At 68.0% G+C, this 41477-nt stretch carries 40 protein-coding genes; 12 read left to right on the forward strand and 28 right to left on the reverse strand.

Translation table 11 applies throughout. The features are described from left to right. Nucleotides 1–120: 120 nt before the first annotated feature. The 6 genes from lysS (at nucleotide 121) to fabZ (ending at nucleotide 7431) form a co-directional block, all read left to right on the forward strand. Nucleotides 121–1716 (forward strand): lysine--tRNA ligase, encoded by a 1596-nt coding sequence (gene lysS, locus ACV4UX_RS02850; RefSeq protein WP_491591821.1) that lies wholly within the window; start codon nucleotides 121–123, stop codon nucleotides 1714–1716. Continuing rightward, nucleotides 1713–2942, forward strand: a complete 1230-nt coding sequence (locus tag ACV4UX_RS02855; protein WP_491591822.1) for a lipoprotein-releasing ABC transporter permease subunit — start codon at nucleotides 1713–1715, stop codon at nucleotides 2940–2942. Before lysS ends, ACV4UX_RS02855 begins: the two co-directional genes overlap by 4 nt. Beyond that, nucleotides 2935–3642 (forward strand): ABC transporter ATP-binding protein, encoded by a 708-nt coding sequence (locus ACV4UX_RS02860; RefSeq protein ID WP_491591823.1) that lies wholly within the window; start codon nucleotides 2935–2937, stop codon nucleotides 3640–3642. Before ACV4UX_RS02855 ends, ACV4UX_RS02860 begins: the two co-directional genes overlap by 8 nt. Then, the gene (gene bamA, locus ACV4UX_RS02865) at nucleotides 3614–6286 is read left to right on the forward strand and encodes an outer membrane protein assembly factor BamA (protein ID WP_491591824.1); all 2673 of its coding nucleotides are present in this window, start codon (nucleotides 3614–3616) and stop codon (nucleotides 6284–6286) included. Before ACV4UX_RS02860 ends, bamA begins: the two co-directional genes overlap by 29 nt. A gap of 105 nt (nucleotides 6287–6391) precedes the next feature. Next, a complete protein-coding gene (locus ACV4UX_RS02870) occupies nucleotides 6392–6913 on the forward strand; it encodes an OmpH/Skp family outer membrane protein (RefSeq protein ID WP_491591825.1) in 522 nt (173 codons plus the stop codon). 68 nt (nucleotides 6914–6981) lie between these two features. After that, a complete protein-coding gene (fabZ, locus tag ACV4UX_RS02875) occupies nucleotides 6982–7431 on the forward strand; it encodes a 3-hydroxyacyl-ACP dehydratase FabZ (protein WP_491591826.1) in 450 nt (149 codons plus the stop codon). A gap of 788 nt (nucleotides 7432–8219) precedes the next feature. Here fabZ and ACV4UX_RS02880 read toward each other — a convergent pair. The 6 genes from ACV4UX_RS02880 to ACV4UX_RS02905 all read right to left on the reverse strand — a co-directional run bounded on the left by ACV4UX_RS02880 (nucleotide 8220) and on the right by ACV4UX_RS02905 (nucleotide 14003). After that, entirely contained in the window at nucleotides 8220–9482 is a 1263-nt protein-coding gene (locus tag ACV4UX_RS02880) for an EAL and HDOD domain-containing protein (RefSeq protein ID WP_491591827.1), read from the reverse strand. Nucleotides 9483–9620: 138 nt separating this feature from the next. Further along, nucleotides 9621–10664 (reverse strand): threonine aldolase family protein, encoded by a 1044-nt coding sequence (locus ACV4UX_RS02885; protein WP_491591828.1) that lies wholly within the window; start codon nucleotides 10662–10664, stop codon nucleotides 9621–9623. Between the two features lie 45 nt (nucleotides 10665–10709). Next, on the reverse strand, nucleotides 10710–12449 hold the full coding sequence (locus tag ACV4UX_RS02890; RefSeq protein ID WP_491591829.1) for an HD-GYP domain-containing protein: 1740 nt from the start codon (nucleotides 12447–12449) through the stop codon (nucleotides 10710–10712). Between the two features lie 24 nt (nucleotides 12450–12473). Beyond that, nucleotides 12474–12863, reverse strand: coding sequence for a response regulator transcription factor (locus ACV4UX_RS02895; protein WP_491591830.1), 390 nt, complete (start codon nucleotides 12861–12863; stop codon nucleotides 12474–12476). Nucleotides 12864–12999: 136 nt separating this feature from the next. Continuing rightward, a complete protein-coding gene (locus tag ACV4UX_RS02900) occupies nucleotides 13000–13317 on the reverse strand; it encodes an IscA/HesB family protein (RefSeq protein WP_491591831.1) in 318 nt (105 codons plus the stop codon). Between the two features lie 365 nt (nucleotides 13318–13682). Continuing rightward, entirely contained in the window at nucleotides 13683–14003 is a 321-nt protein-coding gene (locus ACV4UX_RS02905; protein WP_491591832.1) for an IscA/HesB family protein, read from the reverse strand. Between the two features lie 144 nt (nucleotides 14004–14147). On the opposite strand from ACV4UX_RS02905, the gene pyrR reads away from it, so the two are divergent. After that, complete coding sequence (gene pyrR / locus ACV4UX_RS02910) at nucleotides 14148–14696, forward strand: bifunctional pyr operon transcriptional regulator/uracil phosphoribosyltransferase PyrR (RefSeq protein WP_491591833.1); 549 nt, start codon at nucleotides 14148–14150, stop codon at nucleotides 14694–14696. Further along, a complete protein-coding gene (locus tag ACV4UX_RS02915; RefSeq protein ID WP_491591834.1) occupies nucleotides 14693–15058 on the forward strand; it encodes a hypothetical protein in 366 nt (121 codons plus the stop codon). The genes pyrR and ACV4UX_RS02915 overlap by 4 nt, the downstream gene beginning before the upstream one ends. Before the next feature lie 170 nt (nucleotides 15059–15228). Here the strand turns inward: ACV4UX_RS02915 and ACV4UX_RS02920 are convergent, their stop codons facing one another. The 15 genes from ACV4UX_RS02920 to ACV4UX_RS02990 form a co-directional block, all read right to left on the reverse strand. Further along, nucleotides 15229–16821, reverse strand: a complete 1593-nt coding sequence (locus ACV4UX_RS02920) for a tetratricopeptide repeat protein (RefSeq protein WP_491591835.1) — start codon at nucleotides 16819–16821, stop codon at nucleotides 15229–15231. An 11-nt stretch (nucleotides 16822–16832) separates the two neighbouring features. Beyond that, a complete protein-coding gene (argB, locus tag ACV4UX_RS02925) occupies nucleotides 16833–17720 on the reverse strand; it encodes an acetylglutamate kinase (RefSeq protein WP_491591836.1) in 888 nt (295 codons plus the stop codon). 11 nt (nucleotides 17721–17731) lie between these two features. Further along, the gene (locus tag ACV4UX_RS02930; RefSeq protein WP_491591837.1) at nucleotides 17732–18376 is read right to left on the reverse strand and encodes a DUF4276 family protein; all 645 of its coding nucleotides are present in this window, start codon (nucleotides 18374–18376) and stop codon (nucleotides 17732–17734) included. After that, entirely contained in the window at nucleotides 18373–19539 is a 1167-nt protein-coding gene (locus ACV4UX_RS02935; RefSeq protein WP_491591838.1) for an AAA family ATPase, read from the reverse strand. Before ACV4UX_RS02935 ends, ACV4UX_RS02930 begins: the two co-directional genes overlap by 4 nt. Before the next feature lie 2 nt (nucleotides 19540–19541). Then, nucleotides 19542–20933 (reverse strand): ATP-dependent protease ATPase subunit HslU, encoded by a 1392-nt coding sequence (gene hslU, locus ACV4UX_RS02940; protein WP_491591839.1) that lies wholly within the window; start codon nucleotides 20931–20933, stop codon nucleotides 19542–19544. Continuing rightward, nucleotides 20930–21472, reverse strand: coding sequence for an ATP-dependent protease subunit HslV (gene hslV / locus ACV4UX_RS02945; protein WP_173082259.1), 543 nt, complete (start codon nucleotides 21470–21472; stop codon nucleotides 20930–20932). The genes hslU and hslV overlap by 4 nt, the downstream gene beginning before the upstream one ends. Before the next feature lies 1 nt (nucleotide 21473). Then, nucleotides 21474–22043: a macro domain-containing protein gene (locus tag ACV4UX_RS02950; protein ID WP_491591840.1), complete on the reverse strand. Its 570-nt coding sequence runs from the start codon at nucleotides 22041–22043 to the stop codon at nucleotides 21474–21476. Then, nucleotides 22019–23287: a M16 family metallopeptidase gene (locus ACV4UX_RS02955; protein ID WP_491591841.1), complete on the reverse strand. Its 1269-nt coding sequence runs from the start codon at nucleotides 23285–23287 to the stop codon at nucleotides 22019–22021. The genes ACV4UX_RS02950 and ACV4UX_RS02955 overlap by 25 nt, the downstream gene beginning before the upstream one ends. Next, nucleotides 23284–24204 (reverse strand): ABC transporter permease, encoded by a 921-nt coding sequence (locus ACV4UX_RS02960; RefSeq protein WP_491591842.1) that lies wholly within the window; start codon nucleotides 24202–24204, stop codon nucleotides 23284–23286. Before ACV4UX_RS02960 ends, ACV4UX_RS02955 begins: the two co-directional genes overlap by 4 nt. Next, nucleotides 24201–25220 (reverse strand): ABC transporter permease, encoded by a 1020-nt coding sequence (locus tag ACV4UX_RS02965; RefSeq protein WP_491591843.1) that lies wholly within the window; start codon nucleotides 25218–25220, stop codon nucleotides 24201–24203. Before ACV4UX_RS02965 ends, ACV4UX_RS02960 begins: the two co-directional genes overlap by 4 nt. Beyond that, entirely contained in the window at nucleotides 25217–26761 is a 1545-nt protein-coding gene (locus ACV4UX_RS02970; RefSeq protein ID WP_491591844.1) for an ABC transporter ATP-binding protein, read from the reverse strand. The genes ACV4UX_RS02965 and ACV4UX_RS02970 overlap by 4 nt, the downstream gene beginning before the upstream one ends. Nucleotides 26762–26837: 76 nt before the next feature. Then, on the reverse strand, nucleotides 26838–27485 hold the full coding sequence (locus ACV4UX_RS02975; protein WP_491591845.1) for a type I phosphoribosyltransferase: 648 nt from the start codon (nucleotides 27483–27485) through the stop codon (nucleotides 26838–26840). Between the two features lie 89 nt (nucleotides 27486–27574). After that, nucleotides 27575–28984, reverse strand: a complete 1410-nt coding sequence (locus ACV4UX_RS02980; protein ID WP_491591846.1) for a hypothetical protein — start codon at nucleotides 28982–28984, stop codon at nucleotides 27575–27577. A 115-nt stretch (nucleotides 28985–29099) separates the two neighbouring features. After that, nucleotides 29100–30191, reverse strand: coding sequence for a BMP family ABC transporter substrate-binding protein (locus ACV4UX_RS02985; RefSeq protein WP_491591847.1), 1092 nt, complete (start codon nucleotides 30189–30191; stop codon nucleotides 29100–29102). A 109-nt stretch (nucleotides 30192–30300) separates the two neighbouring features. Beyond that, nucleotides 30301–31410, reverse strand: coding sequence for a BMP family ABC transporter substrate-binding protein (locus tag ACV4UX_RS02990; protein ID WP_491591848.1), 1110 nt, complete (start codon nucleotides 31408–31410; stop codon nucleotides 30301–30303). A gap of 233 nt (nucleotides 31411–31643) precedes the next feature. On the opposite strand from ACV4UX_RS02990, the gene ACV4UX_RS02995 reads away from it, so the two are divergent. Then, complete coding sequence (locus ACV4UX_RS02995) at nucleotides 31644–32861, forward strand: two-component system sensor histidine kinase NtrB (protein ID WP_491591849.1); 1218 nt, start codon at nucleotides 31644–31646, stop codon at nucleotides 32859–32861. A gap of 91 nt (nucleotides 32862–32952) precedes the next feature. On the opposite strand, the gene ACV4UX_RS03000 is transcribed toward ACV4UX_RS02995, so the two are convergent. Genes ACV4UX_RS03000 through ACV4UX_RS03030 form a run of 7 tightly spaced genes read right to left on the reverse strand, consistent with a single transcriptional unit; the run spans nucleotide 32953 to nucleotide 38651 of the window. Continuing rightward, nucleotides 32953–33639 carry a C40 family peptidase gene (locus ACV4UX_RS03000; protein WP_491591850.1) on the reverse strand — a complete coding sequence of 229 codons (687 nt, stop codon included), beginning with the start codon at nucleotides 33637–33639 and terminating at the stop codon, nucleotides 32953–32955. A gap of 40 nt (nucleotides 33640–33679) precedes the next feature. Then, on the reverse strand, nucleotides 33680–33925 hold the full coding sequence (locus tag ACV4UX_RS03005) for a hypothetical protein (protein WP_491591851.1): 246 nt from the start codon (nucleotides 33923–33925) through the stop codon (nucleotides 33680–33682). A gap of 4 nt (nucleotides 33926–33929) precedes the next feature. Then, nucleotides 33930–35117, reverse strand: coding sequence for an ATP-binding protein (locus ACV4UX_RS03010; RefSeq protein ID WP_491591852.1), 1188 nt, complete (start codon nucleotides 35115–35117; stop codon nucleotides 33930–33932). Between the two features lie 19 nt (nucleotides 35118–35136). Continuing rightward, nucleotides 35137–36318: a BaiN/RdsA family NAD(P)/FAD-dependent oxidoreductase gene (locus tag ACV4UX_RS03015; protein ID WP_491591853.1), complete on the reverse strand. Its 1182-nt coding sequence runs from the start codon at nucleotides 36316–36318 to the stop codon at nucleotides 35137–35139. Between the two features lie 54 nt (nucleotides 36319–36372). Then, entirely contained in the window at nucleotides 36373–37155 is a 783-nt protein-coding gene (locus ACV4UX_RS03020; RefSeq protein ID WP_491591854.1) for a C40 family peptidase, read from the reverse strand. 48 nt (nucleotides 37156–37203) lie between these two features. Further along, nucleotides 37204–37968: an exodeoxyribonuclease III gene (locus tag ACV4UX_RS03025; protein WP_491591855.1), complete on the reverse strand. Its 765-nt coding sequence runs from the start codon at nucleotides 37966–37968 to the stop codon at nucleotides 37204–37206. Beyond that, complete coding sequence (locus ACV4UX_RS03030) at nucleotides 37965–38651, reverse strand: metallophosphoesterase family protein (protein WP_491591856.1); 687 nt, start codon at nucleotides 38649–38651, stop codon at nucleotides 37965–37967. The genes ACV4UX_RS03025 and ACV4UX_RS03030 overlap by 4 nt, the downstream gene beginning before the upstream one ends. A 44-nt stretch (nucleotides 38652–38695) precedes the next feature. On the opposite strand from ACV4UX_RS03030, the gene ACV4UX_RS03035 reads away from it, so the two are divergent. The 3 genes from ACV4UX_RS03035 to ACV4UX_RS03045 all read left to right on the forward strand — a co-directional run bounded on the left by ACV4UX_RS03035 (nucleotide 38696) and on the right by ACV4UX_RS03045 (nucleotide 41316). Continuing rightward, nucleotides 38696–39319 (forward strand): 5-formyltetrahydrofolate cyclo-ligase, encoded by a 624-nt coding sequence (locus tag ACV4UX_RS03035; protein WP_491591857.1) that lies wholly within the window; start codon nucleotides 38696–38698, stop codon nucleotides 39317–39319. A gap of 87 nt (nucleotides 39320–39406) precedes the next feature. Then, the gene (locus ACV4UX_RS03040; protein WP_491591858.1) at nucleotides 39407–40135 is read left to right on the forward strand and encodes a purine nucleoside phosphorylase YfiH/LACC1 family protein; all 729 of its coding nucleotides are present in this window, start codon (nucleotides 39407–39409) and stop codon (nucleotides 40133–40135) included. Between the two features lie 617 nt (nucleotides 40136–40752). Further along, nucleotides 40753–41316 carry a hypothetical protein gene (locus tag ACV4UX_RS03045; protein WP_491591859.1) on the forward strand — a complete coding sequence of 188 codons (564 nt, stop codon included), beginning with the start codon at nucleotides 40753–40755 and terminating at the stop codon, nucleotides 41314–41316. Nucleotides 41317–41477: the final 161 nt, after the last annotated feature.

Below are 41477 nucleotides of genomic sequence, written 5' to 3' on the forward strand. Positions count from 1 at the left end.
CACAGCTCCCGAGAAGCGTCCGGCGGGCTCGCCGTGCCGCGTTTCTTGACGCTCCCCGGCAATTGGCTTAGGTCAGGCCGATTCCATTCTACCGATCTGTTTCGATCACGGAGTGAGCATTTGGCATCCCAAGACAAGCCCCGCCGCCGCGACTTCAAACTTCCCGTGAAGTCCGCCCACGTGGAGCGTTTCCACCCCCTGCTGGAGGCTCTGGCCAGCCGCGACGAACTCAACGAGGTGCTCAAGAACCGCGTGGCCAAGGCCTGCCAGCTCCTCGACGGCAACGTCCCGCTGTATCCCAACGATTTCGTCAAGACGCACGGCATCGGCGACACGGCCCAGGCCAACGAGGCCCTCGACGAGGAGGCCCTGGCCGCCCTGGAAGGCCCCGTGCGCCTGGCAGGGCGGATCGTGGCCCTGCGCTCCTTCGGCAAGGTGGCCTTCTTCCACATCCAGGACTCCACCGGCCGCATCCAGTGCTACGCCGCCCGCGAGGACATGGGCGAGGAACTCTACGCCGTCTTCAAGAAATTCGACATCGGCGACATCGTGGGCGTGGAGGGCAGGCTCTTTCGCACCAAGACCAACGAACTCACCTTGGGCTGCGTCCAGGCCAGACTGCTCACCAAGTCCATGCGCCCGCTGCCGGAGAAGTACCACGGCCTCAAGGACGTGGAGATCCGCTACCGCCAGCGCTACGTGGACCTTATCGTCACGCCGCGCACGGCCGAGATTTTCCGCACCCGCACGCGCATCGTCTCCGAGTTGCGCCGATTCCTGGACGAGCGCGGCTTCGTGGAAGTGGAAACGCCCATGATGCAGGCCATCCCGGGCGGGGCCACGGCTAAGCCGTTCCTCACCCACCACAACGCCCTGGACCTCCAGCTCTACATGCGCATCGCGCCCGAGCTCTACCTCAAGCGGCTCCTGGTGGGCGGCTTCGAGAAGGTCTACGAGGTGGGCCGCAACTTCCGCAACGAAGGCATCTCCACCCAGCACAACCCCGAGTTCACCATGTGCGAGTTCTACTGGGCCTACGCCCGGTTCGACGACCTCATGGACCTCACCGAGCGCCTCTTCGCCCGCCTGGCCGAGGCCGTGTGCGGCACGGCCAAGGTCACCTACCAGGGCCAGGAGATCGACCTCTCGGTGGGCGCGTGGAAGCGCGTGGACTTCTACGACTCGCTGGAGTCCATCGGCGGCGTGGCCCCGGAGATCTACCGCGACTACGAGGCCTGCAAGGCCCACGTGCTCAAGCACGGCGAGAAGGCGCTCAAGGGCGAGAAGCTGGGCAAGCTCCAGGCCAAGCTTTTCGACCTCTTCGTGGAGCCCAAGCTCATCCAGCCGCACTTCATCTACGGCTACCCCACGGACATCTCGCCTCTGTCGCGGCGCAACGAGGCCAACCCCGAGGTCACCGACCGTTTCGAGCTTTTCATCGCCGGGCGCGAGATGGCCAACGCCTTCTCGGAGCTCAACGACCCCGTGGACCAGCGCCTGCGCTTCGAGGAGCAGGTGGCCGAGAAGGCCGCCGGCGACGACGAGGCCCACTTCATGGACGAGGACTACGTGCGCGCCCTGGAATACGGCATGCCCCCGGCCGCCGGCCAGGGCATCGGCATCGACCGGCTGGTGATGCTGCTCACGGACTCGGCCTCCATCCGCGAGGTGATCCTCTTCCCGCTTCTGCGCCCCGAGGGGCTGCCCGGCGAATGAGGTTCGAGCTCACCATAGCAAGGCGCTACCTGCTTACCAAGCGGGAGAACTCCTTCATCTCGGTGATCTCCCTCTTCTCGGTGCTGGGCGTGGGTCTCGGGGTGGCGGCGCTCATCGTGACCATGGCGGTCATGAGCGGCTTCTCCACGGAGTTCCGCGACAAGCTCCTGGGGCTCTCCTCCCATGTGGTCGTAGGGGTGGCGGGCTCGACTGTTCGGAATTATCCCGCGCAGATGGAGAAGGTGGCGGCAGTGGAGGGCGTCACGGCCGTCACGCCCATCATCTATTCCGAAGTGATGCTGGCCAAGCAGGGCACGCCCAAGGGCGTGATCCTGCGCGGCATCGACCTTGCCTCCGCGCGCGGCGTGCTCACCGTGCACAAGGACATGGTGGACGGACGCCTGGAAGACCTGGAGCGCGCCGACGGCGCGCCGGGCATCGTGCTGGGCTCGGAGCTGGCCTCGCGCCTGGGCGTGAGCCTCGGCTCCACGGTGAACGTGCTCACGCCCAGCCTGCGCGGCTCGGCCGTGGGCTTCACGCCCAAGGTGAAGGTGTTCCAGGTGGTGGGCGTGTTCAAGACCCACATGTACGAGTACGATTCGTCCTCCGCCTTCGTCTCCCTGGCCGCGGCCCAGGAGATGCTGGGCTTCAAGGCCGACGCGGCCATGTACCTGGACGTGCGCCTCAAGGACCCCGACGCCGCCCCCCGCCTGGCCGAGCGCATCGTGGAGCGCCTGGGCGGCATGCCCGTCTACGCGCGCACCTGGATCGACATGAACGGCAACATCTTCGCCGCCCTGAAGCTCGAGCAGCTGGGGCTCTTCGTGGTGCTGCTCATGATCGTGCTGGTGGGCTCGTTCTCCATCGTCACGTCCCTGGTGCTTCTGGTGATGGAGAAGACGCGCGACATCGCCATCCTCATGTCCATGGGGGCCACGGCGGATTCCATCCGGCGCATCTTCCTCCTGCAGGGCTCCATCATCGGGGCCGTGGGCACGGCGCTGGGCCTGGTCCTGGGCGTCTGCACGGCCCTGGCGCTCAAGCGCTTCCAGTTCATCAAGCTGCCGCCCGACGTGTATCCCATGGACACGCTGCCGGTTCTGCTCAACTGGCACGACATCGTGCTCATCGCCGCCACGGCCTTCGGCTTGTGCTTCCTCTCCACGCTCTATCCGGCCAGCCGCGCCGCGAAGCTCAAGCCCGTGGAGGCCCTGCGCCATGAGTGAGCCCCGTAACCGTCCGGTCTCGGAGCCCCTCTATGCGCTCAGGGGCGTCGGCAAGGACTACGAAGGCCCCGGCGGCGCGGTGCGCGTGCTGGACGCGCTGGACCTGGACATCGCCCGGGGCGAGTCGCTGGCCATCCTGGGTTCCTCAGGGTCGGGCAAATCCACGCTCCTGCACCTGCTGGGCGCTCTGGACACGCCCTCCCGGGGCAACGTGCGTTTCGACGGGCAGGATCTCTCCACCCTGCGGCCCTGGGCGGCGGCCAAACTGCGCAATTTCGACATCGGATTCGTGTTCCAGTTCCACCATCTGCTGCCGGAATTCACGACACTGGAGAACGCGGCCATGCCCGGACTCATCGCCGGACTCTCGGCCGAGGAGTCGCAAGACAAGGCAAGGCGGGCGCTGGGGCTTTTAGGGCTTGAACAAAGGCTGCATCACAGGGTAACTACCCTGTCCGGCGGCGAGCGCCAGCGCGCGGCCATCGCCAGGGCCATCCTCATGGGGCCCAAGGCCCTCCTGGCCGACGAGCCCACGGGCAACCTCGACGAAGCCACCGGGCAGCGTGTTGGCGAACTCCTCGCGAACCTCAACGCGGAACTGGGCATGACCCTCGTGGTGGTCACCCACAACCATAACCTGGCCCGCCTCATGGGCCGACGGATGGAATTGCATGGCGGAGAACTCACTGCGCGGCCGTAAGCACTGCGGACTCATCGTATCCATCCTGGCTCTGCTCATCCTGGGCCTTACCGGAAACGTCTTCGCACAGACCGCCAAGGTGGTGGTGCTGCCCTTTACAGTCAACGCCCCCGGCGACAAGGAGGCGCTGCGCAAAAGCGCCTCCAAGCTCCTGGTGGAGCGCCTCAAGCAGCAGGGCGTGGCCGTGGTGGACCAGACCGCGGCCGCTTCCGCTTTGAAGGCCAAGTCTCAGCCCTCCGAGGCCGAGGCCGCACGCGCCGCCCGCACCGCCGGGGCCGCCAGCGCCATCTACGGAACCATCAACCTCGTGGGCGACGCCCTTTCCATCGACGCCCGCGCCGTGAGCGCCGACGGCAAGGCCGAGAACGCCTACGTCACCCGCCCGGGCGCCATCGAGCTGGCCTCCGCCGTGGACGAGCTGGCCAAGAAGCTGGCCCCCGTCTCCGGCCCCACCGGCCTCAAGGTGGTGGAACTCGACGTGGAAGGCAACAACGCCCTGGAAAAGGACGTCATCCTCCTCAAGGTCAAGACCCAGGTGGGCGAGCCCTTCGACAGCAAGACCGTCAACGACGACCTCAAACGCCTCTTCGAGCTGGGCTACTTCGACGACGTGCAGATCAAGCTCGACGACGTGCGCGGCGGCAAACGCGTGGTGTTCGTGGTGAAGGAGAAGCCCCGCATCCAGGCCGTGAGCGTCTCCGGAAACTCCGAGATCAAGCGCGACGAGATCCTCGAGGCCATGGGCACCAAGACCGGCTCCGTGCTCAACATGCAGGTGCTCGCCGACGATCTCGAAAAAATCCGCGACCTCTACCGCAAGAAAGGCTTCTACCAGACCAACGTCGAGTACAAGCTCGAACAGACCGACCCCCGCATGGCCCGGCTGAACATCGTGGTCCAGGAATCCAAGAAGCTCTACATCAAGAAGATCAACATCGTCGGCGCCAAGAAGGTCGACCCCTCCGACCTCAAGGACCAGATGGCCCTCAAGGAGAAGAACTTCCTCTCCTGGATCCTCCAGACCGGCGTGCTCAAGGAAGAACTCCTCGACCGCGACTCCGCCGCCATCGAGAACTACTACACCAACCACGGCTACATCGACGCCCGCGTGGGCCAGCCCCAGGTGGACATCAAGGATGACGGCATCGAACTCACCATTCAGGTGGAAGAGGGCGACCGCTACAAACTGGGCGCCGTGGGCTTCAAGGGCGACCTGCTCTTCGACGACAAGAAACTCCGCGAAATCACCAAGCTGCCCGAACTGGCCAAAAAGAAGGACTACTTCGACCGCTCCGTGGTGCGCGACGACATCACGCGCCTCAACGAGGCCTACTCCGACATGGGCTACGCCTTTGCCGAGGCCGACATCGACATGCAGAAGAACGCCGAGCAGAAGATCGTCGACGTCACCTACATCCTCGGCAAGGGCCAGAAGGTCTACATCCGGCGCGTGACCATCGAGGGCAACGACCGTACCCGCGAGAACGTCATCCGCCGCGAACTGCGCCTCTCCGACGGCGACCTCTTCTCCGGCACCAAGCTCAAGCGCTCCAACGAACGCCTGAACAAGCTCGACTACTTCGAAAAGGTCGACATCGAGACCGTGCCCACCGAGAACCCCGCCGAAGTGGACATCAAGGTCAAGGTCAAGGACAAGAACACCGGCTCCGTCTCCGCAGGCATCGGCTACTCCACCTACGACTCCGTCTTCGTGGGCGGCTCCGTCGAAGAACGCAACCTCTTCGGCAAGGGCTACAACCTGCAGTTCCAGGGCATGTTCTCGGGCGTCACCAACCGCTTCTCGGCGTCGTTCACCAACCCTTCGGTCTACGACACCCCGCTCTCCTTCGGCACCGACGCCTTCAGCACCTTCCGCCGCTACTCAGACTACTACAAACAGTCCCAGGGCGTTGTGGCCCGCTTCGCCTACCCCGTGGGCGAATTCACCACCCTGCGCTGGGATTACCGCCTCACCCGCGACGACGTCTACCACACCAACTACTACGCCTCCTCCGTCATCCAGGAGTCCAAGGGCATCCACTGGACCAGCGGCGTGGTCACCGGCGCGGTTCGCGACACCACCGACAGCCGCACCAAGCCCACCAAGGGCACCATCAACGACATCTCCTTCGAGTACGCAGGCCTCGGCGGCGACCGCGGCTTCGTCAAGGCCTACTACTCCTTCAACTATTACCGCCCCCTCTTCTGGGAGACCGTCTTCCACTTCAGAACCCAGGTGGGCGGACTCTTCCAGAACGGCTTCGGCGACGTGCCCGTCTTCGAGCGCTTCTACCTGGGCGGCATCGGCAACATCCGCGGCTACGAGACCGACAAGATCTCCCCCAAGGACCACCGCACCAACGAACGCATCGGCGGCGACACCGTCTACTTCGCCAACCTCGAGTACATCTTCCCCATCAGCAAGCAGTACGGCGTCTACGGCCTGGGCTTCTTCGACGCAGGCAACTCCATCTGGCGGGAGCGCGACGGCTTCTACATCTCCCTCGTCAAATCCGTGGGCGCCGGCATGCGCTGGTATTCTCCCATGGGCCTGATCCGGGTCGAGGCTGGCTACGGTCTGGACAACATCCAGAACAACCAGCAGAATTTCCAGATCGGCTTCACCATGGGGAATACCTTCTAAGAAACGCTTGACTTTCGAGCCAAAACGGTTTGTGAGCATCGCCGCGGGGCCAGGGCGGACCCGCGGCACACCTGAGCGCTTCCAGACCAAAGGAGAACCGGAACAATGCTTCACCCCATCAAGAGCCTGCTTCTTGCCGTCGCTCTCATCGCCATGCCCCTCCTGGCCCATGCCGCCGACAAGATCGGCGTCGTGGACTCCCAGGAAGTGCTCGCCAATTCCGAGACCGGCAAACGCGCCATGAACGAACTCAAGGCCAAGTTCGACGCCAAGCAGAAGGAACTGAGCCGCCAGGGCGAGGAAATCAAGAAAGCACAGGACGAGTTCAACAAGAAGGCCGGCGTCATGTCCGCCGACGCCAAGCAGAAGGAGCAGGCCGCTCTCGAAGCCCGCATGCGCAAGTTCATCGAAGACCAGAACTCCGCTTCCCAGATGATGGACCAGGAGCGCAACCGCATCCTGGAACCCCTCATGAAAGTCTTCGATCAGGTCATCGCCGACTACTCCAAGAAGCAGGGCTACTCCATGGTCATCGAACGCCGCGCCCTTCTCTACACCGCCAGCGGCGCGGACATCACCGCCGACATCACCAGGGAATTCGAGTCCGCTGCCAAGCGCGCGAAATAATCCCCCACCCTCACAAAGGCGGCTTCCCCACCGGGAAGCCGCCTTTTTTACTTCCCGAAGGAGACGCCATGGAACTGCCCATCCCCGTCACCGAAATTCTCAAGCGCATCCCCCACCGCTACCCCTTCCTTCTCGTGGATCGCGTCCTCTCCTTTGAAAAGGACACCTCCCTCACCGCCCTCAAGAACGTCACCTTCAACGAGCCCTTCTTCCAGGGACACTTTCCCGACAAGCCCGTCATGCCAGGCGTCCTCCAACTGGAAGCCATGGCCCAGGCCGGCGCGCTCCTCATGGGCTGCTCCCGCGACAACATCGACGACAAACTCTTCCTCTTCGCCGGCATCAACAACGCCAAGTTCCGCCGCCCCGTCGTGCCCGGAGACCAGCTCATCCTCACCTGCAACGAAGTGAAGCAGAAAATGGGCATCTGGCGCATGCACGGCACCGCCACCGTCAACGGCGAACTCGCTTGCGAAGCCGACCTCACCGCCGCGCTCGTCGACCGCTCCAAGTTGTAGACACTCAGACAACCGCACACCGCGCTAGCCGTATCGCCGGAACGCGCAGGCTAAACGGCGAAACGCAAGGAACGCGAGGCGGCGTCGGCAAAGGGGCCGAGCCCGGAAGTGCGGGGCTCCACCCCGGACCCCGGCAGGGCTCCGCCCTGCACCCGTCACTGGAGAGGGCGCTGCCCTCTCCAGACCTCTCCCGCCAGGGGGGAGCCCCCCCTGGACCCGGCAGTTGCTTCGCGGGCTTCACCGGCTGCGGCGTAGCAGGTCGGGAAGTGAGCGGGCAGGAGCGCCGGGCCGCGCGCGAGGGGCAGACCCGACGCGCGACGATTCGCCCAAAGCCGCGAATCGCCGCGCGCAGGCCGCAGCGCTCCGCGCTGGGAGTTGTGAGCAAGATCTATTGAGATTTTTCTAATCAATCCAGCGACGTGGAGTGTCCTGGCGCCGCGCGGACAACTTCGTTGAATTGATTCGAGAACCAGGCGCGAAGCTCCACGGCACACCGCCCCCCCGTCGACGCCGTTCCCGGTGTGACCCGCGAAGCAACTTGGGAGTGCAGAGGGCGTAGCCCTTTGCCCGCCGGAGGCATATTCCCGTCTGGTCAGCCGCTCAACGTTGCCGGTTCGCACGCCGTCGTGAAGCGGAGAGGGAGTGCAGAGGGCGTAGCCCTTTGCCCGCCGGAGGCATATTCCCGTCTGGTCAGCCGCTCAACGTTGCCGGATCGCACGCCGTCGCGAAGCGGAGAGGGAGTGCAGAAGGCGTAGCCTTTTGCCCGCCGGAGGCTTCTCTCGTGGCGGTCAGCCGTCGAGCGCGGCCTGTTCGTAGAGGGCGCTGGCCCAGATCAGGGCATCGTAGTAGGCCTTGGCCACGACCACGGAATCGAGGCGCAGGGTGTCGAGCAGGGCGTCCAGCCTGGGCCAGTCTCCGTTTTCGAAGCAGCGCGCAAGTTCCAGCCATTGGTGGGGGAGGTTGTGCCTGCCGCACAGCGCCGCCTTGACCTCTTCGTCCAGGGGCAGGTCCTGGACCAGCCCTGCCATGGGCGTATCGAGCATGGGTTCGAGCAGCGAAAACAGTCCCAGCAGGAAAAGCGTGTCGGGCGGCACCGCCTTGTATCCGTGTTCGGCGGCCGTCCTTTCCAGAAAGCGGGCGCGGATGGCCGAGAGGCGGGGCAGTTCCTGGGTTTTGCCTTTCGGCAGGATGTCGCAGAGCACCACGAGCCAGAGCCAGTTCTTGATGTGGTCCCATCCCAGCAGCATGATGGAGTGCTTGATGGAGTGCACCTTGTACTGGAGGCCGTAGGCGAGCGAGTTGATGAGCGTGAGCAGACGGTAGCAGATGGACACGTCGGATTCGATGATGGCGGCCAGTTCGTCGGCATTGAGCCTGCTGTTGCCCAGGGAACGGTAGATGCCCAGGCGCGTGGCCTTGTTGGAAGAGAGCCTGTGCACGGGGGAGAGGACCGGGCGCTTGAAAAACGGGCCCTGGAAGTAATGGAAGCCGAGCTTTTTGGCGCGCTCGAACATCGCGTGGTCTTCCACCCGTTTGGCGGCGAGAATCGCTCTGGAGGCGGCAAAGGGCGCAACCATCGCCTTGATTTCGCCCTCATCCTTTCCGAGGACGTTCAGGAAGACGATGTCGGCCAATTCGGCAAGGCCGTGTACGCAGGTCCGGTCCGAGGCGGCATTGAGCGCCAGGGCATAGCCCTGCTCCTTCACGGTGGAAAGTGCCGTCAGCAGGTCGTCGTCGGGCGATGCGGGCGCGTCCAGTTCGACGACCGTCGTCTTGGGGGAGAGGGCGGCGGGGATGCCCGCCATGATGGACCCGGGGGGGATGCGGATGAAAATCTTCTCCCGTTCCTCATCCTGTTTGTTGGGGGAAGTGAGCGTAGCGGAGAGAACGGAGAGATTGGCGACCTCGTCCGCGCCGAGAGGGGTGTTCTTTTCCCGAGGGTCCTGCCTGTAGAGCAGTTCGTATCCGTAGACCTTCTTGCTGGCGTCGAAAACGGGCTGGCGGGTGAAGAACGTGTAGATGCAGGCCTGGATGCCGGCGGACTGGGTCATGCGGGCGGTTTCCTCTGCGGTTGAAGTGCTCGCGATGGAGGCAATTCAGTCACGATCAGAGACACCATTCCATAAGCGTTAATCCACTCCGGGGCGCGGCGTCAAAGGGTTCGTTCGTCGACGGCTGCGAGGGGGCCGTCAGAACGCCATGGCCTTGCGGAGCGCTGCAACGAATTCTTCCACTGCCTGTCGGGTGGTGTCGAACGAGCACATCCAGCGGACTTCGGGAAGGTCCTCGGGGTCGGCATTCCAGGTGTAGAAGAAGAACTCCCGGCGCAGCGCCTCAACGGCGCGGGCGGGGATTCGGGCGAAAACGGCGTTGGTCTCCACAGGTTTCGAGATTTCGACGCCGGGCACGGCGGCGGCTTCCCGGGCCAGAAGCGCAGCCATGGCGTTGGCGTTGCGGGCGTTGTCGCGCCAGAGGCCGTCCTGGAGCAGGGCGGAGAACTGGGCGGCCACGAAGCGCATCTTGGAGGCCAGCTGCATGCCCTGCTTGCGGATGAAGGGAAATTCGGCGCCGAGATCCTGGTTGAAGAAGACGACGGCTTCCCCATACATCATGCCGTTCTTCGTGCCGCCGAAGCTCAGGGCGTCCACGCCGAGCGCGCGCGTGGCCTGGGCCAGGGTGAGGTCCAGGGCTGCGGCAGCGTTGGCGATGCGCGCGCCGTCCATGTGCAGGAGCATGCCGTTCTCGTGCGCGAGGCGGGCCAGTTCGCGGACCTGCTCCGGCCGGTAGAGCGTGCCCAGTTCCGTGGCCTGTGTGATGGAGACGGCGCGGGGCTGGTTGTGGTGCGGGTTGCCGAAATCCCGGAACGTGCGGCGCAGGTCCTGGGGATCGAGTCGGCCGTCGGCGCTGGGCTGGGCGAGCAGCTTGCAGCCGAGGTGGCGTTCGGGCGCGCCGCATTCGTCCACGTAGATGTGGGCGGTGCGCGCGCAGACCACGGCGTTGTGGGGCCGGGTCATGGCCTGGAGGGCCAGGACGTTGGCGGCTGTGCCCAGGAAGACGAAGTGGACGCTCGCCCCGGGGCCGAATTCGCGGGCGAAGGCTTCGAGCGCGGCTTCGGTCCAAAGGTCGTCGCCGTAGGCCACGGCGTGTCCGGAGTTGGCCCGGGCCATGGCTTCGAGGATCAGGGGGTGGACGCCGGAGTTGTTGTCGCTGGCAAAGCCTGGGCGTGAGGGCATGGTGGCTCCTGGGGGCCGCGTCTGAGACGGATGAAGGGGGAGGCGCTAGGCGTTGGTTCCGAGGAGGGACTCGTAGCCCTTGTCGATGGCCATGCGCAGGGAGTCGTCTTCGATGGAATCGATGCGTTCGATCATGATGGAGACGAGCCTGGGGTCGAGCTTGCCCTGGGAGGCCTCCTCCTCCAGCACGAGGAGGGCCTGCTCCCGGGGCAGTGCGGGCTTGTAGTGGCGCTCCATGGTGATGGCGTCGTAGATGTCCACGATCATGAGCAGCCGCGCGGTCAGTGAGATTTCGTCGGCCTTGAGGCCGCCCGGGTAGCCCGATCCGTCGAGCCGTTCGTGGTGCTGGCTGATGGCGGCCAGGAGGTTGGTCATGTTCCTGGGGAAGGGGATGTGCTGGAGGATGCGGTAGCTCTCGGCCGGGTGGCGCTCGATCTCGCGGCGTTCTTCAGGGAGCAGGTTGCCGCGCGTCACGAGCAGGGCCAGGGTCTCCTCCTCGGCGATCAGCGGGATGGACTGGCCGTAGGCGGTGAGTTCCTGCTTGGAAAGCTCCACCACGAGGCTGGCGTCCTCGCGGGAGATGGCGTCGGAGCGGTTGATGCGGCGCAGACGGTCGAAGTCGTCGCGCCAGGGCGTGCCGGTGATTTCGGCGTGCAGGGCCATGCGCATGCCGATGAGGCGCAGGTTGTCTTCCGGCAGGCGCGTGGCCTTGGTGAGCACCTGCTCGCGCACGCCGATCTTGCCCACGTCGTGGAGCAGCCCGGCGTAGTAGAGTTCGATGAGGGTGTCCGGGGGGAAGATGACGCCGGGGAGCAGGTCGGCGTCGTCGTTGACGGCCTTGGCCAGGGCCACGGCGAGGCGCGCCACGCGGTGGGAGTGGCCTGCCGTGAAGGGGTCCCGGGCGTCGATGGCCGTGGCCAGGGCCTGGAGCAGGGCCTTGAGCAGGCTCTGCACGTCCTCGAAGTGCACGGCGTTGCCCATGGCGGTGCCTGCCACGGAGGCCAGGGTGGAGACGTACTGAAGGTGGTTGGCTTCGATGGGGGCGTCGCGCGCCGTGGCGAGCACGAGGCCGCCCACCAGGTTGCCCGCGGCCACGAGGGGCGTGGCGATGAGCGCCTTGATGCCCGGCGCTTCGCCATGCCAGCGCGAGTCGGCGTCGAGGTCGTTGACGATCTCGCCTTTGCCGCCGCGCATGATGTCGAGGAAGAGGATGCTTGAGGCCACGCGGTCGAGCTGGTGTTCGCGGACCGGGCCGAAGGAGGCGAAGGGGGCGGGCGCGCCGGTGGCCTGGTCGCGCAGGAAAAGCATGCCCATCTCCAGGGGGAGCGCTCCGGTGCGGCATTCGCCGATGAGCGCGCGGGCCACCTCCCGCAGGCGCAAGGAGGTGTTCAGGCCCATGGTGGCGCGGTGGAGCAGGGAGAGTTCGCGGTACTTCTGGAGGGTGTCGGCGGCCAGGCAGCGTCGCGCTTCGTCCTGGTGCAGGAGCATCTCCAGGCTGTGGGCCACGAGATCGGCCACCTGTTGCACGCCCTGGCAGCCGTTGGAGGCGGGGGCGTCCGCCCTGCGCGCCACCACCACGTGTCCGCAGGGGTGGCCGTTGCCGCACAGGGGCACGCTGAAGCGCAGCGCGCCGGGCCGCTCCAGGTCGTCCTCGGAGATGCCGTGCGCTGCCAGCAGCCGCCCGGCCTGGACAACGCCCACGCCCCAGCCCGGTTCGAGCAGGGCCTTGGCTTTGGCGAAGAGCTGCGTGACGTCGTGGGTGCGCAGGAAGCGTCGCAACTGCATGACGGCTACATCCCGGCCCGCGCGCTAGCGGTTGATGCCCAGGAGTTCCCGCGCCGTATCGAGCACCTCGTCGGGGTCGAAAGGCTTGGTCATGTATTTTTTCGCGCCCAGCTCAAGCCCCTGGCGGCGGTCCACCTCCTGCCCCTTGGCGGTGAGCAGGACGATGTTGTGCCCGCCCTGGAGGGTAGGATCGTCCATGACCTTGCGGCAGACCTCGTAGCCGCTGAACTTGGGCATCATGATGTCCAGGAAAACCACGTCGGGGCGTTCGCGGCGGATGAGTTCCAGCCCTTCCTCGCCGTTGGAGGCGGTGAGGATGGCCACGCCGTGTTCCTCCTCAAGGTCTTCGAGGGTCTGTTCGAGAAGCATCCGGATGTGGATCTCGTCGTCGACGATGAGTATTTTTCCGGGCATTGCGCGCTCCGCGCGTGGGTTGTTGGCGAAAGGTAGGATTTCCCTACGTCAAAACAGGCGGAAGGTGAAGGGGCGGGGAGGTGCAGGAAAAGAAAAGGGCGGCGGCCGGTGGCCGCCGCCCTGGCGAGGCGCGATCTTACTGTCCGCAAGAGCCGGAGGAGCAGGAGCTTCCGCAGCCGCCTCCGCCGAGTTCCAGGCTGGAGTGCACCTGGAAGCCCATGTAGGAGAGGTCCACCGTGACGGGCTGGGCCTTGCTCATGAGTTCCTTGTCGATGATGAAGGAGTAGCCGTCGGTCTCGAACACGTCGTCGGAATCTTTTGGCTCGTCCAGAGCCAATGCCAGCCGGGGGCCAGCTCAGCCGCCGGAGGAGAGGTAGATCCGGATGGGAGACTTCTCCTTGTCGGCGAAATAAGAGTCAAGCTGCTTTTTTGCAGGCTCCGTGAGCGTGAACATGAATGCCTCCTGGAAGTGTGGGTCGAGGAATAGGTAAGCCCCAGGTTGCGCTTTGTCAAACAGGAGGCCTGTCTATGGATCTGAGGGATGGACTCCATCGGCCAGGGCGATAGCAGGCGGCGGCCGCCGTCCCGGGCAGGACGGCGGCCGCCAAGGGTCGTTGTACGATCCGCAAAGACAGGAGCGGGATGTTCAGGTCGGCGTCAACGGTCGTGGCCGCCTGCGGGAATCCGCCGGGACGGATTCCGGAAGAGAGACGCTCGTGTCGCGATTATGAAGAACATGAAATGTTCTTCAAAATTAAAATCAATGTTTCTGAATGATTGCCTCACTAGTCCGTAGGGACGGATTGTGAGGGCGCAACACTAGGAGCAGCTGCCGCCGGAGCAGGAGCAGCCGCCGCCGCAGCCGCCGGATTCCAGCACGAGGCTGGAGGCGATGCTGAAGCCGTGGCCCTGGAAGTCCAGGCTGATGGGCTGGGCCTGCTCAAGGAGTTCCTTGTCCACCAGGAAGCTGTAGCCTTCCACGTCGTGGACCGCGTCGGCGGGTTTGGGCTCGTCCAGGGCCAGCGCGAGCCTGGGGCCTGCGCAGGAACCGCTGGAGAGGAAGATGCGGATGGGGGACTTGGGGTTTTCCGCGAAGTACTGGTCGAGTTGTTCCTTCGCGGGCTGAGTCATCGTGACCATGGGAAGCCTCCACTGGGAGAATTGATGATGCCGTGAAGTAAGTCCGACAGGTGGCCGGGTCAAATACGAAAGCATGATGCCCCGGTTTGCCTTGGCCTGGGATTTCGGATAGGAGCAATCGAAACGTCCGATCCGGGAAGTGCCATGAAGCGGCAGAAAATCGTGATGAACGGCAAGGAGATGGCGCGCACGCTGGAACGGCTCGCCTTCGAGATCATGGAGCGCCACGGGGAGTGCACGGAGCTGGCCCTTCTGGGCGTGCAGCGCCGGGGCGTGGAGCTGGCCCAGCGCCTGCGCAAGATCCTGGAGGCCCGCCTGGGGTGCGAGGTGCCCCTGGGCAAGCTCGACATCAACCTCTACCGCGACGACTGGACCAATCTGGCCCACCAGCCCCAGATCAACCAGACCACCATCCCCTTCGCCCTGGACGGTCGCAAGATCGTCCTGGTGGACGACGTGCTCTATTCCGGCCGCACGGTGCGCGCGGCCCTGGAGGCCATCCTGGACTTCGGGCGGCCCCGCAAGGTGGAGTTGCTTGTGCTGGTGGACAGGGGGCACCGCGAACTGCCCATCCAGGCCGACTACATGGGCAAGCTGCTGCCCACATCCCGCGACGAGCGCGTGGACGTGTACGTGAAGGAGCTCGACGGCGAGGACAAAGTACGCCTGGCGGGCGGGGAAACCGAGGAATGAGGCGCTGGCTCCTGGCGGGCGCGGCGGCCCTGCTGTTGGGAGGCGGGCTTTACATGTGGCGCGGGGCCGAGCCGGACGGCTACACCACGAAGGTGCTCGACAACATCCGCGAGAGCTGCCTGAGCACGGCCCGGGAGAAGCTGCGCGCCCAGCCGGAACTGGCCGCAGGCCAGGACCCCGAAGCCATGGCCCGGGACTACTGCGGCTGCGTCGCGCAGAGCGTCCGGGATCGCCTGGCCTTCGAGGATTTCCGCGCCATCGACAAGGCCATACGCGACGGCGTGGCTCCCGATCCGGCCAAGTTCCTGCGGCTCACAGAGGCCATCGGCCCCTGCAACAGGAGCCAGGGCCAGCCGAAATGATCTCCTGCCATCCGGCGCGAGCCGTACGGATCGGGTGAGGGATTGATTCGGGCCGCGCTCCCTGGGCGCGGCCTTTTTCCGTGCAGGAGCCGACGCGAGCGTCGGTCCGCCCGCGCGTCCCGCCCGCCTGCCCTGGGGCCGTCGCGGGCCTCACGCGGGGGCAGGGGCGGTCACTTGGCGGGGTCCGGGATGTGGGGGGTGGCGTGGCGCTCCATGATGCGCGCCAGTTCCTGCCTCTCCAGGGCGTCGAAGGCCTTCCCAAGGGATTCGTAGGCCCTTTGCGGCACGGGGTCGCGCCTGCGCTCCAGTTCCGCCGTGGCCGTCAGGGTCTCCCATGCCAGCGGGCGGGCCTCGCCGGAGCGGCCCGATCGCGCCAGGCAGAAGGCCAGCAGGGCGCTTTGCAGCAGTTGTTCCGTCTGGTTGGCCGCCTCGGCGGTCAAGAGCATCTGGGCGGCCCGGCCGGGGTCGCCGCCCGCGCAGAGGGCGTCGGCCAGTTCGTAGCGGACCCTCCAGCGCAGTTCCCGGGCCATGCCGGGCGTTGCCGCCGCCAGTTCCAGGGCCTGCTCCAGGGCCTGGATGCGCTGGGGCGTCTTCTTCTCCCGCTGGGCCGCCTGGGACTCCCAGAGCCGCACCAGGGCCATCTGCTCCAGGAAGCGGGTGCGCAAGGCCGGGGATTGTTCGCGCGCCAGCCGCTTGTCCAGGGCGCGGCGGGCGTCCTCGAAGCGTTCCATGCGGGAGAGCGTCAGGGTGAGTTCCAGCAGGGGCCTGTCCCAGGCGGGGTCCAGCACGGTGGCCTTGTTCAGATGCCAGGCGGCCACGCGGTTGCGGTCGGAGCCACTGGCCATTCCCGCCAGGTGATGGTGCACGCGGGCCAGGCCGGGGCCGACGCCTTCGTCGCGGGTCCGGGCCTTGCGCAGCACCCAGGGCAGGGCCTGTTCCTGGCCGGAGCGGTCAAGGGTCAGGCGGGCCATGCCGTCCAGGGCGTCCACCAGGGAGGGGTCGCGGTCCAGGGCCTTTCGGAAGAGCGTGAGGGCAGGGGCGTCCTCCCCGGAGGCGTGGAGCAGCCAGCCGTGCATGTTGATGGCCGTGGCCGAGTTCGGGGCCAGTTCGAGCGCCCTGGCCGAGAAGGAGAGCCGGAAAGGGGGTCTGATCCTGGCCCGGGTGGACACCAGGTAGGAGGCGTAGGCGTGGCCCAGCAGGGAAAAGGCCTTCATGGGGAGGATTTCCGGCCGTCTCAGGGCTTTGGCCTGGGCCGGGTTGAAGGGCCTCCCGGCGGCGTGCTCCAGCAGGGGGATCAGGGCGGCGCGCAGGCCCGTGAGCCCGGCGAGGGGGTCGACGGGCAGGAGTATCTCGGAGCGATCTCCGGTCTCCAGATCCTTGAGCCAGAGCCTGGCCTGCCGCGTCGTGCCGGAGCCCGGTTCCACCGTGCCCCCCAGCGCGAAGCGCACGCCGCGCCGCGCCAGGCCCGGCAGGGGCGACTCGGCGGCGCGCTGGCCCCCGATGTAGGCCTGCAGGTCTCCCGCCGAGTCGAACGCTTCGGTATGATTGAGGAAGAAAGTCTCCTCGAAACCTCCGTGGAGCACCAGGGCGTTTTCCACGATGTTCTGCACGGCCGCGCCAAAGCCTTCGACGGGCGCGCCCGGTGCGGGCTGGAGAGGCAGCACCACGGCGCGCAGGGCCGCCCTGGCCCCCGGGGGGGCCGCCAGCAGGACGAGGCAGGCCAGCAGGGCCGCCAACGGCGCGACCCGGCGCGGAAACGACATGGACTTCCTCCTCAGCGCTTCAGGCAGACCTCCGTGCCGATGCCCTGCCTCGTGAACAGCTCCAGGATGAGCGAATTCTCCACCCGTCCGTCGATGACGTGGGCCTTCTCCACGCCGGACTGCACGGCCTCCATGCAGCACTTGAGCTTGGGGATCATGCCGCCCTTGGCCACGCCTTCCTCGATGGCCTGGCTGGCCTCCTTGAGGTCCATGGTCTCGATGAGCTTGCCTTCGGGATCGAGCACGCCGGCCACGTCGGTGAGCAGCAGGAGGCGTTTCGCGCCCAGGGCCTGGGCCACGGCCCCGGCGGCGGTGTCGGCGTTGATGTTGTAGGTGCGGCCCTCGTCGTCCACGCCCACGGGGGCGATGACGGGGATGACGCCGCTCTGCACCAGGGTTTCGATGAGTCCGGCGTTGACGCTCACGGGTTCGCCCACGTTGCCCAGGTCGATGATCTCGGGCGGGGCGTCCTCGCGCGCGAGCACCATCTCGAGCTTGCGCACCTTGATGAGCCAGCCGTCCTTGCCGGAGAGGCCCACGCAGGAGCCGCCGTGCAGGTTGATGAGGTTGACGATCTCCTTGTTCACGCGGCCCACCAGGACCATCTCCACCACGTTCATGGTGGCGTCGTCGGTGACGCGCAGCCCCTCGCGGAAGTGGGACTCGATGCCAAGCTGCGTGAGCATCTGGCCGATCTGGGGACCGCCGCCGTGCACGATGACCGGGTTGACCCCGATGTACTTGAGCAGCACCACGTTGAGGGCGAAGCTCTTCTTGAGGTGCTCGTCCTTCATGGCGTGGCCGCCGTACTTGATCACCACGGTCTTGCCGTGGAACTTGCGGATGTAGGGCAGCGACTCCAGGAGCATGCGGGCCTGGCCGGCGGCGGATTCTTGCATGGGGGCGTCCTTTAGAGGGTTTCGAGGAATTCCACGAAGGGTTTGAAGCACTGGGGACAGGCTTCGGCCAGCGCGCGAGGGTTCTGGCCGTGCAGGATCATGGGCGCGTCGGCCACGCCCTGGTAGCGCCTGCCGCATTGCTCGAAGAGTTCTTCCACGATCCGCTTGGGCGGATGCCCGTGGTTCTGGTCTTCTACAGGAAGGGTCCACGGCGTGTCGAGGCGTTCAAGGCCCAGGTGCGCGCGCAGGGCGTCGGGGCAGGCCAGCAGGAGGGCTTCAAAGTCGTGCTTGAAGCAGAAGACCCGGAAGCGGTCGCGGCATTCGCTCCATTGCTTGGGGCGCATGCCGTCGCAGTGCGTCTTGAACCGCGCGAGCATTCCCTCGCGGAGTTCATCGGCAGTATGGTGGTTGAATCCCTGATTGGGGGGATAGAGGTCCGGCACGGCGGCAACTACGGCGTGCCGATTGCCCAGGGTTATCTCCGCGGCTTTCCTGGGCGCATGGAGCACCACGTTCTTCTTGCCGTGGCCCTCCCGGAAGGCGTGGAAGGTGAGGGAAGTGCCTTCGCCGGCTTTGGCGGCGACAAGCGGAGCGAACAGGTTCTCCAGGGCCGCCTTGTCCGAGGGGCCTTCCACGTAGATGAGAACCGTCTTCACAGGACTTCGATCTCGTCCGAGCGGTGGATGTTTTCCAGTTCCTCCGGGCCGAATTCCTCCAACAGGGCCACGAGGGTCGCGGATTCGCCGGGCTTCCGGGACGCGGCTTGGCCGTCGGTCTTGGTCAGAACGGTTATGTCGCCCAGGTCGAACTGGGAGAGAAAGTAGGAATTGTGGGTGGCCAGCAGCACCTGCATCCGCACGCTGGCCTTTTTGATGAGAGCGGCCAGCAGGGGCAGGGCGCGGGGATGCAGGCCCACGTCGGGTTCGTCCAGGCAGACCAGCGCCGGGGGCGCGGGATTGAGCAGCACGGCCATCCAGCACAGGAGCCTGAGGGTGCCTTCGGAAAGGTCTCCCAGGCTCAGGCGGCCTGGCACGCCCTGTTCCTCCCAGAAGGCCATGACGTTCCCCGGGCCGCCATAGGCCCCGATGCTCAGGCGGGAAAGACCCGGCACGACTTGCCGGAGCCAGAACCCGAGGTCGTTGAAGACGCGGGGGTGCTCGGTCATGAAGTGGTGGAGCACCGCGCTCAGGTTGCCGCAGTCCTCTTCGCAGGAAGCGTTCTGTTCCACCAGCGAGGGGTTGCGGATCCGCTCCAGATTGATCCTGGAGGCTGCATGGAACCGCCATGAAGCGATGCTTTCCCGGATGTCGAAGAGGGGCCGGGAGTTCTTGTCGTAGACAAAGGAGAGCGTGAGGCGTTTTGGGCTCAGGGGGGCCTTGCCGTTGTGGACGCCGTAGAGGGGGAAGTCTTCCGAGAAGGACACCGTGTCCTGCGTCCGGTCCAGCAGCGTGCGACAGGGCAGGGAACGCCACCCGTCCGGATGCTCGCGAACCTGTTCCGAGAGGATCGCCGCCCGACCGGGCAAGGCGAATACCGATGCCTCGTGGGAATACGCGGCCTGGGTTTCCGACTGGAAAAACAGCTGCCAGCCGAACCGTGCTTCGTCACTGCGAGGGTGAAAGAGCGACTGCCCCTTGAAACCCGCGATCACCTCGGGAGGGATGTCGCGCTCCAGGGCGTCGCGCACGAAGCGCAGGAGTTCGAACACCGTGGACTTGCCACTGCCGTTGGCTCCCACCAGAACTTCCAAAGAGGACACGTCCAGGACGGCGTCCCGGAAGGCCTTGAAGTCGATGATGCGTAGCGCGGCAAGTTTCATCGCTAGAGTATATACCTCGTCAAATCCCTGTCCTCTGCCACGTCCTTCAGCTTCTCTCGCACATAGTCGCGGTCGATGACAACCGTCTCGCCGCCCCGGTCGGGGGCGTCGAAGGAGAGGTCCTGCACGATCTTTTCCATGATGGTGTAGAGGCGGCGCGCGCCGATGTTCTCGGTGTCGGCGTTCACCTTTTCCGCGAAGTCCGCCACCTCCTCCAGGCCCTCCAGGGGGAACTCCAGGCGCACGCCCTCGGTGGCCAGCAGCGCCGTGTACTGCACCGTGAGCGAGTTCTGCGGCTCGGTGAGGATGCGCAGGAACTCGTCGCGCCCAAGGGCCGAGAGCTCCACGCGCAGGGGGAAGCGCCCCTGCAGCTCCGGGGCCAGGTCCGAGGGCTTGGAGAGATGGAACGCCCCGGCCGCGATGAACAGGATGTGGTCCGTGCGCACCATGCCGTATTTGGTGTTCACCACGCAGCCCTCCACCACGGGCAGCAGGTCGCGCTGCACGCCCTCGCGCGACACGTCCGGCCCGGAGCCGCCCTGGCCGCCCCGGCCGCAGATCTTGTCGATCTCGTCGATGAAGAGGATGCCCGTCTGCTCCACGCGCTCCTTGGCGGCGTCGGCCACCTTGTCCATGTCCACCAGCTTCTCCGACTCCTCCTGGATGAGGATGTCGTAGGCCTCGCGCACGCGGAGCTTGCGCGTGCGCCGCTTCTGGGGGAACACCTTGGAGAACATGTCCTTGAACTGGCCGCCCAGCTCCTCCATGCCCGGCATGGCCATGATCTCCACCGTGGGCGAGGGCTGGAGCACGTCCATCTCCACCTGCTTGTCGTCCAGCGCGCCCTTGCGCCAGAGGGCGCGCAGCTTCTCGCGCGTGGAGGCGGCCTCCTCCGAGGGCGGCGTGGCGTCGGCGTAGCCCATGCCCCCGGCCGAAGCCAGGGGGCTCGCGAAGCCCATGGACGACCCCTGGCCCGGAGCGGGCGGCAGCAGCAGGTCCAGCAGGCGCTCCTCGGCGGCCTTTTCGGCCTTCACGCGCACCTTCTGGGACTCCTCCTCGCGCACCAGGCGCACGCCGATCTCCATGAGGTCGCGCACCATGGATTCCACGTCGCGGCCCACGTAGCCCACCTCGGTGAACTTGGTGGCCTCCACCTTGTGGAAGGGGCAGCCCGCCAGTTTGGCCAGACGGCGGGCGATCTCGGTCTTGCCCACGCCGGTGGGGCCGATCATCAGGATGTTCTTGGGGGCGATCTCGTCGCGCAGGGAGGGGGCCACCTGGCGGCGTCGCCAGCGGTTGCGCATGGCGATGGCCACCATGCGCTTGGCGGGGTTCTGCCCCACGATGTAGCGGTCCAGTTCGGAGACGATTTCCCGGGGAGTGAGCGTGTTCATGATTTTGCGGCGGTTTCCAGCACGATGTTGGAGTTGGTGAAGACGCACATCTCCGCCGCGATCTCCATGGCCTTGCGGGCCACGTCCGGGGCGGAGAGGTCGGTGTTGCGGGACAAGGCGCGCGCGGCGGCCAGGGCGTAGGAGCCGCCCGAGCCGATGGCGGCCAGGCCGTCGTCGGGCTCGATCACGTCGCCAGCGCCCGTGAGCACGAGCACGGTGGAGGCGTCGGCCACCAGGAGCATGGCCTCCAGGCGGCGCAGGTACTTGTCCTTGCGCCAGTCCTTGGCCAGCTCCACGGCGGCGCGCACGAGGTTGCCGGAGAATTCCTCCAGCTTGGCCTCGAAGCGCTCGCAGAGGGTGAAGGCGTCGGCCGTGGACCCGGCGAAGCCCGCCAGGACCCGGTCCTTGTAGAGTCGGCGCACCTTGCGCGCCGAGTGCTTCATGGCCACGGCCTGGCCGAAGGTGACCTGGCCGTCCCCGGCCATGGCGACGCCTGCGGCGTCGCGCACGGCCAGGATGGTGGTGGCGTGGATGTCCATGTCAGTCCTTGAGGATGCGCCGGGCGTGGCCCAGCCAGGTTTCGTAGGCTTGCGCGGAGTAGAGCGTCATCCAGGCCTCTTCGGCCAGGCCCTCGCGCAGGCCCAGGGCCAGTTCGGCCAGGGCCAGGGGCGCGGCCAGGTCCACGGGGTAGCCGTAGACTCCGCAGCTGATGGCCGGGAAGGCGAGGGTGCGCACGACGTGGGCGCGGGCCAGCTCCAGGCAGGAGCGGTAGGCCCGGGCCAGGGCCTGGGGCTCGCCGTGGCCTCCGCCGCGCCAGACGGGGCCCACGGCGTGGAAGATGTAGCGGGCCGTGAGGGCGAAGCCGGGGGTGGGCTCGGCCTCCCCGGCCTCCAGGGGGCCGCGCCGGGCGACGATGGCCCGGCAGGCCGGGGGAAGCTGCGGCCCGGCGGCCTGGTGAATGGCCCCGTCCACGCCGCCGCCCCCCGCAAGCCGGGCGTTGGCGGCGTTGACCACAGCCTCCGCGGGGAAGGTGGTGATGTCCGCGTGGGCCAGGCCCAGCAAGCCTTCTCCGGCCCGGAAGCGGATCACGGGCGGATGGCCTCGCGCCATGCGGGGTCCACGGTGGGGCCGAGGACGCCCAGTCCGGCGCGGGAGAAGTCCAGCAGTTCGCGGGCCAGGCGGGACACGTCGTCCAGGGTGACGGCCTCGAAGCGCGCGGCGGTCTCCTCGGGGGGCACGGCGTGGCCCAGCACCAGGTGGTTGCGCGCCAGGCGCGACATGCGGTCCTCGCTGGACTCCAGGGAGAGGAAGAGCCCGGAGAGCAGGTGGTCGCGGGCGTGGTCCAGCTCTTCGGCGGTGACGCCATGGCGGGCCAGGCGGTCGAGTTCCTCGCGCAGGCAGGCCAGGAGTTCGGGGGTGCGCTCGGGGTCCACCCCGGCGCAGACGTGGAGCACGCCCCGGTCCGAGAGGGAGTTTGCGTAGGAGTAGACGCTGTAGGCCAGTCCCCTGCGCTCGCGCACCTCCTGGAAGAGGCGCGAGGACATGTTGCCGCCCAGCACGGCGTTGAGGGCGGCCAGGGCGAAGCGGCGGTCGTCGGCCGCGCCCAGGGCGGGGAAGGAGAGGGTCACGTGGGTCTGCTCGGCGTCGCGCTCGCGCAGGAGCACGGCGGGGCGGTACTCGCCGCGCGCGGGCTCGGGCAGGGGCGCGCCCGGGGCCAGTGCGCCGAAGCGGCGTTCCACCATGGCGAAGAGTTCGTCGTGGTCCAGGCCTCCGGCCGCGGCCACGAGCATGCGTTCCGGGCGGTAGTGCCCGGCGCGCCAGGCCTCCAGGCCGGGGAGATCGAAGGCGCGCACGGTCTCGGGGGAACCCAGGATGGGGTGCGCCAGTGCGCCGCCGGGCCAGAGTTCGGACCAGAAGGACTCCATGAGGCTTTCTTCCGGGTCGTCCTCCACCATGGCGATCTCCTGGAGCACCACGTCCTTTTCGCGGTCCAGGTCCTCCAGGGAGGGCGCGGGGTGCAGGGCGATGTCGGAGAGGATGTCCAGGGCCTCTTCCAGGTGGCGCGTGGTGACGCGGGCGTGGAAGCAGGTGTGCTCGCGGCTGGTGAAGGCGTTGGAGTGGCCCCCGAAGAGGTCCAGGGCCTTGGCGATGTCCAGGGCGGAGCGGCTGCCCGCGCCCTTGAAGCCCAGGTGCTCCCAGAGGTGGGCCGCGCCTTCCTGGTCCGGGGTTTCGTGGCGGGAGCCCACCTCGATCCAGATGCCGAAGCTCACGCTGCGGGCCTCGGGCAGGCTTTCGGCGGCCAGTCGCAGGCCGTTGTCCAGGACGTGGAAGCGGATGTCGTCCGGGCTGGTCATGACTCCTCGGGGAAGTAGGGTTTGCCCAGTCCGGCGGGGGCGCGGCCGCCCCTGCCCAGGGCCGTTGCGAGGCTCAGGGTGAGGATGGTGAGCACGTAGGGCAGGATGCGCAGCACGTAGAGGGGCACCAGGTGCACGCTGGTGGCCTGGAAGAAGAACTGGAGCGCCGAGAGGAACCCGAAGAAGAGCGCCCCGGCCAGGGCGGGCCAGGGACGCCAGCCCGCGAAGATCACGATGGCCACGGCGATCCAGCCCTGGCCGCCGGAGATGCCCTCCTTCCAGCCCGGGGTGAACACCAGCGACAGGTAGGCCCCGGCCGCGCCCGTGAGAAAGCCCCCGACCGCGAGGCACGTAAGGCGCGTGCGCGCCACATGGACGCCCATGGCGTCGGCGGCGGCGGGGTTCTCCCCGCAGGCGCGCACGGCCAGGCCGAAGCGCGTGCGGGTGAGCATCCACCACGAGGCCAGCGCGACCAGCACGCCCAGGTAGACCACGGGGTTCTGCTTGAAGAGCGCGGGGCCGATCCAGGGGATGTCCGCCAGCACGGGGATGGGCATCTCGCCCACGCGCAGGCCCACCTTGCCGATGAGCCCCCGGCCCAGGTAGTTGGAGAGCCCCAGGCCCAGGATGGTCAGGGCGATGCCCGAGAGCAGCTGGTTGGCCCCCAGGCGCACGGCGAAGAAGCCGTGCAGCAGGGCCAGGCAGCCCCCCACGGCCCCGGCTGCGGCGAAGGCCAGCAGGGGGTCGCGCGTGACGAAGCCCGTCCAGAAGCCCGTGAGCGCTCCCATGACGAGCATGCCCTCCTGGCCCAGGTTGATCACCCCGGAGCGCTGCGAGAGCACCTCGCCCTGGGCCGCCAGGAGCACGGGCAGGGAGGTCTTGAGCGTCAGCGCCACGAGGAAGACGAAGTCGTTCATCGCCTGGCCTGCCTTGTCTGGAGCCACAGAAGCGAGAGGAGCAGGGCGGCTTCGATCACCAGGCTCGCGGCCGAGGGCAGCCGCAGGCGGGTCTGGAGGTATTCGCCGCCCACCAGCACGGCGGCCAGGACCACGGCTGCCGGGGGGGCCAGGGCCGGGTTGAGCCTGGCCAGGCAGGCCACGATGACGCCGTCGTAGCCGTAGCCCACGGCCAGCCCCTGCTGGAGCCGGGAGTGGATGCCCGAGACCTCGCCCATGCCCGCCAGGCCCGCCACCGCGCCCGAGAGGAGCAGCACCGCGAGGGCGCGCCTGCTTGAGTCCATGCCCGCGTAGTCGGCCGCGCGCGGCCCCAGGCCCATGACCGTCAGCTCGTAGCCCCAGCGGGTCTTGGCCAGCGCCCAGGCCAGCACGGCGCACCCGGCAAGGCCCATCAGGAAACCGGGGTGGATGCGCGTGCCCGGGAAGCGCGGCAGGGTGGCCGCGTCCGCGAAGATGGCCGTGCCGGGGAAGCCCATGCCCAGGGGGTCGCGCCAGGGGCCGAAATAGAGGTGCTCCATGAGGGCGATGGCCACGTAGTTGAGCAAGAGCGTGGTGATGATCTCGCTCACGCCCAGGCGCGAGCGCAGCCACGCCGGACCCGCCGACCAGCACGCGCCGCCCGCCGCGCCGGCCAGGACCATGCACGGCAGCAGAAGCCAGCCCGGCCAGGAGGGGCCCAGCGCCAGGGCCAGCCCCGAGGCGAACACCCCGCCCATCACCAGCTGGCCTTCGCACCCGATGTTCCACAGGTTCATGCGCGCGGCCACGATCACCGCCAGGCCCGTGAGCATGAGGGCCGAGGCCTTCACGAGCACCTCGGAGAAGCGCGCCCAGGTGCCGAAGGCCCCCAGAAACATTACGTGGTAGGCCTCCAGGGGGTTGGCCCCCAGGAAGGCGAAGATGGCCGCCCCGGCGGCCAGGGGAATGGCCGCGGCCAGCCCCCAGAGCAGGAAGCGCGAGCGCGCCTTGGCGGTCATCGGCAGGACTCCACGCCCGCCATGAGCGGGCAGATGCGGGCCACCTGGTCGGGGTCGGCCACGTCGAGCACGGCCAGCACGCGGCCTTCGAACATCACGGCCACGCGGTCGGCCAGGGTCAGGGCCTCGGTGAGCTCGCCCGTCACCAGCAGCACGCCCGCGTGCTCGCGCGCGGCCAGGAGGCTCTTCCACACGTCCTCGGAGGCTCCCACGTCCAGGCCCTGGGTGGGCTGGTTCACCACCAGCACGGAGGGGCGGCGCGAGAGCTCGCGGGCCAGCAGGAGCTTCTGGAGGTTGCCGCCCGAGAGCTCGCCCGAGGCTTGTTCCGGGGCCTGGGCGCGGATGTCGAAGCGCTCCATGGCCTCCAGCGTGGCCTTGCGTCCGCCGGTCCAGTCCAGGACCATGCGCCGGGTGAAGTCCCCCAGGCGGGTGAGCAGGAAATTGTGGGTGAGCGACAGGGGCGGGATGCTCCCCTCGTGGTGGCGGTCTTCCGGCACGTAGGCCAGCCCGGGCTTGGGGGCCTTGGCCCAGTGGCGCGCCTCGCACGGCGCGCCTTCCAGGGCCACCGTGCCCGCGCGCGCGGGGCACAGCCCGGCCAGGGCCTCGGTGAGTTCGGTCTGCCCGTTGCCCGCCACGCCCACCACGGCCAGCACCTCGCCCCGGCGCAGGGAGAGGTCCACCTCGCGGAAGGCGGGGCGCTCAAGGTCCGGCCCGCCGGTGAAGCCCCGGAGGTTCAGCACCTCGTCTGCCGGGGCCACGGGGGGCTTGTCGATGGCGAAGATCACCTCGCGGCCCACCATGAGCCGGGCCAGGTTGGCCTTGCCCCCGGCCTCGGCCGGGGTGGTCCGGGACACAAGGCGTCCCCGTCGCAGGATGGAGATGCGGTCGGAGAGTTCCAGGGCCTCTTCGAGCTTGTGGGTGATGAAGAGGATGGTGCGCATCTCGCGGCGCAGGGTCTTGAGCACTTCGTGGAGCCCGGCCACCTCGGTGGGGGCCAGCACGGAGGTGGGCTCGTCGAAGATGAGCACCCTGGCCCCCAGGCGCAGGAGCTTGAGGATTTCCACGCGCTGGCGCTCTCCCATGGAGAGGTCGCGCACGAGGGCCTCGGGGCGGGCCTTGAGCCCGAAGCGCCCGGAGAGTTCGCGGATGCGCCGGGCCTCGCCGGGCAGGTCCAGCAGGGCGGGGCCTCCGGCGGCCAGGGCGATGTTCTCGGCCACGGTGAAGGCCTCCACCAGCATGAAGCGCTGGTGCACCATGCCCACGCCCCTGGCCAGGGCGTCGGCCGGGGAGGCGAAGCGGGCGGGCCTGCCTGACAGGACGATCTCGCCCGCGTCGGGGTGGTAGCGCCCGGAGAGGATGGACATGAGCGTGGACTTGCCCGCGCCGTTCTCGCCCAGGAGGGCGTGGATCTCCCCGGCATGGGCGGTGAGGCTCACGGCGTCGTTGGCCACGTTGGGGCCGAAGCGCTTGGTGATGCCCCTGAGCTCCAGGGCGGGATGGGGATGGGCCGGGGGGGCGTCCGGCGAGTCGGCGGGGCGCATGGCCGGGGGTTCTACGTCAAGAGCGCCGGGGAGTCGAGCCCCCCGGCGCGGTCGGAATTTGGAGAGGAGGTCCTGTTCACGCCTTGCGCAGAGGCTCGGGAAGCCGGGCAAGGTAGGTGAGCGGCGTCAGCGCCGGTTCGCCCTCGATGGCCACGCAGGCGTGGGTGATCACGGGGGGCGGGGTCTCCAGGCGGGCGTGGCGCGCGGCGGCCTCCACCAGGGACTGGAGGGCCAGCATGGTGGAGCCCGAGGAGATCACGTCGTCCAAGAGGATGACGCCGTCCACGGCCTCGGCCACGATGGAGATGGAGCGCTCGTAGAGGGCCAGGAACTTGTCGCCGCTGGTCACGGAGTCCGCGCCCACCTGGATGACCGGGCGGCGGGAGGGCTCCATGTGGGGCTTCACGCGGTTGTGCGCCACGGCGATCTCGTCCAGGCCCAGCTCGCAGGCGGCCACCTGGGCCACCTGGAGGCCCTTCTCCACGGCCGTGACCATGCCCACGCGGCGCTTCCCGGCGATCATGGGGCGCAGCCTGTCGGCCAGCAGGCGTCCCAGGTCGCGGTTGAGGCGGATCTGCCCCACCAGGTCCAGGGAGGCGATGCGCGCTTCGCCGCCCTGGCCGTCGGGCAGCCAGACCCAGGGCAGCTGGACCTTGTAGCCCAGGCCTTCCACGTGGAGGGCGTGCTTGTCGCCGGATTCGCGCACCGGGCGTTCGTAGATCATGGGATGCTCCTTGCGGCCGGGCGGTGCGCCCGAAGCCGCGAAGGCCCCGCATACCACGCCTCGGGCCGCCAGCACAACGGGCGCGGGCTCTACCGGATGAGCATCAGGAGCGTGGAGTCGCCCGTGCCGCACACGTCCAGGAGCGTGGCGCGCTGTTCGCGCACGAGGGCCTGCGCCTCGTCGCGTCCGGTGATCAGGAAATCCGCCTCCATGCGGCGTTCTTCCGGCAGAATGTCCTGGATGAAGTCCATGCGCCTCCAGGCGATGTAGAACCTGGCCGTGTGTTCGTGCACGATGGTGGTGGCCAGCGTGAACTTCCGCCCGGCGGAGGCGAGTGGGCGGCAATCGGCGGCCAGCCGGTCGATGAAGCGGTCGGCGCAGGCGTCGCGGACCCAGGTGGATGTGCGCGCGAGGTTGGCGTTGCGGACGGTGTTGAAGGCGCCGACGGCGGCGACGGCCAGGAGAAAGGCCCAGACCCAGGGGGCGGACCGCCTGAATCCGTTCACGAGGCATTCGCCGGAGAGCGCGAACACGAGCGCCATGACCGGGTGCAGAAAGAGCGTGGCGCGCTCCACCAGATAGGGGGTGCCGAACAGGTGGTGCTCCAGCACGAGTCCGCCGCACACCAGCAGCAACAGGGCCGTCGCCCGCCCGAAAGGCGCTCGTGCCCGGTCCGGGCATTCCGGGCGCCTGGAAGCCGACAGGCCCAGGACCATGGCCGCCGCCAGGGCGAGGGCCAGCCCCCAGGCCGTGGCCGCGAAGATGTGGGGCGGCAGGTGCGGCTCGTAGAGGGTCACGCGCACGAAGCTGGCCAGGGAACCGTCCACAAGGCCTGCCTGGCTGCCCCACCAGTGTTCGTTCTGCTTCACGGCCAGGCGCAGGGCGCCGGCATAGGTGGCCCAGAGCAGGGCGAGCGTGGCCAGGGAGGGCAGGGCGTGGAGCCACGCCGAGGCCGCGCCGCGCGTCCGGGCCTCGCGCAGCAGAAGCCATGCCGTGACGCCGAGCCCGGCGAGATAGGGGTATACGAACGACAGGTTGGCCAGAACGGCCACGGACAGGGGCACGGCGGCCAAAGCCCAGGCGCGGCCCTCCGGGCGCAGCAGCGCGGCCAGCCCCAGGAGCAGGAAGCCCAGGCCCAGGGAGTAGCCGCGCGCGAGAGAGAGGAAATCCAGAAGATAGGGGTTGGCCAGAAGCAGCAGGGTCAACAAGGGGGCGCGGTAGCCCCCGGCGAGGTGCGGAGCCATCCGGCAGGCGCAGGCCACGTAGAGCGCCCCGCCAAGCATCGCAGGGAGCCTGGCCGCCCAGTCGTGCTGCCCGAATGCGGAGATGCTGGCCTGCATGAGCAGCGAGTTGAGCAGGTGGTTGTTCAAGGCCGCGATGGCTGAATCGGCGAGCAGTTTGGTGATGTCGTCCAGGGGCAGCGGGGTGGCGCTCCAGGCCTCGTCGCAGGTCATGGAGAGGGTGAAGCCGCGCGAGATGCAATACGCCAGGGCGGCCAATCCCAGAATGTTTGCGGCGATACGCGGCGTCAAAGGGGAACCTTTGCCTCGGGGGATGAAACGGGGCCTTCCGGTCCGCCGGAAGGCCCCGTTGAGTGACGTCAGGCCCGGCGAGCTACTCGGGCAGCTTGCCGTTCACGCCCTTGAGCAGCCAGCGCATGGTGTAGAGTTCCTTCACCGTGGCGCGCTGCCCGGCGGGGATCATCACCTGTCCGGCCTGGTCCGCCATGGGGCCCAGGAAGGAGTTGTCCGTGCCCTTCTTGATCAGGTCGATCTCGGCCAGGACCTTCTTCTGCACCTCGGCGGGGACCTTCTCGTTGAACTTGGAGAGCTTGATGGCGTCTTCCTCGAAGCCCCAGTAGAGTTCTTCGGCCTTCCAGGTTCCAGCCAGCTTGGCGTTCACCAGCTTCACGTAGAACTTGCCCCAGTTCCAGATGGTGGAGGCCAGCACGCACTTGGCCCCGAATTCGGCGGCGTCCGCGCCGTAGCCGATGGCGGGCACGCCCTTGGCGCAGGCGGCCAGGGAGGAATCGGGAGTGTCGGCCATCTGGCGGATCAGAGTGCAGCCGCGCTGCACCAGGGCCTCGGCCATGGTGGTTTCGCCGATGGGGTCGCGCCAGCTCTTGAGCCAGACCACGGTGTTCAGGGTGTCGACGTCGAATTTGGTTCCGGATTCGGCCAGGCCCTTGAGCAGGCCGTGGGTGAAGCCGTTGATGCCGCGGATGGGCTCGGGGATGGGGTTGGTGGCCACGGTGCCCACCTTGGTGAAGCCCATGAGGCCCGCCATGTAGCCCACGATGTATTCGCCCTGCTCGATGCGGGCCATGTAGTTGCCCATGTTGGGGGCGGTCTTGTAGCCGGAGCAGTGCTCGAAGGTGATCTTGGGGAAGTCCTTGGCCACCTGGAGCATGGGGTCCATGTGCTCGAAGGTGGTGCCGAAGATCATGTCGTAGCCGTCCTGGGCGAACTGGCGGAAGACGCGCTCGCCGTCGGCCGCGCCCACGTTCTCGGCGATGGCCACTTCGATCTTGTCGCCAAGCTGGCGCTTGAGTTCCTCGATGCCCACGTAGTGGGCGTAGTTCCAGCCCTGGTCGTTGACGGTGCCGATGAGGGCGAACGCCACCTTGAGTTTCGCGGCCTCAGCCCGGCAGGGCAGGACGGCCAGCACGGCCAGGCAGAGGGCCGCGAGGATCGAACGAGCGCGCATGGAGCCTCCTGGTTGGGGAAATGTCGAAGCGCCGGAAAGATGCCGCAAACCGCCGCGTTTGTAAATCGGGAGGGTGTCCGCTTCGGTCTGGATTGGCGCGAAACATGTTTCAATCCGGGAGTTTGCCTTTCACGCCCTTGAGCAGCCAGCGCATGCTGAGCAGCTCCCTGTCCATGGCCCTGGCCCCGGCCGGGACCATCACCTTTCCCGCCTGGTCCTCCAGCGGCCCCAGGAAGGAATCGTCCGCGCCGGACTTGATGCGCTCAAGCTCCGCCAGCACCTTGGCCCGCACGGCCTGCGGGACGCTCTCATGGAAGGGCGAGAGCGACACCGCGCCTTCCGCGAAGCCCCAGTACACGTCCTGGGCCTTCCAGGTTCCGTCCAGGCGGGCCTGCACCTTCTTCACGTAGATGCCGCCCCACTCCCAGAGGGTGGAGACCAGCACGCAGGCGCCGCCGAAGCGGGCCGGGTCCGCGCCGTAGCCGATGGCGGGCACGCCTCTGGCGCAGGCGGCCAGGGAGGAGTCCGGGGTGTCGGCCATCTGGCGGACCAGGGTGGCCCCGCGCTGGATGAGGGCCTCGGCCACGGTGGTCTCGCCCTGGGGGTCGCGCCAGGAGTTGAGCCAGGCCACGGTGTTCACGCCCGTCTTGTCGAAGGCCGCGCCGGATTCGGCCAGGCCCTTGAGGAGCCCCCGGGTGAAGCCGTTGACCCCGCGCACCACCTCGGGGATGGGGTTGGTGGCCACCGTGCCCACCCGGGAAGAGCCCATGAGCCCGGCCATGTAGCCCGCCAGGTACTCGGCCTGCTCCATGCGCCCCATGTACACGCCCGCGTTGGGGGCGGTCTTGTAGCCGGAGCAGTGCTCGAAGGCCACGGCCGGGAACTCCCCGGCCACCTTGAGCAGGGGGTCCATGTGCTCGAAGGTGGTGCCGAACACCAGGGAGCAGCCGTCCTGGGCGAACTGGCGGAAGACGCGCTCGGCGTCGGCCGCGCCCACGTTCTCGGCCACGGAGACTTCGATCCTGTCGCCCAGTTTCTGTTTGAGTTCCTCGATGCCCAGGGCGTGGGAGTGGTTCCAGCCCTGGTCGTTGGCCGAGCCCAGCAGGGCGAAGCCCACCTTGAGCCGCTGGGCCTGGGCCGGGACCTGGGCCGCCGTCGGGGAAGAGAAGGCCGTCAGGGCCGCCAGCAGGAAGGCGGCCGCGAGGATCGGGATGCGCATGGAACCTCCTTGCGCGAGGGGACTTTTCCCAGGCAATGCCCCAGGCGGTGGGCTTTGTAAATCCGCCCGGCCCTTGCGGACCCCGATGCGGAGCGCCGACGCGAAACGGCGCACCGTGGGGGAGGGGGGCGGCAGTCCGGGGCCGACGGGGGGGGAGCGGCGGGCCGCGCGGCCGGACGTGGCCGTCTGACCGGGCTTGAAACCGGGTCCGGAACGCGTATAGTCCGGGCACCATGAGTCCCGGGAAACGCGACGGCGGCGACATCGCCGCCCGGCTGCGCGGCGAGTTGGACGCCCTGGCGCGCCGCGAACGCCATTGCCAGATGCTCAGGCGTCTGCTGGAGGAGTTGCGCGAGGAGTACCGCTCCCTGGCGCTCTCCGCGCCCGACGCCATCGTGGCCTGCGACGCCAGGGGGCAGGTGGTGTTCTACAACCACGCGGCCCAGGCGCTCTTCGGGCGCGAGCCCGAGGAAGTGATGGGCAAGAGCCTGGAGTTCCTGCTGCCCGAGCGCATGCGCGAGCGCCACGTCCAGGGGTTCGGCCGGGCGGCCCGCGCCGGCCGGACGCTCAAGCCCCGCGTGGCCGTGGAGTGCGTGGGCCTGCGCGCCGACGGGTCGGAGTTTCCGGTGGAGATCACCCATTCCAGCTGGAAGCGCGGCCAGGCCACGTACTTCGCGGCCTTCATCCGCGACATCTCCGAGCGCAAGCACTACGAGCGCCTGCGCGAGGACGTGGAGCGCATCGTGCGCCACGACCTCAAATCGCCGCTCCTGGGCATCGTGGGCTTCGCGCGCCTGCTCATGGAGGACGATTCCCTCACGGAGAAGCACCGGGAGTGGGCCCGGCTCATCCACGACTCGGGCCAGCAGATGGACCGGCTTCTGGCCAATTCCCAGGCCATGCTGCGCATGCGCCAGGGCGACTACTCCGTCACCCCGCGCCCCGTGGACCTGCCCCGCCTCCTGGAGGAGCTGGGCAAGCGCTTCGAGCCCGTGCTGCGCGAGCGGGGAGTGGGCCTGGCCTGCGAGACCTCTCCGGTCCAGGGGGGGGAGGGCGCGTGCAGCATCCAGGGAGAGGAGGCCTTCCTGGACGACATGCTCTCCAACCTGATCAAGAACGCCGTGGAGGCCTCCCCCGAAGGCGCGAGCGTGAGCGTGACCCTGCGCCGCGAGGGCGGGCACGCGGTGGTGGACATCCACAACCTGGGGGTGATCCCTCCCGGCGTGCGCGAGCGCTTCTTCGAGCCCTACGTCACCTCGGGCAAGCCCGGGGGCACGGGCCTGGGGGCGCACAGCGCGCTGCTCATCGCGCGCGCCCACGACGGCGAGATCGACTTCACCAGCGACGAGGAGGAAGGCACCCACGTGCTGGTGCGCCTGCCCATGGGCACGCCCGGCGAAGCTTCGGCGGAGCCGCCCGCACAATCCCCCGGGGAGTTTCCCGGCGAATAGCCCCCGGCGGCCGGGCGTCGGCCCGTCCTGCGCGCCCCGGCCCGCATCCGGCCTCGCGACGGCGCGCCCCGCTCCGGCGGCCGCGCCCGCCCTATTCCACCACCCTCCGGGCGTGGGAGAAGCACTCCGAATACCACCCGCTGAAGCGGCGCACCCGCACGCCCTCGGCGTGGGAGTCGATGATTTTCCCCTCGCCCAGCCAGAGCACCACGTGGGAGACGCGCGCGCCGCTTTTGGTGGTGATGAAGAGCAGGTCCCCCACCTCGAAGGGTTCGCCGGGGGCGAGCCTGCGGCCCGGGGCCTGGGGGCCGTCGGCCTGGGCCGCGATGAGCGAGGTGAAGCGCACGCCCAGCCCGTAGTTGTAGACCCAGGACGTGAAGTTGGAGCAGTCGAGCCCCTGGCCCTCGCCCGGGTTCCAGGCGGGGATGTGGTGGTGGCGGTAGTTCAGGCCCTCGTAGCGCCGGGCCACGGCGGCGATGCGCAGGCGCTTCCAGGCCGCCGGGTCCGCGCCCCGGGGGGCTTCCACGCCGGGGTAGGCGCGCGCGCGCGGCCCCCAGGAGCCGTAGCGGCCGGAATACCAGGCGGACTCGGGGGCGTCGGTCTGGGGCAGGCGGTCGCGCTCGGGGAAGTCGGCGGTGAGGCTCGCGGGGTCGATGGCCTGGGGAGGCCCCTGGCCCAGGGCGGCTCCCGGGGCCAGGGCGGCCCAGAACAGGACGAGGGCGGCCAGCAGGCAGAACGCGGCGCGGGCGGAGGGGATGCGTGGGGACGGTGCGGGCATGGCGTCTCCTTGCGTTTCCGGCGTGGCCGGGTCGGGTCCGTCAGTGCTCCAGGATCTCCTCGAAAACGGCCTGGAGGTCGAACTCGTTGTAATAACGGCATTCCACGTCGGAGAGGGTGTCCAGGGCGCGGCGCAGGGCCTGGGCGTCTTCCGGGGCCTGCTCCATGGCCGTCTTGAAGGCGGCGCGCAGGTCGTCGAAGATCTTGCCGGAAGCGGCCTTCACGGCCTCCTTGGCCACGTACTGGGCGTACTGGCGCGAGTAGAGCTCGCAGCTTTGGGCGTCCATCCGTTCATTCCTTGGCTGGGACCACGAGCCCCAGGTCGTCGATCCTGCCCTTGAGGGGCAGTTTCACGGTGCAGGCCGCGCCCCCGGGCGTCTGCGCCAGGGAGACGTGGCCGAAAAGCTTGCGCGCGGCGGCCCGGGCGATGGGCAGGCCGAACCCCGTGCCCATGGGCTTGGTGGAGTGGAAGGGCAGAAAGAGCGCGGCGGGGTCCTCCCCTGGGGGCAGGCCGCCGCTGCCCTGCACGATGAGGTCCAGATGGCTGGGCACGGAGGGGTCCTGGGCGCTGGAGATGGTCAGCCAGGGCCTGGCCGGGTCCATGGCCTCCAGGGCGTTGGCGAGCACCTCGCGCAGGAGCGTGGCCAGCAGGGCCGGGTCGGACTGCACCTCGGGGCGGCGCGGGTCCAGCGCCCAGCGGGGTTCCAGCCCGTCGGGCCAGCCGGGCCGGGCCTGGAGCTCGTCCGTCAGGGAGCGCAGCAGGGGCTCCAGGGCCACGGCGGAGAAGCCGGGCTCGGCGAGCTCCACGGCGTTGAGGTTGGAGATGTCGCGGGTCATGCGTTCCAGGCGCAGGGCCTCGTCGAGGATCACGCGGGCCTTCTCGCGCATGCCGGGGTCGCCGTCGGCGCGCAGGATGCGCGATGCGGCCGCGCCGATCACGGTGAGGGGGTTGCGCGTCTGGTGGAAGAGCCCCTGGAGCACGGGCTGGGCCACGGAGTCGCGGTGGGCGGTGTGGCCGCGCACGCGCACGAGCATGCACAGGTCCAGCAGGTCCACCACGGCGGAGGCCACGGCCGGGACCTGCTCCTGGGGCACGTGGCGGCGCACGCCGCGCACGAAGTACTGGCGGCTCTTGATCTCGCCCAGCATGGTGAACTGCACGCCGATGCCGCAGCGCGCGGCGTCCGCGCCCTGCTGCCACAGCTCCTGGAGGAAGGCGTCGTCCCAGGGCCTGTGCCAGAGGGTGGAATACCAGCCCACCCAGAAGCGCTTGGACGCGCCGCCCCAGTATTCCAGGGCGAAGTCCAGGTAGGCGCGGGGGGAGGCCTTGCGGAAGAGGGCGTCCAGGTACTTGCCGGCCTTGCGCCCCCGTTCGGCCAGCATGGCGGCCCAGGGCCGAAGGATTTCCAGGCGCGCCTCGTCCAGCCCGATCTCGCGGCGGAAGTAATCGAAGCGGGGCAGCGAGGGGCCTGGGGTCATGGGCGCGCTTCCGCCGGAGTCAGGGCCTGTCGGCCGGACGCATGGACTGGGCGGCGGCGAAGCCCGAGGCCCAGGCCCAGTGGAGGTTGTAGCCGCCCAGCTGGCCGGTCACGTCCATCACCTCGCCGGTGAAGTAGAGGCCGGGCACGCCAAGGCTCTCCATGGTCTTGGAGGAGATGGCCTTGGTGTTCACGCCTCCGGCGGTGACCTCGGCCTTCTTGTAGCCCGCCACCTCCTTGGGGGTGAACTCCCAGGCGGTGAGGCGCTTCACGATCCAGGCGGCCTCCTCCTTGCGCAGTTGGGCCACGGGCTTGGCCCCGATCTCCGGGGGCACCACCATGCCCGCCAGGCGCGCGGGCAGGAGCTTGGAAAGCACCGTCTTCACCTGGGACTTGGTGTTGCGGGCCTTCTGGAGGGTCTCTTCCGGCGAGGCCGTGGGCGTGAGGTTCAGGGTGACGGGCTTTCCCGCGCGCCAGTAGGAGGATATCTGCAGGGCCGCCGGGCCGGAGAGGCCCTTGTGGGTGAAGAGCAGGTCGTCCTCGAAGGCCGTGGCGCCCATGGAGATGCGCACGGGCAGGGAGATGCCCGAGAGCGCGGCCATGCCCCATCCGGGGCCCATCACCAGGGGGGCGAGCGCCGGGCGCGGTTCCACCAGCTCCAGCCCGAAGGTCTCGGCCACGCCGTAGCCGAAGCAGGAGGACCCGGTCTGGGGCCAGGCAAGTCCGCCCGCAGCCACCACCAGGTTGGCCCCGAACACGGCCCCGCCGGACCAGAACACGCGGAAGTGTTCGCTGCGTTCGATGTTCTTGATGCGCGCGCCCATGTAGAAGTGCACGCCGCTTTGCTGGCAGAGGCGCTCCAGAAGGTCGGCCACGGCCTGCGCGCCCTGGGGGCAGAAGAGCTGGCCGTGACGCTCCTCCACGCTCGAAAGCCCGTTCTCTTCGAGGAAGGCCTTGAAGTCCAGGGCCTTGAAGCGGCTCAGCGCGGAGAGAACGAAGTGGGGGTTGTCCGAGAGGAAGTTCTCCGGCCCCACGCGGGTGTTGCCGAAGTTGCACCGGCCGCCGCCGGTGATCTTGAGCTTTTTCCCGGTCTGGTTGTTGTGGTCGAAGACGGCCACGGAGAGGCCCCTGCGGGCCGCCGTCAAAGCGCAGAACAGGCCGGATGCCCCGGCTCCGATGATCACGGCGTCGTATCCGAACATGAGGGCTGCGATACGCCATCCCGTGCCCGGGAGCAAGGCGCAAGGCGCGGCGGATCAGATGAGGCGTCTGGCCCCGGCGAAGGAGGCGTTCCAGACGGGATCGTCCAGGGAGCCTTCCTTCACCGCGCCGGGGGTGGAGGCCGCGTGCACGAAGCGTCCGTCGTCCACATAGATGCCCACGTGGTTCACGCCCTTTTTGCCGAAAAACACGAGGTCGCCGGGCTTGAGGTCTTCGCGGGTCACGGGGCGTCCTTCCCGGAACTGCTCGCGGGAGCTTCGGGGCAGGTCCAGGCCGCTCCTGCCGTAGACGTAGCTGGTGAGCCCGGAGCAGTCGAAGCCGCGCCGGGGGCTTTCGCCGCCGGGCACGTAGGGCTTGCCCAGCAGGGAGCGGGCCGTGCGGATGAGGGCTGCGGGGTCCGGGGGCGCGGCTTCGGGGGCCAGGGCCGGGGCAGGGCCGGTCTGGACGATCCTGGGCGGCGCGGGCGTCGGAGACTTGGCGGCGGCCTTGTCGGCGGGGCGTCGGCCCGTCGACAGACCGTCGGCCCAGGCGGCCAGGGCGGCCTCGTCCTGGGCGCTGAACTGGACAGGGACCGCCGGGGCGGGAGGCGAAGGCGCGAGCGCAGAGGCGATGGCCCCGCGCACCTCGCCGGAGGCGACGCCGCGCACCGCGCCTGCCAGGGCTGGGGAGGGCGCGGCGGAGGCCGGGACGCCGGGTTCCTTGCGATTCACCGCCCTGGCCAGCACGTCCGCGAACCCGCGCGACAAGGGGAGGGGGCCTGAGGGTTGCGCCTCCCGGAGCGGTGCGGTGTCTCGCGGCGTGACGGGTCCTATGGCCATGGGGAGCCTCCGGAGCCGTCAATGCATGCGCCGTGCCGAGGTCGCGGGTCAGCCCAGGTCCAGCTCCAGGCCCACGGGGCAGTGGTCCGAGCCCGTCACCTGGGATTCGATCCAGGCGCGCTTCACCCGGGGCCGGAGTTCCTCGGAAACGTAGAAATAGTCGATGCGCCAGCCCACGTTGCGGCTCCTGGCCTGGAAGCGGTAGTCCCACCAGGTGTAGTGGCCGCCGCCCTGCTCGAAGAGCCGGAAGCAGTCCACGTAGCCGTGGGCGATGAAACGGTCCAGCCAGGCGCGCTCCTCGGGCAGAAAGCCCGAGGTCTTTTCGTTGGACTTGGGGTTTTTCAGGTCCAGCTCGGTGTGGGCCGTGTTGAAGTCGCCGCAGGCCACGATGGGCTTGGCGAGGCGCAGCTCCTGGGCGTGGGCCAGGAAGGCCTCGTAGTAGGCCATCTTGTAGTCCAGGCGGTCCTGCCCGCGCTGGCCGTTGGGGAAGTAGACCGTGAGGAAGTGAAACTCCGGATACTCCAGGTGCAGAAGCCGCCCTTCGCCCCGGAAGCGCGGGTCGGGCAGCTCGGCGTTCACGGCCAGGGGGGCGCGCCGGTGGTAGGCCCCCACGCCCGAGTAGCCCTTCTTCACCGTGCAGGAGACGAAGCTGGGCCGGTAGCCGTGGACCTCCCCGAAGTCGGCCTCGTGGCCGGGCTGGATCTTGGTCTCCTGGAGCCCCGCCACGTCGGACCCCGAGGCCGCCAGCCACTCGAAGAAGCCCTTGCCCGCCACGGCGCGCAATCCGTTGACGTTCCAGGAATGAAGGATCACGGCGTCGCCTCCCCGGCCGTCAGCACCCGGGCCGAGAGCGTGGAGCCGTCCCAGTCCAGGCGCACGTAGCCGCCCGAGGCCAGGTCGCCCGGGTTGACCACCAGCGTGCGCCCGATGCGGTCCTCGCCGCGCGCCTCGTGGATGTGCCCCGTGAGGCACACCTGGGGCTGCGCCTCCTCGATGAAGGCCCGCACCGCCGGGGAGCCCACGTGCGCGCCGCTGGGCAGCCGGTCCGCCGCCGTGCCTTGGGGCGGGTTGTGGCACACCAGGAGCAGGGCCTCGCAGTCTTTCACCCGGGCGTGGACCTCGCGCAGCCACTGGCCCAGCTGTTCGTCGGGGACCTCGCTGGGCGTGCCGAAGGGCGTGGGCGCGGACCAGCCCACCCCCATGGCGCACAGGCCCGGGGCCAGCCGGACCACCCGGCCGTGCAGGTTCATGCCCGAGGCCTCCAGCGTCTCCTGGGCCGCCAGGCGGTCCATGTTGCCGATCTGGGCCAGCACGCGGGGATTGAGGCGCGTCACGGCGTCGATCACACGGGAGGCCTCCTCCCGGCCGCCCCGGTTGGTCATGTCGCCGGAGACGATCACCCCGGCAGCGCCTGGCAGCTCGGGGATGCGGGAGAGGTTGGCGGTCTGGCCGTGGATGTCGCCGATGCCGATCCAGTAGGGGGGTTGATTGGTCATGCGCGGTCCGTGGTTGGATTGGTTCTTTGCCGACGGGAGGCTCCATGATAGCAGAAAGCCCCATGGCCCACAACGAAGCCGCCGCCTCCCCGCCGGACAAGGCCGCCCTGCGCCGCGCCCTGCTGGCCCGGCGCGACGCCCTGCCACCCGGGGCCGGAAGCCTGGCCGGAGAACAGGCCGCCGCCCTGCTGGAGACCCTGCCGCGCTGGCTGGAGGCCCGCGAGGTGTTGGTGTACCTGGCCTTCCGGGGCGAGGTGGACTGCTCCGGGATCATGCAGACCCTCTGGCGGCGCGGCGCGCGCGTGCTGGCCCCGCGCTGCCGCCCGGGCGAGCGCGGCGTGCTGGACGTGGCCTGCGTCAGCTGCTTCGAGGAGTTGGCCCCCGGTGCCTACGGCATCCTGGAGCCGGACCCGGACCGCTGTCCCGCCCTGCACGCCTTCGCCCCCGGCGCGGCCCTGATCCCCGCCGTGGCCTTCGACCGCCAGGGCGCGCGCCTGGGCTTCGGGCAGGGCTACTACGACAGGCTGCTGGCGCGCCCCGCCCTGCGCGACACGTTCCTTGTGGGACTGGCCCACCCCTTCCAGGTGCTGGATAAAATCCCCACCGATCCCTGGGACCGCCCCGTGCAAGCCGTGGTGACGCCCGAGGATGTGCTGTTCACGCGGTGAGGCCTCCGGCGGCCAGAGAGGGCGCTGCCCTCTCTGGACTCTTCCGGCCCTACAACCACAAGCGCACGCGAAACCAGAGGTCGATCCATGTCCGTCACGTTCATCCCCTTCGCCTTCCCCGGCATCCCCGGCGTACGCGCCGCCTTCACCACCGCCGCCACCGGCCCGGACCGGGGCAACATCTCCCGCAACGTCCCCCACGACCCGGACGCCGTGCGCGCCAACCGTCAGGGGCTGATGGAAAGGCTGGGCTTCGCCCACTGGTGCTCGCTCAAGCAGGTGCACGGCACGGACATGGCCTTCGACCCGGACCCCGTGGGGCCGGGGGACGGCTCGGGCATCGTGGCCGACGGCAGCGCCACCGCCACGCCCGGCAAGGCCCTGGTGATCAAGACCGCCGACTGCCAGCCCATCCTGCTGGCCCACAAGGACGGCCGCCACGTGGCCGCGCTCCACGTGGGCTGGCGCGGCAACGTGCTGGAATTTCCCCAGAAAGGCGTGCAGGCCTTCTGTGAGCGCTACGGCCTGGACCCCGCCGACCTCTCGGCCGTGCGCGGCCCGAGCCTGGGGCCTGCCATGAGCGAGTTCAAGAACTTCGAGATGGAATTCGGCGAGCGCTTCCGCGACTTCTTCGACCCCGCCACAAGCACGGTGAACCTCTGGCGGCTCGCCGTGGCCCAACTGACGGAGGCGGGATTGCGCCGGGAGCGCATCTACGGCCTGGACCTGTGCACCCACAGCCTGGCCGAGTTCCATTCCTACAGAAGGGACAAAGGGGCGTCGGGCAGGCAGGCGAGCCTGGTGTGGATCGGCTGAGGCGGGAATCCTGCCCGTAGGGCCCCGCCGCAGGTGAGCAGAGGGGGCGCTCTTCCTCGCAGCATATACGGGGGCGGAGCGTAACTCGCCCGGCAGACGCATGCCCGCCGGGCGACGTTTCTTTCAGTCTAGACGCCGAACAGCGCCTTGGCCCTGCGCAGCAGGCGCAACCTGTTGGCGAGGCCGTTGCGGCCCTTTGCAACGTTTTTCATCAGGTGTTGTTTTGTCGTTGAACAGTATAGAGTTTTGCTGTATGGCATCGCTATTGAATATCGACCTAGGTGTTTCGTGTGTCTTATGGAGGCTGTCTGGGCGCGTGTCAACTGTCTGTCTCTGACGATGGCTTGGTCGAGGTACACCTTGTCGGTTTGTTCTCTGTTGTTGCGCACACTGCTGTGCAATACTAAACAGTCCAATGGGGCGAGGGGGTGTTTCATTTGTCTCGGAATTTCTATAGGATATTTCTATTTGTTGTGTTCGTGCTGGCATTGTCAGCCTGTTCGTCGCTTACACCGAAGTCAACCGTTGTTAGTCCTGTTTTAGGTCAGGGCGGTGAGAAAAAGAAACTGTCGATTGTCAGGATGGAATCGACTCATGCCGGGTCGAGTTCGAGTATCGTGCTCATGTCGATGCCGGTGATGTCTCCCGTTATAGTAGTTGCTGGTGCAGGACATGCAGTTTCAAGGGACCGAGTGATGGATGGTCCTAGAGAGATGCTGGACAGGAAATGTTTGGCTGCAATTGAGAGCGTGCTGTCAAGAGACGTTTCTGTTGAATATGTGGGGTGCTCAGATCTGAGGTTGCCTGATGGAGTCGGTGCTCGCGGTGATGCAGAAGTCAGGCAGCTGGCAAAGACTGTAGTTGAGTATAATCATCTGAATTGTGCGATTATAGTGAAGCCGTTTTTCACTCTTGCAGCTGGACTGAACAAGACTCTTGTTTTGTGCATTGATTGGAGGGTTGTCGATGCATCAGGAAATGATGCATTTTTGGCAAGGACTGTTGTTCACGCTTCTGAAAAGGTCGAGATACTTCCAGACACTAGGGATGGCAAATATCATGACCTTTGGGTTGGTCTGACAATGAAAAGCACTGAGGATTTTTTGCTCATGTTGCAAGGTGATAGGCCTGTACATTCACGAGAGCTTCCTGCAGCTCTTCGTTTTGAATATGGCCCATAGGCCGTATTGAAACATCTTCAGCCAGGGCCTCTCAGCAGAAGGCGTATCAAGAAATCGATTATTATCCAAGTATTGGTTCTTTATCATCCCGGAGAGTGCCCTATACAGAGACCCCTGCACGGTAAAACGCCTCAATAGACCTTCCAACTATTCGTAATTCA

Source organism: Fundidesulfovibrio sp. (assembly GCF_058402725.1).

Excerpts from the sequence above, each read along its gene's own strand:
- ACV4UX_RS02855 (WP_491591822.1), top strand. The coding sequence starts at position 1,713 with ATGAGGTTCGAGCTCACCATAGCAAGGCGCTACCTGCTTACCAAGCGG.
- ACV4UX_RS02860 (WP_491591823.1), top strand. The coding sequence starts at position 2,935 with ATGAGTGAGCCCCGTAACCGTCCGGTCTCGGAGCCCCTCTATGCGCTC.
- bamA (WP_491591824.1), top strand. The coding sequence starts at position 3,614 with ATGGCGGAGAACTCACTGCGCGGCCGTAAGCACTGCGGACTCATCGTA.
- ACV4UX_RS02870 (WP_491591825.1), top strand. The coding sequence starts at position 6,392 with ATGCTTCACCCCATCAAGAGCCTGCTTCTTGCCGTCGCTCTCATCGCC.
- fabZ (WP_491591826.1), top strand. The coding sequence starts at position 6,982 with ATGGAACTGCCCATCCCCGTCACCGAAATTCTCAAGCGCATCCCCCAC.
- ACV4UX_RS02880 (WP_491591827.1), bottom strand. The coding sequence starts at position 9,482 with ATGACCCAGTCCGCCGGCATCCAGGCCTGCATCTACACGTTCTTCACC.
- ACV4UX_RS02885 (WP_491591828.1), bottom strand. The coding sequence starts at position 10,664 with ATGCCCTCACGCCCAGGCTTTGCCAGCGACAACAACTCCGGCGTCCAC.
- ACV4UX_RS02890 (WP_491591829.1), bottom strand. The coding sequence starts at position 12,449 with ATGCAGTTGCGACGCTTCCTGCGCACCCACGACGTCACGCAGCTCTTC.
- ACV4UX_RS02895 (WP_491591830.1), bottom strand. The coding sequence starts at position 12,863 with ATGCCCGGAAAAATACTCATCGTCGACGACGAGATCCACATCCGGATG.
- ACV4UX_RS02905 (WP_491591832.1), bottom strand. The coding sequence starts at position 14,003 with ATGGTCACGATGACTCAGCCCGCGAAGGAACAACTCGACCAGTACTTC.
- pyrR (WP_491591833.1), top strand. The coding sequence starts at position 14,148 with ATGAAGCGGCAGAAAATCGTGATGAACGGCAAGGAGATGGCGCGCACG.
- ACV4UX_RS02915 (WP_491591834.1), top strand. The coding sequence starts at position 14,693 with ATGAGGCGCTGGCTCCTGGCGGGCGCGGCGGCCCTGCTGTTGGGAGGC.
- ACV4UX_RS02920 (WP_491591835.1), bottom strand. The coding sequence starts at position 16,821 with ATGTCGTTTCCGCGCCGGGTCGCGCCGTTGGCGGCCCTGCTGGCCTGC.
- argB (WP_491591836.1), bottom strand. The coding sequence starts at position 17,720 with ATGCAAGAATCCGCCGCCGGCCAGGCCCGCATGCTCCTGGAGTCGCTG.
- ACV4UX_RS02935 (WP_491591838.1), bottom strand. The coding sequence starts at position 19,539 with ATGAAACTTGCCGCGCTACGCATCATCGACTTCAAGGCCTTCCGGGAC.
- hslU (WP_491591839.1), bottom strand. The coding sequence starts at position 20,933 with ATGAACACGCTCACTCCCCGGGAAATCGTCTCCGAACTGGACCGCTAC.
- hslV (WP_173082259.1), bottom strand. The coding sequence starts at position 21,472 with ATGGACATCCACGCCACCACCATCCTGGCCGTGCGCGACGCCGCAGGC.
- ACV4UX_RS02950 (WP_491591840.1), bottom strand. The coding sequence starts at position 22,043 with ATGGCGCGAGGCCATCCGCCCGTGATCCGCTTCCGGGCCGGAGAAGGC.
- ACV4UX_RS02955 (WP_491591841.1), bottom strand. The coding sequence starts at position 23,287 with ATGACCAGCCCGGACGACATCCGCTTCCACGTCCTGGACAACGGCCTG.
- ACV4UX_RS02960 (WP_491591842.1), bottom strand. The coding sequence starts at position 24,204 with ATGAACGACTTCGTCTTCCTCGTGGCGCTGACGCTCAAGACCTCCCTG.
- ACV4UX_RS02965 (WP_491591843.1), bottom strand. The coding sequence starts at position 25,220 with ATGACCGCCAAGGCGCGCTCGCGCTTCCTGCTCTGGGGGCTGGCCGCG.
- ACV4UX_RS02970 (WP_491591844.1), bottom strand. The coding sequence starts at position 26,761 with ATGCGCCCCGCCGACTCGCCGGACGCCCCCCCGGCCCATCCCCATCCC.
- ACV4UX_RS02975 (WP_491591845.1), bottom strand. The coding sequence starts at position 27,485 with ATGATCTACGAACGCCCGGTGCGCGAATCCGGCGACAAGCACGCCCTC.
- ACV4UX_RS02985 (WP_491591847.1), bottom strand. The coding sequence starts at position 30,191 with ATGCGCGCTCGTTCGATCCTCGCGGCCCTCTGCCTGGCCGTGCTGGCC.
- ACV4UX_RS02990 (WP_491591848.1), bottom strand. The coding sequence starts at position 31,410 with ATGCGCATCCCGATCCTCGCGGCCGCCTTCCTGCTGGCGGCCCTGACG.
- ACV4UX_RS02995 (WP_491591849.1), top strand. The coding sequence starts at position 31,644 with ATGAGTCCCGGGAAACGCGACGGCGGCGACATCGCCGCCCGGCTGCGC.
- ACV4UX_RS03000 (WP_491591850.1), bottom strand. The coding sequence starts at position 33,639 with ATGCCCGCACCGTCCCCACGCATCCCCTCCGCCCGCGCCGCGTTCTGC.
- ACV4UX_RS03005 (WP_491591851.1), bottom strand. The coding sequence starts at position 33,925 with ATGGACGCCCAAAGCTGCGAGCTCTACTCGCGCCAGTACGCCCAGTAC.
- ACV4UX_RS03010 (WP_491591852.1), bottom strand. The coding sequence starts at position 35,117 with ATGACCCCAGGCCCCTCGCTGCCCCGCTTCGATTACTTCCGCCGCGAG.
- ACV4UX_RS03015 (WP_491591853.1), bottom strand. The coding sequence starts at position 36,318 with ATGTTCGGATACGACGCCGTGATCATCGGAGCCGGGGCATCCGGCCTG.
- ACV4UX_RS03020 (WP_491591854.1), bottom strand. The coding sequence starts at position 37,155 with ATGGCCATAGGACCCGTCACGCCGCGAGACACCGCACCGCTCCGGGAG.
- ACV4UX_RS03030 (WP_491591856.1), bottom strand. The coding sequence starts at position 38,651 with ATGACCAATCAACCCCCCTACTGGATCGGCATCGGCGACATCCACGGC.
- ACV4UX_RS03035 (WP_491591857.1), top strand. The coding sequence starts at position 38,696 with ATGATAGCAGAAAGCCCCATGGCCCACAACGAAGCCGCCGCCTCCCCG.
- ACV4UX_RS03040 (WP_491591858.1), top strand. The coding sequence starts at position 39,407 with ATGTCCGTCACGTTCATCCCCTTCGCCTTCCCCGGCATCCCCGGCGTA.